Source organism: Mesorhizobium sp. CNPSo 4684, from assembly GCF_057784315.1.
Map to the genome: position 1 here is coordinate 228166 of NZ_JBWLUX010000002.1, position 55484 is coordinate 283649.

Here is a 55484-nt window from a genome sequence, read left to right on the forward strand (position 1 = left end):
ATTATCGAGGATGATCGCCTTGGCGCCGCGACCGATCGCGGTGTCGATCAGTTCGGACTGCTTGTTGGCATCGTCGTCATGGACGAGCACCAGCGCTTCGTAGCCGAGTTCCTTGGCCTTGGCTTCGGCACCGACGGCTTCCGCCTTGAAGAACGGATTGTCATGCGAGGGCGTGATGATTGCAATGAGATCCGCCGCATAGGCGGGTGCCGCGGTGCCAAGCGCCAGCATTCCGGCAAAAGCCGCAAGTGTCATTCTGCGTGTGAGTTTCATGATGTCCTCCCGTTTGAAAAACGGCCTTGATCAACCAAGGCCACTGTCTGCATTCGAATTCGTTACGCAGCGCGGGACGCTGATCGATTCAGGCTCAAAAGCCGTTTGCCGGCTTCCACTGACGGATCGTTGCTCCCCGGCCGTCCTCCACTCGTCCAGGCTTCGAACTCCCTGCGAAACCTTATCGATCCGAGTCAACAACAGCTAAGCCAACTGGTATGATGAGTCAATCACAAATTCAGATGATATGTACCTGATGCGACCGAGGCTGAGCGTCGGCTGCGATGCCCCGAGGCATCGAGACGCTCCGGCGAGCACCTGACTTGGCCTTTCTCAGGTGATGCGCTGAATGCTCGCGGCGATCTCTTCCGGCTCGAACACCCGCTTCCAGTTGTCGCGCATTAGCACCGGCTTGCCGAACTCGATCGCCTTGTTGCAGGCGTCGGAGAACACACCCTTGGTTTCGCCGAAGATGACGGCGCCAAGAACATTCATATGGCCGAGCAGGAAATCGAGCGCAGCTTGCTTGTCGACGCCGCGCGCCACGACCTCATCGACCGCTTCCTTCATGACGACGAGCAGCGAGGCGCATACGGTTTCCGAAAGGCCGGGCTCCAGCAACGCCATCTGATCGACAGTGACACGGTGCGAACGCATCACTGGCGCCCAGATGATCTTGGCGATCGCCTCGCCCTTGGCAAAATCCTCTTCCGGACCCTGCATCAGCGCGCTGACCATATGCTGCTTGGCTTTGACGCCGCCGAAATAGTCTTTTTTTGCCGCCATGTCGGTCTCGTCGTTGAAGATCGGCGGATGGCAGGGATGGGTGACAAAATAGGTCAGGTCCGGCCGCTTCGGCAAATGGCCGGCGAACGGCGCGGCGGCGTCGAGCACGACGACCATCGTGCCCGATGCAAGCTTGCTCTCTATGCTGGCGGCCACCTTGCCGATATGCGTATCGGGAACCGCCAGGATCACCACATCGGCACCTTTGAGCGCTTCATCGGCGCTGACGGCTTCGAAGCCCAGACCCGACTTCAGCCGCTCGCGGCCGGCATCGCTGACCTCGACATGGCGTATCGTATAGGGCGAACCGCGAAAATTGGTCGACAGGCGGTACCCCATCTTCCCGCCGGCACCGAACAAAGCAATCGTCGTCATGTATCCCTACTCCGATTTTTAAACGACGGCCGTGCCGATCGTCATGTTATTAACTGGTATAATCACTTTACCACGCTTTAGCAAGTTGAACAGGCCGAGAATTTGCCCAAACCAGAGCCCCGTTGCCCCGCTTTGCCAGACGTTCGATGCCCACGCTCTGGAAGTCTGCGAGGTCCATTTTCTCGGGTGCTCGCGGCGATCCGGACGTTGCATTTTTCTATGTGTACGGAAGCCCGAGGTGGTCGAAGCAGTCGCGATCGATTAGATGTGGCTCAAGACCCAGCAGCGTCGACTACCGCAGCGCGATGCCGCCCGTAGCGGTATGGGACCACCGGCAAGGCGAAGTGCTTCCGAGCGGTCTCGGTCGCGTTTTTCGCATCTTAGGTTCCTGCTGCGAATTTTGGCGAAGGGCTATGGAGAATTCGTAATTCGCGGCTTCGCCGATCCCGGCGAGCCACCGCCTTTTCTACGCCATGACACGATATTGAACACTAGCGTGCCATTGTCAGTGCACTTCGGTCACGAATAAGCGAATCCAACAAAGTTGTCGCGACGTCGATGCGTTCAGACGGAAGTTGATGCGCGCCTGCCTTGGGCAACTTCGAAGGCTGTGACAATCCAGTGTTGTCTGCGTTTGAGCATGGCTGCAGAAACCATACTTTTAGATGTTAGTTCTACTGGTGCCGCAAGAGTGCCTGCGAAGGCGTGGACAGCCGCGACTGCCCGCGTCCTGGATTGAACTAACCGAGCGTTTGACTGGCGAGGGCATAGGTCTTTGGTGTGATTGCACCGCCGACGGTAAAATCGGTGAGGCGTTTGCCCATCGACATGGTCAGCACCGTGTCGAAAACCGGCATTCCGCTATGCGACAGAAAGGCTGCCAACTCACCATTGTCCATATGGGTGTCGACCCGCAGGAAAGCCCCCGAATGGTCGGCCACGTGCGGCCGGACGATCGCCACGGCGTCCGCGTCGCTTTCCGCCACGACCGGCCCCACGACATGGCCCCGCCCGAACGGCCGACAGAGCGCGAACGCGTTCAGCCTGTCACCCTTGAAAAGACCATAGCCGGCCGAGTGCGCGAAAAGTCTTTCGATGAGCGCCGCCCGCTTCACGCCAAATCCTGCCGCGTCGAGCGCGATCGCTGCGGGAATATCGCTAGCGTCCAAAGTCCGGACATCGCCTCGAGTATTTGCCGGCCTGGCCATCGTCTGCAATCGCGCAATGCCCTGGCATTGATAAACGGTCTTCTCCGGCTGGAAGTCGAGCGAGAGATAGAGCCGTCTTGCCGCGCGCGTTGCATTGAGGCGCAGGTCGCGGCCGGCGACCTTGTCGAAGACCCGCTTCATCAGCCATTGCCCCGCCCCCAGCGTCTGGAGTCGCGGCGAGGTGATGACCATCCCCACGGTGGCGAAATCGGCGCCATGCGAGAACCACATGGCGGAACCCAGAACCCGGCCGATATCGTCGAGCGCCACGAACCCCTCTCCCGACTCGCGAAGGAATTGCCAATCCTCGGCGCGATGCGGCCATCCCACGGAGAGCGAGAGCGCGTGCAACCGGTCCAGCTCGACGCCTTCGATGTCGCCGATGCACATCGAGAAGGTGTCGATTTTCAAGTTTCCGGACGGCTTCAAGTCCATGCCTCTGAAAGATTCCCGCAAATTGACGGGCAACACGCCGCAGCCACCCTCTGTCCACCAACGCTAAACAAATAGACCCGTACGATTTGCTCGAAAGCCACCTGCTAACGCAAGATTCAACTGAAACATTTCCGCTTTCGGCATGCAATCGCGTCAGAACGCGCACATCCTTTCCGGCAATGTTGCAACTATGGTCGACGGCACCGATTCCGGCGAACCCGATATGCCTTGAGGGCTGGAATGGACGTCTTTGACATCCTCGATCGTCTCGTCGCCTTTCCATCGGTCGCCGGCAAGCCGAACAATGATATCGCCGGCTGGATCGAGACCCATCTCGCAGAACACGGAACGAAGGTCACCGTGCTGCCCGGGCCGGAAGGCGACCGTTTCAATCTTTTCGCGACGGTCGGTCCCACCGATGTCCCGGGCTACATCCTGTCCGGCCACATGGACGTCGTTCCCGCCGGCGAGCCGCAGTGGAGTTCGGCTCCTTTCACCCTGCGCCGGGACGGTGAACGGCTCTACGGACGCGGCACCACGGATATGAAGGGGTTTCTGGCCGCTACGCTGGCGGCTGTGCCCATGCTGGCTGGACTGCGCCTCGCCAGACCTATCCATCTCGCCTTCTCCTACGACGAGGAAGTGGGATGTCGCGGCGTGCCACACCTGATCGCCCGGCTTCCCGAACTTTGCGCAAAACCGCTCGGCGTCATCGTCGGCGAGCCGAGCGGCATGCGCGCCGTGCGCGGCCACAAGGGCAAGGCGGCCGCCCGCGTAATCATCAAAGGGCGCTCCGGCCATTCTTCACGGCCTGACCTCGGGCTCAACGCCATCCATGCGATGTCCGAAGCGCTGAGCGCGGCCGTGAGCGAAGCCGAGCGGCTGACGCGCGGTCCGTTCAACTCCGCCTTCGAGCCCGCCTATTCCTCGCTGCAGGCCGGTGTGATCGCAGGAGGACAGTCGGTCAACATCATTCCCGACAGTTGCACGCTGGATCTGGAGGCACGCGCCATACCCGGTGTCGACCCGGCGAGCCTTCTCGCGCCGATCAGGGCGCGGGCCGAGGCCCTCGAAACCGACGGCTTTCCGGTCGAGTGGACGGCGATGAGCGCTTATCCGGCCCTGTCGCTGCCACAAAAAGCGGCACTGGCAGGACTGCTGCGCGAGCTGACAGGCAAGGTGCCGCTCGCCGCCGTCAGCTATGGCACGGAGGCAGGACTTTATCAGGCGGCCGGGTTCGATGCGATCATCTGTGGACCGGGCGACATCGACCGCGCCCACAAGCCGGATGAGTACATTCTCACCAGCGAACTCGCAGCCTGCCAGCGATTGATCGAGGCGCTGGGCGCCCGCTGCGCGGCTTGAAGGGAAATCGGATGACGTTCCTGTTCAATTCCGATGCGGGGCGCGGGGCGGTCTTCGCCGATGCATTCGCTAGAGAATTGCCGGACGTCCCCTTCACGATGGATGCTGCAGCGGTCGATCCCGACGCGGTACGCTATCTCATCACCTGGACCGCGCCAGAAGACCTCGCGCGCTACAGGAGCCTGGAGATCCTGTTTTCGATTGGCGCTGGCGTGGACCAGTTCCGCTTCGATACCGTGCCGGAACAGGTGAAGATCGTGCGTACGGTCGAGGAAGGCATCGTGCGCATGATGCAGGAGTATGTGACGCTGGCCGTGCTCACGCTGCATCGCAACCTACCTGCCTATCTGGCGCAGCAGCGCGCCGGCGAATGGAGCGATATCGCACAACTCCAGGCCGGATCGCGCCGGCTCGGCGTGCTTGGCCTCGGGCAACTCGGCCAGGCCGTCCTCGACCGGCTGAAGCCCTTCGGCTTTCCGCACGCCGGCTGGAGCCGCTCGCCTCGACAGATCGCGGGCGTGGCCTGTTATCATGGCGAGCTTGGGCTGAAGGAGATGCTCGCGGCCAGCGACATATTGATCTGCCTGCTGCCACTGACCGAGGATACGCGCGGTTTCCTGAATGCCGACCTGTTGGCGAAGCTGCCCAAGGGCGCGGCGCTCGTCCACACCGGCCGAGGGCCGCAACTCGACCACGAAGCGCTTGTCGCGGCTCTGAACAGCGGCCAACTATTGGCGGCGATGATCGACGTCACCGATCCCGAACCGCTGCCCGCGGGTCATCCGTTCTGGTCGCATCCGAAGATCATTCTCACCCCGCATATCGCGAGCGTCACCCAACCTGCGACGGCTGCACGCGCCGTCATCGACAACATCAGGCGCCACCGCGCAGGTCTCGATCCTATCGGGCTCGTCGACCGGTCGCGCGGCTATTGAAACCCAACCGGAAAGGTCATCCTTTGTCCCTGCTCAAGACCGTCGATACCAGCCCTGCCTCCCCGCCGCGCGAATCCAGGGCGCTGCCCGAACGGCTGATTGCCGGCAACCCTGCCTTCAAGACCTGGGCGCAGGACGCCGCCAAGAACGATCTCGTCCACACCGGCGTCTGGGAGGCGACGCCGGGAGAGACGCGCTCGATCAAGGGCGACACTTTCGAGTTTTGCCACATCCTGTCCGGCGTGGTCGAAATCACGCCCGACGCCGGTGAAACGGTGATCTACCGCGCCGGCGACAGCTTCGTGATGAAGCCCGGCTTCACCGGTGTCTGGAAGACCATCGAAACAGTGCGCAAGATCTACGTGACCGTCGGCTAACGGAACCCGCGTGAGATGCCGGCCTGCGCGGAAGATTTTGCCGTCTCTCACGTCTGGCACGCAACATTCGTCGGCGGTAGGTCGCCGAACAGCGCATGCTGCGTGCCGGCACGCGCTAGGCTCCAGCCCACGCCGCAGAGTGGTTGTCGATGAGCCTAAGCTTCAATCCCGATACAATCCCCCTCCCCGTCGGCCACCTCATCGGCGGGGAACTGATCTCGACCGAGGGCGGGATCGAAATGCGCCGCCCCTCGGACGGCAGGTCATATACTGCCTGCCCTGTGGCTGGCTTAGACATGGTCGACCGTGCGGTGGCAAGCGCCAAGGCGGTGCTTAAGGCCAGCAACTGGGGCGGCGTCCGGCCGCGCGAGCGCACCAAAGCACTCCAGGCCTGGGCCGACCTGATCGAGGCGGAAGCCGAGACGCTCGCCAGGATCGAGGCGCTGTCCTCGACGCGGCCCGTCGGCCAGCTCGTTGCCGGCGACATTGCCGTGACCGCCGAACAGATCCGCTTTTTTGCCGAGTTCGCCGACAAGGAAGGCAGCGAGCTCGTGCCGACCGACGACGCCACCTTCGGCATGATCATGAGCGAGCCCTATGGCGTGGTCGGCGCGATCACACCCTGGAACTTCCCTGTCTCCATGGCCGGATGGAAGCTCGGCCCGGCGCTGGCCGCGGGCAACGCTGTCGTGCTGAAGCCGTCTGAAATGACGCCCTTCTCTGCTGTCTACATGGCAGAACTCGCGATCAGGGCGGGCCTGCCGGCAGGACTCATAAACGTGGTGGTCGGCGACGGTCCGACGACCGGCACGGCGCTGACCGGTCATCCCGACATCGCCAAGGTCTCCTTCACCGGCTCGACCCGCGCCGGTTCGGCCATCATGGAGAACGTCGCTCGTACCGGCGTCAAGCCAATGACGCTGGAACTCGGCGGCAAGAGCCCGCAGATTGTTTTTGCCGATGCCGATCTCGACAAGGCAGCAATGGCGATCGCCAGCAGCGTCACCTTCAATGCCGGCCAAGCCTGTGTGGCCGGTACGCGGCTGATCGTCGAGAAGAGTGTCGCCGACAGGCTGACGACCGCCATCCTGCAACGGATGAAGGCGGTGCGGCCAGGCCCGACCTGGGACGAGACGACGCAGTATTCGCCTGTTATCTCGGAACGGCAGCGAGCGCGCATCGACAGCATCGTGCGAGCCGCGGTCGAAGCCGGCGGCGAATGCCTGATCGGCGGCGCCGCCATGGACAGCCCGGGCTATTTCTACGAACCGACACTGATCACCAATGTCGATCAGGCCAATCCTGCAATCATCGAGGAAATCTTCGGCCCGGTCCTGACCGTCCAGACGTTCGAGACCGAGGAAGAAGCGCTGACGCTGTCGAGCCATCCGACCTACGGGCTGGCTTCCGGCCTGTTCACCTCCGACCTGTCCCGTACCATCCGCTTCGCGCGCAAGCTCGAAGCGGGCACCGTCTGGGTCAACCGCTACAGCCGCTCGCGCGACCATATCCTGCCAACCGGCGGCTACAAGCGCTCCGGCATCGGCAAGGATCTCGGCCGCGAGGCCTATCTCGCCAACCGCAGGACCAAGAGCGTCCTGATCAGCCTGTGAAGAGAAGCCGATGAAGTCCTATTCGATCGCCCTGATCCCAGGTGACGGCATCGGCCGCGATGTGACCGCCGCCACCTGGATGGTGCTGGAAACCGCGGCCAAAAACTTCGGCTTTGCGCTGACGGGAACCGAGTTCCCCTGGTCCTGCCGCTTCTTCAAGGAAACCGGCCGCATGATGCCGCAGGACGGCATCGACACCTTGCGCGGCTTCGACGCCATCCTTCTCGGCGCGGTCGGCTGGCCGGCGGAGGTGCCGGATTCGGTCTCGCTGCACGGCCTGCTGCTGCCGATCCGCAAGGCGTTCGTGCAATATGCCAACATCAGGCCGCACCGTCTGCTGCCGGGCGTGAAGGGCCCGCTGCGGGCCGAGGGCTTCGACATCCTGTGCATCCGCGAGAACACCGAGGGCGAATATTCGGGCGCCGGCGGGCGCGTGCATCAGGGAACTCTGGATGAGGTGGCCGTAGAGACCTCGATCTTCACCCGCGCCGGCGTCGAGCGCATCCTGCGCTTCGGCTTCGAGCAGGCGCGGTCGCGGCGGCGGAAGCTCGCCTCGGTCACCAAGTCCAACGCGCAGAAATACTCGATGGTGTTCTGGGACGACATCACGCGAAAGCTGGCCGCGGATTATCCGGACGTCGAAGTGACCAGCTATCATGTCGACGCGCTCGCCGCGCGCATGATCATGGCGCCGGAGAGCCTCGACGTGGTCGTCGCCTCCAACCTGTTCGGCGACATCCTGACCGACATCGGCGCAGCGATCCAGGGCGGGCTCGGCTACGCCGCCTCCGCCAACATCAATCCCGACCGCTCGACGCCGTCGATGTTCGAGCCTGTGCACGGCTCCGCGCCCGATATCGCGCATCTGGGCATCGCCAATCCGATCGCCACCATCTGGTCCGGCGCCATGATGCTCGACCATCTCGGCGAAAAGGCTGCGGCCGGCCGCGTCATGCAGGCGGTCGAGGCCGCAACCGCCAGAGGCATAGGCACCCTTCCCGGCAAAGACCGCACGGACGCCATCACCGCCGCGGTCGTCGCGGCGCTCACCTGATTGCAAGGTCGTTTTCGATGAAAAATCTGAAAGACAAAAGTCTGTTCCGCGAGGCCGGCCTGATCGGCGGCAAATGGGTCGCGGCCTCTTCCGGAAAGACGGTCGATGTCGTCGATCCGGCGACTCAGTGCGCGATCGGCACGGTGCCCGATATGGCCGGTCCGGAGACCCGGGCGGCCATCGAGGCCGCGGCGTCCGCTTATGCTGGTTGGAAGAAGAAGACCAACGCCGAGCGCGCTGGCCTCCTGGAGGCCTGGCATGGCCTGATGCTGGCGCATCTGGACGATCTCGCGCTGATCCTGACGACGGAACAGGGCAAGCCGCTGGACGAGGCCAGGGGTGAGATCCGTTACGGCGCTTCCTTCGTCAAATGGTTTGCGGAGGAGGCACGCCGCATCAACGGCCATACCATCCCCTCGCCGACGCCGGACCGGCGCATCATCGTGCTGAAGGAACCGGTCGGCGTTTGCGGAATCATCACGCCGTGGAACTTCCCCAATGCGATGATCACCCGCAAGGTCGCGCCGGCGCTGGCCGCCGGCTGCACGGTGGTGATCAAGCCATCCGAGTTCACGCCCTACTCGGCGCTGGCGCTCGGCGTACTTGCCGAACGAGCGGGCATCCCCGCCGGCGTCATCAACATCGTCACCGGCATGCCGGCCGAGATCGGCAACGAGATCATGGCGAACGAGACCGTTCGCAAGATCTCCTTCACCGGCTCGACGCGGGTCGGTTCGCTGCTGATGCGCGGTGCGGCCGACAGCGTGAAACGGCTCAGCCTCGAACTCGGCGGCAACGCGCCCCTCATCGTCTTCGACGACGCCGATCTCGATCTCGCCGTCGAAGGCGCGCTTGTCTCGAAGTTCCGCAATGGCGGGCAGACCTGCGTCTGCGCCAACCGCATCCTCGTCCAGGCCGGTGTCTACGAAGCCTTCGCAGCGAAGCTCACTGCTCGAGTCAACGCCATGACGGTCGGGCCCGGCACGCAGCCCGGCGTCGCCATCGGGCCGATGATCAACATGGCGGCGGTCGAGAAGATCAACCGCCATGTCGAGGACGCACTCGCCAAGGGTGCTTCGATCATCACAACGAGGCCGGCATTGCCCGACGGTCTTCAGTATGTCGCGCCGCTGGTGCTGACCGGCGCCACAAAAGACATGCAGTTCGCCGGCGAGGAAACCTTCGGCCCGGTCGCGCCGCTTTTCCGCTTCGAGACGGAAGAGGAGGCGATCGCGCTCGCCAACGGCACACCCTACGGCCTTGCCTCCTACTTCTACACAGAGAACCTGAAGCGCGCCTGGCGCGTCGGCGAGGCGCTGGAGTTCGGCATGGTGGGGCTCAACACCGGCTCGGTCTCGATGGAAGTCGCCCCCTTCGGCGGCGTCAAGCAGTCCGGCCTCGGCCGTGAGGGAGCGCAGATCGGCATCGAGGAATATCTCGAGATGAAGAGCTTCCACATGGGCGGGCTCAGCTGAGGCAATTTGGCTGAGAGCCCGAGCGGACCGGATCGAAGCTCACTGGATCCGGTCGAGCGCCTTGTAGTAGAGGCCGACCATCGGCAGGAACCAGGGCTTGCCGGAATAGCCGGGAATGGAAGGCCACTCGAGCCCCTTCATCGGATTGCGGTCTTCGCGGCCGAGCATCGCGTCGGCCAGGATCATGCCGAGATGGGTTGAAAGCTGCGCGCCGTGGCCGGAATAGCCCATCGCGTACCAGACACCGTCATGGTAGCCGGCCCGCGGAAAACGGTCCTTGGTCATGTCGACCAGCCCACCCCAGCAATAGTCGATCTCGACCTTGGCGAGTTGCGAGAAGATCGCCGCGAGGCCCGCCTGCAATATCTGTCCGCTCTTCGAATCCGAGCGCTGGTCCGATGTCGCCGAGAAGCGCGCGCGACCGCCGAAGATCAGGCGCCTGTCCGGTGAAAGCCGGAAGTAGTTGCCGATATTCATCGAGGTCACGCATGTCCGGTTGCCGGGCATGGTCGCGGCGATCTCGGCGTCGCTCAACGGCCGCGTGGCGATGATGAAGCTGCCGACGGAGATAATCCTGCGGCGAAAATAGCCGAAATTCGGCGTGGTATAGGCGCCTGTCGCTACCAGCACATTGTCGGCGCTGATCCGGCCGCGGGAGGTCGTCAGCTCATGCCTGCCACCGACCTGCTTGCGGTCGGTCACCGCCGCATTCTCGTGGATGATGGCGCCGTGGCGGGCGGCGGCTGTCGCAAGGCCTGCCACATAGCGGCCCATATGCATCATGGCGCTCTTCTTCGACAGCATCGCGCCGTGGAAGGGCGAGACGATCTCGGATTTGAGGTCGGCCGCCGACAGCAGCGCCGTATCCGGATCCACTTCCGCATGGAGGGCTTCGAAATTGCGGGCGATCGCTTCGAAATGCTGCGGCTTGGAGGCGAGCTTCAGCTTGCCGGCGCGGCGGAAATTGCAGTCGATGCCCTCTTCGGCAACCAGCGCCTCAATGGTGTCGACGGAGTCGTCGAGCGCGCGGTAGAGCGCGATCGCGCGTTCCTTGCCGAGTTCCGCCTTGGCAGAGAGGTAGCTGTGAGCGAGGCCGTTGTTCAGGTGCCCGCCATTGCGGCCGGATGCGCCCCAGCCCACCCGCTCCGCCTCCAGCACCGCCACCTTCGCGCCGTCCTTCGCCAGTTGGCGCGCCGCGGCGAGACCGGTGAAGCCGCCACCGACGATGACGGCATCATAGTGCCCCTCGACGGGGCCTTGCGCTCCGCCGGAAAAGACAGGGGCGGTATCGTGCCAGTAGGAGATCAGTTTCATCGACGATCCGCCCTGTTTCAAAGCCCGACCACTCCCGGAAGACCGGAAATGTCTGATATCTCGACATAACCATAGTACGGGTTTGCCGGTTCGTGGCCGCGGTTGACCCAGACCTTGTTCCTGATGCCGAGATCGTGTGCCGACATCAGGTCGTAGCGGAACGAGGACGAGCAGTGAAGAATATCTTCCGGGCCGCAACCCAGCATGTCGAGCATGTACTCGAACCCCTTGAACCGGGGCTTGTAGGCCTGCGCTTGCTCAGCCGTGTAGACGGCATGGAACGGAGCGCCGAGCTTCTCGACATTGGACATGATCTGCGCGTTCATGGCGTTGGACAGGATGACCAGCGGAATTTCCTTGGCGACCTTCGCCAGGCCGGCCGGAACGTCCGCGTGAGGCCCCCAGGTCGGGACACGCTCGTAGACCATCGTGGCATCGTCGGGGCTGAAGGGGACGCGGTTGCGCTTGCAGGAGCGCTCGAGCGCGTTGTGGACAACCTCGGCATAGGGCTTCCAGTCACCCATGATCTCGTCGAGCCGATAGGCGGCGAAGTTCTTGATGAACTCCTGCATACGCGGTTCGTCGAGCCGGCTGCCGTAAAGGTCTCGCGCCGCTTCCGCCATCTGGAAATTGGTCAACGTGCCGTAGCAGTCGAAGGTGATATATTTGGGCCTGAAAGAAGCCATGTCCGTCGATCTCCAGTGGAAGCACATTCGCGTTGGGATGCATTCCATCATAGGACGGCAGTTTGCGACCCTCCTGACCGAAATGGCCCTCCCGAAAGCAGAAAGTTCCGTATCCGCCGTCCGGTTTGGCACGCTGTAGCATCTTGACGGTTAATCGGAGCGGCGGCCACAGCGTCAAAGGCATCCGCCGCGGAGGGCGCCAGCACAAGATGCGGCGCACCCCTTGTGCTACGGCGAAAGATACCGCCGGAACCGACGCCTTCAGACGATCTGCGGCGCGTCGATGGCCGAGACTTGGCATCAGACGGAAGGGAAGCCTCATGCAGCAGGGCGAGATCCAACTCCAGGCGTTCGGGCCGGACCATATCGAGGGCGCTGTGGCGCTTTCTCGCCAGGAGAACTGGCCGCACCGCCCGCAGGACTGGCAGATGGCGCTGCGGCTCTCCAGCGGCGTGGTCGCGCTCGACGACCAGGGCCGCGTCACCGGAACCATCCTGGTGACGCCCTACGGCGCCGATTGCGCCATGATCAACATGGTGATCGTCGACAAGAACGTGCGGGGCAAGGGGCTTGGGCGCCGGCTCATGGAACAGGCACTCGCTCTTGCAGAAGACCGTCCGCTGCGGCTTGTAGCGACGACGGACGGCATGCCTCTTTATGAGAAACTGGGCTTCGTACCCTCTGGGACCGTTCTCCAGTATCAGGGCAAGGTCGCAGAGCTTGACGCGCCTGAAGGCGTGGAAGCAGCAAGTGCCGATGATCTGCCGACGATCAAAGCGATGGACCGCGAGGCTTATGGCGCGGACCGAGAAGCACTGATCGATGCGTTGGCCGAGCGCGGCGAATTCGCGGTCATCCGCCACAATCACGCCATCGAGGCCTATGCGGCGATCCGCCCGTTCGGACGCGGCGAGGTGATCGGCCCGGTCATCGCCGGAAATGTCGAGGACGCCAAGGCACTCATCCGTTTCTTCGCCACATCGCGCCCCGGCGCCTTCCTGCGTGTGGATACCGACAGCCGGACCGGCATCGCCGATTGGCTCGGGGAAATCGGCCTCGCCCATGTCGGCGGAGGCGTGGCCATGGACCGTCCGCCCAAGAGCGTCGCGGAACAGACCAGGCCAAAAGTTTACGCCCTCGCCAACCAGGCGCTCGGCTAGTCCGGAGGATAAAATGCTCGCCAATTCCCTGATCGAACTCGACCGCGCCCATCTCATCCATCCGGTCTCATCATACCGCGGCCATGAGGCGCTCGGCGTGCGCGTCTTGAAATCGGCGAAGGGCGCGACCGTGACCGATGCGTCCGGCAAGCAACTCGTTGACGGTTTTGCGGGGCTGTGGTGCGTCAACGCCGGTTACGGCCACGACAGCATCGTCGAGGCTGCGGCCCGGCAGATGCGCGAGCTCCCCTACGCCACTGCCTATTTCGGCCTCGGCTCGGAGCCGGCCATCCGCCTCGCCTCGGAGCTGGCTGAGCGCGCGCCCGGGGATCTCAATCACGTCTATTTCACGCTCGGCGGGTCGGACGCGGTCGACAGCACGATCCGTTTCGTCCGCTACTACTGGAATGCCAGGGGCGAGCCGCGGCGCGACCAGTTCATTTCCATCGAGCTGGGTTATCACGGGTCATCGGTGGTCGGCGCTGGCCTGACCGCATTGCCCGCCTTTCACGCCGGTTTCGGCATTCCCCTCGAATGGCAACACAAGATCCCCTCCCCCTATCCCTATCGCAACCCGGTAGGCGAGGACGGGAACGCGATCATCGCCGCATCGCTCGCCGCATTGAAGGCCAAGATCGAGGATCTCGGACCGGAGCGGGTCGCCGCCTTCTATGCCGAACCGATCCAGGGCTCAGGCGGCGTCATCGTCCCGCCGAAGGGCTGGATCAAGGCGATACGCGAACTCTGCCGGGAGTACGGCATCCTGTTCATCGCCGACGAGGTGATCACCGGCTTCGGCCGCACCGGCCCCCTGTTCGCCTGCACGGAGGAGGACATCGTTCCCGACTTCATGACGACCGCGAAAGGGTTGACCTCGGGCTATGTTCCAATGGGCGCCGTGTTCATGACCGATCATGTCTATAATGTCATCGCCGACGGCGCGGGCGCTTCGGCGGTCGGCCACGGCTACACCTATTCCGCCCATCCCGTCAGCGCCGCCGTCGCGCTCGAGGTGTTGAAGCTCTATGAAGGCGGCCTTCTGGAGAATGGCATCAAGGCCGGCGCTCGCCTGATGGCGGGATTGGAAAGCCTGAGCGATCACCCGCTCGTCGGCGATGTTCGCGGTCGCGGGATGCTTGCCGCGATCGAACTTGTGGTCGACAAAAGGAAGAAGACACCGCTTCCCGCATCGGCCGTGCCGGCGCGGCGCGTCTTCGACAGGGCGTGGGACAATGGCCTGATCATCCGTGCCTTTGCCAACGGGGTTATCGGCTACGCTCCCCCGCTCTGCTGCACCGACGACGACATCGATGCGATCATCGAGCGCACGCGCCGGACACTCGACCAGACGCTGGACGATGCCGACGTCCGCCAGGCCCTGGCATGACGGGCGACAAATACCACGTGTTTCGAAATAGCGCCGGGGCAGACGATTTCGCAATTTTGTGCCGCAGCCCAGCGCCTTTTCGGCGAATCCGGCGCGGGGGAAGTGCCAGACTGCTTATAAGACAAGGCCAGAAGCCCCGAACTTCCGGGTTTTTGAAAAGGCCGATGCCCCGGACAGTACGGAATTTTGTTCTGTTCAGCACCATGCAATTCGGCCGCGCGCAGAGGAGAGCCAGTCTTGGCCAGGGGCTTTAGCGAATTCAAATACATGACCTTCGATGTCGTCGGCACGCTGATCGACTTCGAAAGCGGCATCACGACCTGCCTGGCCGGGATTGCCGCCGACGCCGGCGTTGCCATCGATGGCGAAGCCGCGCTCGCCCATTACCGGCAGGCCCGCTACATGCCCGATGCGGGCCTGTTTCCCGACGATCTCGTGCGTGTCTACATGGTTGTCGCGCCGCAACTCGGCCTGCCGGCCGAGGAGAAATACGGCATCCGGCTGCGAGACTCCGCCAGCGCCTGGCAAGGCTTTCCCGACAGCGCGGCGGCACTGGCCGAGCTTGCGAAGTCACACAAGCTGATTGCCATGACTAATGCCCGGCGCTGGGCGCTCGATCATTTCGAGAAGCAGTTGGGATCGCCCTTCTTCGTCACCTTCACCGCCGACGATACCGGAACGGAGAAACCGGATCCGGCGTTCTTCCAGAAGGTCTTCGATTTCGTCGCCTCAAGCGGTGACAGCAAGGACGACATTCTGCACGTCGCCCAAAGCCAGTACCACGACATCGGCATATCCCGGGCGCTTGGCATGACCAACTGCTGGATCGAGCGCCGGCACGCCCAGAAGGGTTATGGCGGCACGATCGAACCCGAGCGCTTCACCGTGCCGGACCACCACTTCACCTCAATGGCCGCGTTGGCGGCGGCCGTGCGGGAAAGTCTGAAGGAACGAATCTAAGCCCAAGCCCCGGAAAGCCGCAACAAGACGAGCATCCCGGAAAACAAACAGAAAGGGGAATACCATGACCGACAAGATCACGAACTGGACCAGTGCAGACGATGCCATGGTCGAAAACGCCATTCGGCGGGGCGCGAGCCGCCGTGAACTCCTCAAGATGCTGCTGGCCGGCGGCGCCGCGGTTGCCGCGGGCAGCCTGGCGCTCGGCCGCGCCACCAATGCCGTCGCCGCCGAGCCGGTTTCCGGCGGAAATTTCAAGGCGGCCGGCTGGTCGTCATCGACCGCCGACACGCTCGATCCTGCAAAAGCGTCGCTCTCCACCGACTATGTCCGCTGCTGCTCGCTCTACAACCGCTTGACTTTCCTCGACAAGGATGGCGTTACGCAGATGGAGCTGGCCGAGAGCTTCGACAGCAAGGACGCCAAGACCTGGACGGTGAAGCTGCGCAAGGGCGTCACGTTCCACGACGGCAAGGACCTCACCGCCGACGACGTCGTCTTCTCGCTGAAGCGTCATCTTGATCCGGCGGTCGGCTCCAAGGTCGCCAAGATCGCCGCCCAGATGTCCAGCTTCAAGGCGGTCGACAAATCGACCGTCGAAATCACGCTGGCCGACCCGAATGCCGACCTGCCGACCATCCTGGCGCTGCACCACTTCATGATCGTCCAGAACGGCACCACGGACTTCTCCAAGGGCAATGGCACCGGCGCCTTCGTGCTGCAAACGTTCGAACCGGGCGTGCGTTCGGTGGTCACCAAGAACAAGAACTACTGGAAGTCGGGCAAGCCATATCTCGACTCCTTCGAGTTCATCGCCATCAGCGACGACAGCGCCCGCGTCAACGCCCTGCTTTCCGGCGACATCAATTTTGCCGCCTCGATCAATCCGCGCGCGATGAAGCTCATCGGCGGCCAGCAAGGCTTCGAATTGTCGAAGACGACCTCGGGCAACTACACCGACCTCAACATCCGGCTCGACATGGATCCAGGCAGCAACGCCGACTTCGTTGCCGGCATGAAGTATCTCGTCAACCGCGAGCAGATCGTCAAATCGGCATTGCGCGGCCTCGGCGAGATTGGCAACGACCAGCCTGTCTCGCCGGCAAATATCTTCCACAATTCCGACGTCAAGCCGAAGGTTTTCGATCCGGACAAGGCGAAGTTCCACTTCCAGAAGGCAGGCCTGCTCGGCCAGTCCATCCCGGTGATCGCTTCCGACGCCGCGACCTCGTCGATCGACATGGCGGTGATCATCCAGGCCGCCGGCGCGGATATCGGCATGAAGCTCGACGTCCAGCGCGTCCCGGCCGACGGCTACTGGGACAATTACTGGCTGAAGGCGCCAATCCATTTCGGCAACATCAATCCGCGCCCGACGCCGGACATCCTGTTCTCGCTCCTCTACGCTTCCAACGCGCCGTGGAACGAAAGCCAGTACAAGTCCGAGAAGTTCGACAAGATGCTCATCGAGGCGCGCGGCTCGCTCGACCAGGCCAAGCGCAAGGAGATCTACGGCCAGATGCAGGCTATGGTCTCCGAGGAGGCCGGCACCATCATCCCGGCCTACATTTCCAACGTGGATGCCCTCTCCAGCAAGGTGAAGGGTTTGGAGGCGAACCCGCTCGGTGGCATGATGGGCTACGCAATGGCGGAATATCTCTGGCTCGAAGCCTAGGAAAAGCCTGCCCGGGGGCCGGTCAGCCGGTCCTCGGCACTGCATTGCGCAAGAGTGTTTTGGCCGAACGCAACCGCGGGGAGCGCTTCCATGACGTCTCGGGTTCTCAACCTAGTGCTGAAGCGGCTGGGGATTGCGGCCGTCACGCTTTTGATCGTCCTGTTCGCTGTGTTCTTCGCCACCAGCATGCTGCCAGGAGACACCGCATCGATCCTGCTCGGCCAGGCGGCGACTCCGGAAGCGGTCGCCGGCCTGCGCGAGGCCATGCATCTCAACGATCCGGCGATCCTGCGCTTTCTGCTCTGGCTTGTGGGACTGCTCCACGGCGACCTCGGCACCTCCTATGCCAATGAGATGCCGGTCGCGACACTGATCGGCGGACGCCTGGTCAACACGATGAAACTCGCGGGCATCACTACGCTGCTCTCGGTGCCATTGGCGCTGACGCTCGGCATCACCGCCGCCATGCTGCGCGGCTCTGTCTATGACCGCACCATCACCATCCTGTCGATCGGCATCATCTCCGTACCGGAATTCATGGTCGCGACACTCGCGGTCCTGCTCTTCGCCGTTTATCTCAAATGGCTGCCGGCGCTGTCATCGGTCAACGAGGCGCATTCGCTGACCGACCTCGTGCGCATCTATGCAATGCCGGTGATCACGCTCACCTTCGTCATCTCCGCCCAGATGATCCGCATGACGCGCGCCGCGGTGATCGAGACGCTCTCCACGCCTTATGTGGAGATGGCGCTTCTGAAAGGCGCCTCGCGCGGCCGCATGGTGCTGAGGCACGCCCTTCCCAACGCGCTCGGGCCGATCGTCAACGCGATCGCGCTCTCGCTGTCCTATCTGGTCGGCGGCGTCATCATCGTCGAGACGATCTTCAACTATCCCGGCATCGCCAAGCTGATGGTCGATGCCGTCGCCACCCGTGATCTGCCGCTTATCCAGAGTTGCGCGATGATCTTCTGCCTCGGCTACCTCTTCCTCATCACCGCTGCCGACATCGTGGCTATCATGTCCAACCCGAGGCTCAGATGACGATAGCGCGCGCGACAACCTCCCGACGGTCCTTCCTGGGCCACAGCTACAGCCTCGTCGGCGTCGTGGCCGCTCTGGTCATCCTGGCCTGGACGCTCATCGCGATCCTGGCGCCTTACGTCATTCCCCATTCGATCGGCGACATTGTCGACGACGACTATTTCGGCCCGATGCGCCAGGGACTGTGGCTCGGCTCGGATTATCTTGGGCGCGATATGCTCTCGCGGGTTCTGATGGGCGCCCGCTACACTGTCGGCATATCGCTCGCCGCCGTCTCCATCGCCTGCTTTTCAGGTGTCGTGCTGGGGATGATCGCGGCCGTGACCGGTGGCTGGCTCGACACCTGCCTCAGCCGCTTCCTGGACGCCATGAACTCCATCCCCAGCAAGCTGTTCGGCCTTGTGGTCGTCGCTGCGGTCGGCTCGTCGATCCCGGTGCTGATCCTGACGCTGGCCGTCATCTATATCCCCGGCGCCTACCGCTTCGCGCGCGCGCTCGCCGTCAACATCAACACCATGGACTTCATCACCGTCGCCCGTGTCCGTGGCGAGAGCACCTTCTATCTCATCGGGTCCGAGATCCTGCCCAACATCATCCGCCCGGTGCTGGCCGACTTCGGGCTGCGCTTCGTCTTCATCGTGCTGCTGCTCTCCGGCCTGTCCTTCCTGGGGCTCGGCCTGCAGCCACCGCTCGCCGACTGGGGGGCGCTGGTGCGCGAGAACATCGGCGGCCTGCCCTTCGCGGCGCCCGCCGTCATCGTGCCGTCGCTGGCAATCGCCAGCCTCACCATCAGCGTCAACCTGCTGATCGACAACCTGCCGCAGAAGATCAGGGACCGAGACGCATGAGCAATCTCGTCGAGGTCAGAAACCTGCGGATCGAGGCGACGACCGACTCCGGACGGCTTGTCGAAATCATAAAGGGCGTCAGCTTCGACATCGCCGACGGCGAGATCGTTGCCCTGATCGGCGAGAGCGGCTCCGGCAAGACGACGGTAGCGCTCTCGCTCATGGGCTATGCGCGGCCCGGCTGCCGGATCACCGGCGGCGAGATCAACGTAAACGGCAAGAACATGGCTGCGCTCTCCGAGAAGGAACGCGCCAAGCTGCGCGGCACCGATATTGCCTATGTCCCGCAAAGTGCTGCCGCTGCCTTCAACCCCTCGTCGACGATCATGGATCAGGTCATCGAGGTCACGCGCATCCACAAGCTGATGCCGCCCGCACAGGCGCGCCAGCGCGCGGTCGAGCTGTTCAAGGCCTTGTCGCTGCCGGATCCGGAAGGGATCGGCGCCCGTTATCCGCACCAGGTTTCCGGCGGGCAATTGCAGCGGCTGTCGGCGGCCATGGCGCTCATCAGTGATCCCAAGCTGGTCATCTTCGACGAGCCGACGACAGCACTCGACGTGACGACGCAGATCGACGTGCTGAAGGCATTCAAGTCGGTCATGCGGGCGGGCGGGATAGCGGGTGTCTATGTTTCCCACGACCTCGCGGTCGTCGCTCAGATCGCCGACCGCATCGTGGTGCTGAAGGGTGGCGAGGTGCAGGAGACCGGCACCACGGCGGCAATCCTTTCGACTGCCCAGCACCCCTATACACGCGAATTGCTGGCCGCCTTCGAACCGAAGCCGCGCCAAGCGCATGCGGACGTGGATGCCGGGACTAGGCAGCTGCTTTGTATCGACAATGTGACTGCCGGCTATGGCGCGGTGCGAGCTGACGGACTGCCACTCATCCGCGCGGTCGATTCCGTCAGTCTGGTCGTCGAGAAGGGGCGTAATCTCGGCGTCATCGGCGAATCCGGCTGCGGAAAGTCGACGCTGGCGCGCGTCATCGCCGGCATCCATCCGGCGGCGGCCGGGAATATCGTCTTCGACGGCAAGGAACTGCAGCGGGCCGCCAGGAAACGCAGCCAGGACCAACTGCGCGAGATGCAGATCGTGTTCCAATATGCCGATACCGCGCTCAATCCGGCCAAGCCCGTGGAGGACATCATCTCCCGTCCGCTGGCCTTCTATCACCGGCTCGACAGGCAGGCGCGCTCGGAGCGCGTCGACGAACTGCTCGACATGGTGCGCCTGCCGAGGGGATTGCGCTACCGTCATCCATCGGAACTGTCTGGTGGGCAAAAGCAGCGGGTGAACTTCGCACGCGCGCTGGCGGCCAACCCCAAGCTCATCATCTGCGACGAAATCACCTCGGCGCTCGATACAGTGGTGGCGGCGGCCGTGATCGAGCTGCTCAAGGAACTACAGCGCGAGCTGGGACTCTCCTACATCTTCATCAGCCACGACCTCTCCGTCGTCGAGGCCATCTGCGACGAGATCATGGTCATGTACAACGGGGAGCGGGTGGAGCAGATCACGCCCGACAAGCTGACGGCGCCCACCCACCCCTATTCCAAGCTTCTGTTCTCCTCCGTGCCGAAGCTTGACCCAACGTGGCTCGATGGCCTCGTCCGCGACCCCGAGCTCGTCAGCCAGTACGGCCATCGATAGAGCGGTTCACCGTTCAAGGAAACGGCGAACCGCTCTATCTCTTTGTTTTTGACGCAATTCCCAAGGGAAAGCGCTGCGCGCTTTTCCCGGGAAAACCGTTCACACTTTGACTGGAATTGCTCCGACTACATCGGAAACAGGCTGGGCAGCGGCATGTGCGCCTTGACGATGGGAGACTTCAGCACCACGAAGCTGAAATACTTGTCGATGCCGATATCCATGTCGGTCAGTCGCTCCATGATCGTCTGATACTCACTAATGCCGGAGGTCACGAATTTCATCAAATAGTCGTAGCCGCCCGACACAAGATGGCATTCGATGACCTGCTCGATCTTCTCCACGACAGCGAGAAAGCGGGCGAAGTCAATCTGACGGTGGTTCTTCAAGGTGATTTCGGTGAAAACGGTCAGCGTCTGGCCAAGCTTGCCGATATTGATCTGCGCCGAATAGCCTTCGATGTAGCCTTCCGACTGGAGTTTCTTGACCCGCATCAGGCACGGGCTCGGCGACAGATGCACCAGATCGGCCAGTTCCACATTGGTGATGCGGCCGTTCTTCTGCAATTCGTGCAGAATTTTGATGTCGATCCGATCCAGTTTCACGGCCGTCTCCGAAGAACGCATGCCACAGCACAAAATGCTGCCGTATCAACAGCCATCGACCCTACCACAGCCCGCCGGCCTGTCCATCCAAGCCGACACTACTTTGAAACGCAGTGACTTCCGATTTCAACCGATCTGCCGGAATAAAATTCTGCCTCGGCCTCAACTGCAGCAGCGGCTGCCTGCACAACGCGTTAGATTGGCGTATCGAGGCAGAGAGACCATGCGCGCTCAATTGCAGCAAATCGAGACATCTGGCGAACTGCCACAGTCCGCGGACGCGGTGGTGATCGGCGGCGGCATCGTCGGCGTCTTCGCGGCCTATTACCTGGCCAGGCGCGGCATGCAGGTCGCTCTCGTCGAAAAGGGACGCATCGGCGCCGAACAATCCTCCAGGAACTGGGGATGGTGCCGGCAGCAGAACCGCGACGCCCGCGAGCTGCCGATGGCAACCCGAAGCCTCGATCTGTGGAACAGCTTCGCGGCGGAAACCGGCGAGGACACCGGCTTTCGGCGCTGCGGCCTGCTCTATCTCAGCAATGACGACGCGGAACTGGCCGGCTGGGCGCGCTGGCGTGACTTCGCCAAAACGGCCGGCGTCACCACGCACATGCTCGACAGCGCCGGGGCCAGCGAGCGGGGTCGCGCCACGGGCCGGACCTGGAACGGCGGCGTCTTCTCGCCGACCGACGGCACGGCCGACCCGTCGCGGGCCGCGCCCTCGGTCGCCCGCGCCATCCTCAAGCTCGGGGGCTCCGTGCACCAGAATTGCGCCGCGCGCGGTATCGAGACCGAAGGCGGGCGCCTGAGCGGCGTGGTCACGGAAAACGGAACGATCCGGACCAAGGTGGCGGTCCTGGCCGGCGGCGCTTGGGCCTCCTCCTTCTGCCATCAGTTCGGTTTCCGCTTTCCGCAGGCGTCGGTCCGCTCCTCCATCCTGTCCGTCTCGCCCGGCGCTGAGGGCCTGCCGGATGCGCTGCACACGACACGGATCTCGGCCACGCGTCGCGGCGACGGCGGCTACACGCTCGCCATAAGCGGACGCGGCCGCGTGGACGTCACGCCGCAGCAGCTGCGCTTCTCGTCGCAGTTCCTGCCTATGTTCCTGAAGCGGTGGCGAAGCCTCGCGCCCGGCGGTCTGCAGGGCGTGCGCTCGGGCCACGAAACGCTCCGGCACTGGCGGCTCGACCAGCCGACGCCAATGGAACGGATGCGCATCCTCGATCCGGCCCCGGACCAGGCGACGATCCGCCTGACCCACGCCCGGGCACTCGAGCTGCTGCCGGCACTGCGCCAGACCAGGATCAGCGCAGCCTGGGCCGGCTATATCGACAGCACGCCGGACGGCGTGCCTGCCATCGGCGAGATCCATAGTGTTCCGGGTTTCTTCCTGGCCGCCGGATTTTCGGGACACGGCTTCGGCATCGGACCCGGCGCCGGGCATCTCGTCGCCGATCTGATGACCGGCTCGGAACCGGTCGTCGATGCGACATCCTATGATCCCCGACGCTTCGACGCTTCGGCCTGGGGGAAGGTCGCCGACTTCTAGGATGTGATCCATGCCATCCTGGTGTGGCCTCCGGAATTGCATCAACCGTCCCGGAGAAAGGCACCGATAGGTGCCGAGCGGACAGGCGCCTGCCCGCGAAACCGGCCGACAGCGCCGGGCGCACAGCCGGCTTGCGCCGCAACAAGTTCAACGGCAGCCAACTGGCAGTAGCGCCCCTGGCATCGCCCCATGCCGACGCGCGACAGCGATTTCACCCTGTTGGCCTCGCCGCCGCCGAAACCCGCGCTCTCACGTACAGCTCTGGCAGTCACGTTCTCGCAGCGGCAAACTACCGCGTCGTCGGGGAGTGCCCGCGCCATCGCTGCCGGCCAGGGAAAGGCGCAAGCCAGGCCACGGGCAAAGCGCTCGAGCCGCGCAAGCTTGCGCAGATCGGCGCCGGTAGAGCGCGCCGGAATTCCGAGATCGGCAAGGCATGCCGCGGCCGCGAGACGCCCCGCGATCTCCGCGCCGTCCGCTCCCAGAAGACGAGCCCCATCGCCTGCCAGATAAACGCTGTTACCGGCCCGACCCATCTCGTCGGTCTTCGGCAGCCATTGCCGCCACTGCTCGTCATAGGTGAAGGCGCACCCCACAAGGTCGGCCAGATGCGTCTCTGCCCGCAGATGCCAGCCCATGCCTATCATGTCGCAAGGGGTGCGGTGCTCCCGGCCGCCGGCGTCGCGCCAACGCATCGCCGTGACACCTTTTTCGTCAGCCTCGATCCGCTCGAGCGTCACGCCCGCATGGTAGCGGCCGCCGAGCCTTGCTCGCAGGGCCAGACCGCGCAGCGTGACGAGCGCCCGGGCGGCAAGCTGCCAGAGCCCCCGCATCTGCTGATGCCAGGGAGAAGTGTCCAGCACCGCCGCCACATCGGCTCCAGCTTTGACGAGCTGGGCGCCGACCAGCGTCAGCAAAGGCCCCGATCCGATCAGGACGATGCGCCGCCCAAGCGCCACGCCCTGCGCCTTGAGCGCGATCTGCGCGGCGCCGAGGCTGTAGACGCCGGCGCTCTGCCAGCCCGGGACCGGAGCGACACGGTCGGACGCGCCGGTGGCAAGGATCAGGCGGTCATAGCCGACTAGCTGCACGCCGCCCTCCCCAAGCACGTGCAGTCGCCCGTTCTGCGCGGCGATAACCGAACTCGCCGCGCAATGGGTGAGCCGCCCCTCTTTGGCCAGCCAGTCAAACAGCGCATGCAGCGCGTCCGCCTTCGCCGCCTCCGACCCGTAGAGCTGCTTCGCGGTGCGGGTGAACCCGGCGGGCGGGCGGCGATAGATCTGTCCGCCCGCGCGCTGCCCTTCGTCGATCACCACCGGGTGGAGCCCGGCCTCCACAAGCGTCGCGGCGGCCCTTATGCCAGCCGGACCGGCGCCCACGATCACGATCCGCGGCGACGGGGTCTCGCTCACAGCCAGCTCTCCGATGGCATCGTGCGCAACCGCATGCCTTCGCTGAGAAGTGTCGAGCACGCCCGCAGCCGCGGTCCCTCGTCCTGCCATACCCAGCAATCCTGGCAGGCTCCCATCAGGCAGAAGCCAGCACGCGGCTCGGCTCCGAACTCGGACTTTCGCAACGCGTGCCCTGACGCCAGCATGGCGGTCAGCACGGTGTCGCCCGCTAGCGCGCCGCGCATCTCACCGTCGAGATAGAAATGCAGCTGCGCCCGGTCGCGTTCAGCCAGTCGGACGATGCGGCCGGCGATGATCATTCCGCGGCCTCTCGCACGGGGCGCGGACGCGGCAGTTCGGGGAACCGTTCGCAGACCGCATCGAACGCCGCCTGGACGCCTTCCGGCCCCGAGCGCCCCTTCATGCGGCGGAAGATCTCCGTCTTGGCGAAGAACCGCCAATGGACCCGCAAGTCCCTCAGTATGGCGGTGAGCCGGTCGTAAGCCAACGGCGTCCACTGCGCTTCGTAACCGTCGCGCTCCGGACCGAAATGGAAGTGGCCGGCGGCTGGCTCCTTGCGTGCGCGCAGCCTTTCCGTTGCCTGCTCGTCGGCCTCGCCGTCAAGGATGACGACGCCATAGTCGCGCTCGGCCGCCGTCGCCGAAACATAGCCGCGCCGCACATCCTGCGCGACCTGCCAGGGCTCGCGCTCATGCGGATCGCCGCGCCCGCCGCCGCCGGCGGAGCGGATATCAAGCACGTCGCCAGGCTGCAGGACCGCCGTGTCGATGTTGCCCAGCCGCCGCTCGTGCTCGGTCCCCGGATTGACGACCATGTCAGACAGGCCGGCCGCCTTGCCGCCCAGCACACCCCAGGGACGAAAGAAGCTCCGGTCGCGGTTGCGGGCCGTGATCCTGGAGTCGGGGGCGAAGACACGGAAGGCCATCTCGGTCGCCAGGCCGCCGCGCCAGCGCCCTGCACCGCCACTGTCCCTGGCGAGCCCGTACTTCACGAATTCGACCGGGGTCTCGGTCTCGGTGATCTCGATCGGCGTGTTCTTGAGATAGGCGGCGTCGGCGCCCGATCCGTTGGTGCCGTCGCGATGCGGCATCGCACCACCGCCCCCCACCACGGGGTTCACCGCCGCGATGACGGTCCGGCTGGTCCGCTCGTCCGTGGTCATGACGTTGACGATGCAGTTGTTGCCGGCGGGTGCTGCTGGCAGGCGCTCCGGCACGGCTTGCGAGAAGGCGCCGAAGATGACCGACCGCAGCCGGGCGCAGGTGAGCGAGCGCATGCCCACTGCGGCGGGATGGACAGGATTGAGCACCGAACCTTCGGGCGTGATGCAGGTGAACGGCCTGGTAAGGCCCGTATTGAGCAGGACCTTCGGGTTGAGCGTGTAGAGCACGTAGTAGACGCCCACCAGCAGCATGGTGTGTCGCGGGTCGCCGCCTGATGGCACGTTGAGCGAGGAGCCGAGCTGAGGATCGGAGCCGGTGAAGTCGAGCACCGCTTCGTCGCCCCTGATCGTCAGCGTCAGCTTCAGCCGGCACGGATTGGCCTCGACGGAATCCTCGTCGGCATAGTCGGCGAATTCCCAGGTGCCGTCGGGCATCGAACGCAGCACGTCGCGCGCCTGCGCCTCCGCATGGTCGAGAAGGGCGGCAACGCCTTCGATGAAGCCGGCCTTGCCGAACTTCCTCACCATCGCCTGGATCTTGCGCTCGCCGGTGTTGAGCGCGCCGACCAGCGCCTTGATGTCGCCGATGTTGAGGTCGGGCTTGCGCACATTGGTGCTCATGATCCGCAGTATCGTCTCGTCGAAGACGCCCTCGTTCACCAGCTTCATCGGCGGAAAGCGAATGCCTTCCTGATGGATCTCGGTCAGCGCCCGGCTGAGCGAGGCCGGCACCGCGCCCCCCATGTCGGTGTTGTGGATATGCCCTCCGGTCCAGGCGACGATCTCGCCATCGACGAAGACCGGCTTCCACAGATGCGTGTCGGGCGCGTGCGTGGCGACGTGGCCCGAATAGGGATCGTTGGTGAACGCAACGTCGCCCGGCCGGTAGTCGTCGACCATCGCGATCGCGCGGTGATACGAAAGCCCCGGATACCAGGTGGCGCCGAGGTCCATCGGCACGGCGAAGGTCGCGCCCGAACGATCCATCAGCATCACGGTGAAATCCTGCGTCTCCTTGACGAAGGCAGAGTGCGCAGTGCGGTGCAGCGTGTGGGCCATGTTCTCGGCCGCCGCGCGGGCATGGTTCGCCAGAACCTGCAGATTTGTCCGGTCAAACATGGCATCACTCCGGGAAGGTCAGCAAAAGGTTGAGGTGACGGTCGACCCGTGCCTGTGCTCCAGCGGGAATTGCGAAGGTGGTGTCTTCCTGCACGACCACCGCAGGCCCGTGGAACGTGCTGCCCGGCACCAGGGCCTGCCGGTCGTGGAGGTCGACGGTCTCGACGCCAGCGCCCGTATAGACCGGGAGCCGGCGCGCCGGAACGGCGGCGGCACGGATCTCGTCTGTCTCCAGGAAGGAGAGCTTCGGCCCCGCGCCCACGGCGGATAGCCGGACATTCACAAGTTCGATCTCGCCGTCCGGGTCGTGGAAATCGTAGAGCTGCTGATGGGTGAGGTGGAAGGCCTGTGCGATGGCGGCCGCATTGCCGTCCGTCAGCCATTCCGGTGAAAGGGCGACCTCGATCTCATAACTCTGTCCGACATAGCGCATGTCGCAGGACAAATTGATCTCCGCCTCCCCGTCATGACGTTGCGCCGCGAGCCAGTCGCGGCCCTCACGTGCCAGGGCCTCGAAGGCCTCGCGAATTCCGGCAAGCGACATGCTCGACAGCGGGCTGAAGATGGTGCGGATGAAGTCCCCGCGCAGATCCGCCACCAACCCGCCCAGCGCCGACACCACGCCGGGACGGCGGGGCGCCATGACGCGCTTCATCCCGAGTTCACGGGCCAGGAAGGCGCCGAGCATCGGGCCTCCGCCGCCGAAGGGCATCAGCGTGAAATCGCGCAAGTCGACGCCGGCGCGCGAGGCGAGTTTCTCGACCTCGACGAACATCTCCGACACCGCAATGTCGAGGATCGCCTGCGCGGTCTGCTCGACCGGTCGGTCGAGCCGGGCGGCAAGCTCGCCGACCCCGCGATGCGCCAGTCCGGTATCGATCCTGAGCTGGCCGTAGGCCATCTCGCTGTGACCGAGCCATCCGCACACCACCATGGCGTCTGTCACCGTCGCCCGCTCGCCGCCACGGCCGTAGCATGCCGGTCCCGGCGTCGAACCCGCCGACTCCGGCCCGACGCGCAGCACCCCTTGCGCGTCGATGCTGGCGATCGAGCCGCCGCCGACGCCGATAGAGCTCACAGAGACGGAGGGGATATGGAGCGGAAATTCGCCGATCACTTCGCCGGTGCCGAACTGCGGCTCGCCGTCGATGATGAGCGCGAAGTCGGCTGAGGTGCCGCCGATGTCGAGGGTAAGGATCTTGTCTTCGCCAGCCTGACGGGCCAGCCACGAGGCGCCGATGACACCGGAGGCCGTTCCCGACAGCAACATGTTGACGCAGGCGCGCTTGCCTTCGGCGGCGTTCATCAGCCCGCCGTTCGACTTCGTCAGCATCGGGCGGGCCGGCACGCCGCGGTCCTTCAGCCGCTCTTCCAGCGCCGTCAGATAGCCCGAGACGCGCGGATGGACATAACCATTGAGAATGGCGGTCGAGCTGCGCTCGTATTCGCGGATGACCGGCCACACCTCGGCCGAAGAGAAGACGAAGAGGTCGGGAGCGAGACGCGCGATCGTCGCCTTGACGGCAGCCTCCTGCGCGGCGTTGCGCCAGGAATGGAGGAAGGAGACGATGATCCCCTGCGCCCCATTCGCTTTCGCCGCTGCCACCGCGCTGGCCACCACCGCCATGTCCGGCGCCTGGGATTCGCTTCCATCGGCGCGCATGCGGACCGGAATGCCGAACACCATGTCGCGCGAGATCAGCGGGTCCGGACGCGAGCAGAACAGAGAATACATCTCCGGCATGCGCAGCCGCGCGAGCTCGATCACGTCTTCGAAGCCGGCATTGGTGAACAGCGCCAGCGGCGCGCCCTTGCGCTGGATGATCGTGTTGATGCCGACGGTGGTGCCGTGCACGAAGCGCGTCATATGGGCAGGATCAAAACCTTCGCGCTCGGCCAGAAGGGTAAGACCGGTCATCAGTTCGGCGCCCGGATCTTCTGGCGTCGTCAGCACCTTTAGCGAGGCGAGGCGTCCGGAATTTGCTTCGAGCGCACAGAAATCGATGAATGTCCCGCCGATATCGACGCCAACCTTCCAGTCGGCTCTGTTCTGCGCCTTATCCGCCGTGATGACACCATCCATGATGCGTCCCTTCCTGTCTGCCAAGCAAATTGGCATGCCGGATGGTGCGGGTCCAAGACGTATGATGAGCAAGGATATAAGTCTTGCTTATGCTTTCGCGCGATGCTCATTCAGGACGGCGGCACAGGCCGCGCCGATCTCATCGCGCATCATCTCATCGGCGCGTGAAAGGGCCCGCGTCCGCGAGGTGAGAAGCGCGATCGGAAATTCCGGGCCTGTCAGCAGCCTGACCGCAAGCCCGTCAAACTGATGCCAAGGCAGCAGCGCGTCGACCAAGGCGATGCCCAGACCGGCCTGGACGAAGCCGACCGCGGAGATGGATACGTCGATCTCGAGCGACGGCGAAAGCGCCACACCTTGCGCGCGGGCAGCGTGGGCCAGTTCGTCGGCAGGACGGGTGTTGCCGCGATACGATATCAACTCCTCCCCGACGAGGTCGGCGAGCGTCAGTTCGGCTTTCTTTTGCAGCGCGTGCCCGGCGGGCAGCAGGCATGCGAAGCCGACGCTGCCGATCACCTCCGCCTCAATATCCGGAGGGAGCCGGTCGTCCATGGCCACGCCGAGGCTGGCGTCGCCGGCTCGCAGCATGTCGACGATGGCGGCGATCGGCGCGCTATGAGCGCGCAACATTATGTTGGGATGCTGGGCCCGGAATTTGGTGAACGCACGCGGCAAGATAGCCATGGCCGGCGGCGGCGAAGCCGCGACCCGCACCAGCCCGGTTCGGCCCAGACGCAGGTCGGTGGTCTTGCGGCGCAAGCCTTCAAGCCCCGCTGACAACCTCTCGGCATCAGGGAAGATCTCGAGCGCCTCCGGGGTCGGCCGCAGCCGGCCTTTCACCCGCTCGAACAGGGTGAAGCCGAGTTCGTCCTCGGTATGGAGCACGATCTGGCTCAAAGCGGGCTGGGAGATGTTCAGCATCCGCGCCGCGGCGGTCACGGTGCCCGCGCGCATGACAGCGATGAACACTTCGAGCTGCCGGGCCCGCATTGCCACTCCATAGGTAAAGCTTATGGCTTCTATCCAAACCCATCTTTGACGCAATGCCGTGGCGCCGACAAGATTGGTCAATGATTCATTGCAAGAGGGCGCCATGGATGTGATCGTGCTGGGCGGCGGACTGATGGGAACGGCTTCGACCTATTTCCTGGCCCAGCACGGCGCGCGCGTGACGTTGATCGAGCGCAACCGGATCGGCACTGGCGCAACGGTTGCCTCCTTCGGCAACATCCGGCGCACGGGGCGTCATCTGTCCCAGCTTCCGCTGGCCCATCGCTCGCTCAGGCTGTGGGGCGAGGCCGAAAAAATGCTTGGCCGCGACGTGGAATTCCGCGCTACCGGCCATATCCGGCTGATCTTCGATGAAGATAGCCTCGCCGACATGCGGGCCTATGCCGAGGCGGCGCTGCCCTGGGGGCTTGACCTGGCGGAACTCGGACCGCGCGAAATCTCTTCCCGGTTTCCCGGCCTCGGCCCTGAGGCGATCGCCGCGTCGTTCTCGCCGCATGACGGCAGCGCCAATCCCCGATTGATCGCGCCGGCCTTTGCGGAAGCCGCCCGCAAGCTGGGCGCGGAAATCATCGAGGGAGCCGAGGTCGAGAAGATCACTCACACGGGCTCCAGCTTCCTTGTCGCCTGTTCAAAAGGTGCATTCGCCGCCGAGTGTCTGCTCAACACCGCCGGTGCTTGGGGCGCGCGCATCGCCGCGCAGTTCGGCGAAACGGTTCCGCTCGACGCCCGTGGCCCGCAGATGGGCGTGACCGAGCCGCTGCCGCATCAGATCTTGCCGGTGGTCGGCATCTGGACGCGCAACAAGGACCATGGCGCCTATCTGCGTCAGGTCGAGCGGGGCAACATCGTCTTCGGCGGAGCGGCCGAAAGAGTAGCGGTGAATCTCGATCCAGGCCAGGCCAGCGCCGATCCCATGCGCCTTCCATTGCAATTGCGCGCCGTCGCGCGGCTGCTGCCGGCGATCGCGCAGGCTACCGTCATTCGCACTTGGTCCGGCTGCGAGGGTTATGTCAGAGACATGCTGCCGATCATGGGACGCTCGGCGACGACGCCAGGCCTGTTCCACGCTTTCGGCTTCAGCGGACACGGCTTCCAGCTCGGTCCGGGCGTGGGCGATGCCATGGCCGAGCTCATCATGACAGACCGTTGCGAAACGCCGCTCGACGATTTCAGGGTCGATCGCTTCGGCCGCGCAGCCTGAAGGAGTAGCTGTCGACAACCGCGCAACGATGGCCCTTTTTGCGAAGGCGTGATAGTCAGTTCTCGCCGACCCCTCGAGTATGAGGATCTCAAGCGAGCGTTGCGCGCTAGGTACCAAGATTTCCCAGATGATTTGGCCATCGACGGCCAGTACTGGCGGGGGGACGTGCGCGGCCGAGTTCGGAACCCCGCCTAATTGCACGTCGTTGCCGCCGAATACCGCACGCATCGCCGAAGGGTCTTTCGAAGCCGGGAGTGTCGAGCTACGTGTGACGGGTGCCATCGACGAACGGGCCCAAACCATTTCACTCAAAGGCAGAGACTTACCCGATGACGCTTAATTCAAACTCAAAGAATTAATCGCAAGCCACTGATTTGTAACAAGTTGGTGGGCCCGGAGGGACTCGAACCCCCAACCAAGCGGTTATGAGCCGCCGGCTCTAACCATTGAGCTACAGGCCCCACGCGCGCTGGATTAGTGTTTTTCCTTACGCGGCACAAGGCTTTCCGGACAGGCTGGCCGAGATCGCCCAAATCAGCCCATATTCGCATCCTAGAGCCGGATGATTTCAGGTCTATTCGACCTGAAATCTGAATCCGTCTCTAAATCAAAGAAGTAGAGCATGATGTCGTCCGAAAACCGCTTCACACTTTTCGGCATCATGCTCTAGTCGACAGGCGCGACTGGATCGCAGACCGAGGAGATTTTAATGACCAGACATCTTTTGCCGCTCGCACTTGCCGCGGCGATCGCTTTTCCGGCTATTGCCGCCGCTGCCGATTCGCTGCCCCCGCCCCGCATCATCGTGTCGGGTGAAGGCCAGTCGACTGTAGCGCCCGACCTGGCGCTGCTGACGCTCAGCGTCATGCGCGAGGCCAAGACGGCACGCGCGGCACTCGACGCCAACAATGACGCCATGGCCGCCGTGATCGCGGCAATGAAATCGGCAGGGATCAAGGACCGCGACCTGCAGACCGCCGGCATCCAGATCAACCCGCGTTACAACTACACCAACAAGCCCGACGGCAGCCAGGAAGCCGAGCTTGTCGCCTACCAAGTGACCAACACGCTCTCCGTGCGCATCCGCGACATCGACAAGACCGGCGAGATTCTCGACAAGGCGGTGTCGCTCGGCGTCAACCAGGGCGGCGGCATCTCGTTCTCCAACGAGGATCCGAAGGCCGCCGTTACCGAGGCCCGCAAGAAAGCGGTCGCCGACGCCATGGCCAAGGCCAAGACGCTGGCCGGGGCTGCCGGCGTCAGCATCGGCCAGGTGCTGGAAATCACCGAGCAGAACATCGCCCCGGCGCCGATGCCGATCAACGCCAAGGCCTTCGATGCGGCGGGCGCGGCGGTTCCGGTACAAGCCGGCGAAAATGCCTACGCGGTGCAGGTCACCGTGACCTTCGAGCTCAAGTAGGCTTATCCAAATCAGCAAAGGCCCGCGGCAGCATGCTGCGGGCCGAACTGGCCGGTATTTTAATTGGCACCAAATATGAAAAACCCCGGAGGACATGGTCCTTCGGGGTTTTCTTCGAGCCGCACCCTTCCGCGCTATGGGAAAGGGGCTGCTGGCCGACCCTCGCAGAGGATCATGCCGCTATCACAGGCTGATCCTCGCAGAGGATCATGCCTCCAGACTGATCTTCATCAGCAGATCAGTCTCCTGCCTTAGCGATAAATCACCGGGCAGCCGCGCTCATTGGCGAACACGACCACCACGCGATCACCATACTGGCGGCCGGCGACCTTCACGACGCGGCGATTGACGTCGACGAGGCGGACGCGGTGCAGGCCCATGCGCTCGGCCTTGTCGAGGGCGCGCTCCGGCGAGCAACGACGCCAGCTGCGCTCGCGGCGGTAGCCGTCATCGTCGTCGCCGATATAGACGCCGGTGCGGCGGTCATGATTGTTGCCGAAGCCGAGATAGATCGAGTCCGCATGGGCGGGCACGGCGGCAAGCGTGCCGAGGGCTACGAGACCCGAAAGGGCTGCCGTTTTGATCGTGTTGAACATTGTCTTCTCTCCTTGTTGAGGGCTGGCGCCCGTCTTCGTCGAACCGATGGGGGGGAGAATGCTCCTTGCAGTCTGAACTCTTTGCGAACCGGCCGTTCATTTTCGGTTAATCTGCCGGACAGGTCGAAAGCAACCGCCCCTTCCACCGCTGCAAACGACTTGGAGTCTCAAAAAAGTCCGGTCATCCCACAACGGGCGGCGGCTACATCCGTTCCAGACGCTTGAGCATGATGTCGAAAAGTGTGAAGCGGTTTTCTCGGACAAACAGTGTTTGTCCAGACATCATGCTCTATCACTTTCAAACTAGGGCTCGTCGTCGAGCATATAGTCGAAATAGTCGTCCGGCTCGGCAAGATCGGTCTCGCTGGCGCGGACGCGGCCGCGCATGGAAATGCCGGCTTCATGCACGGTCTCGGCGCTTCCCGACACCAGCCTGTGCCACCAGTAGAGATCGTGCCCCTCGGCAACCAGCCGGTAGGCGCAGGTTTTTGGCAGCCAACTGATGGTGCGCACATTCTGCGGCGTCAGCCCGACGCAGTCCGGCACGCGCGCCAGCCGGTTGGCATAGTCCGAACAGCGGCAGGTTTGCCCGTCGAACAGACGGCAGCCGACTGATGTCCAGTAGATCTCGCCGGTATCTTCGTCCTCGAGTTTCGACAGGCAGCATTTGCCGCACCCGTCGCAGAGCGATTCCCACTCGGCCGGCGTCATCGCTTCCAGCGTCTTGGTTTTCCAGAACGGGGTTTCCATCATGGGCTGAGATGTGGCCCTCGCTGGCGGTGAGGTCAAGCTGTACCGTCGCCGCAAATGCCGCTCGCACCATACGAAGAACATGAAGTTGCCTTCAAAAGGCCGGTCAATCGTCCTTGGGTGCAGGTAATGCCTGCAAACCGGAACCAATTCGGTCAAGGACAGTTTGGGCAGGGATGGGACCCCATAAGGAGAATTTGTGATGAAACGCCAACCACGGGTACTGGCAGGTACGGCACTTGGCCTGCTGATGGCATCCGCGCCGTTGGGCGCCTCCCCGCTGCAGGGCAACGCCGTTTTCGGCCCCTTGCAGCACACGGCCGCGCCGCTGATATTGGCTCAGGCCGCTTGCGCCGAGGGTGAATCGGCCGAGGCTTGCGCACAGAAACAGCAGGGGGAGCCGGAACAGCCCAAGAGAAAGAAGCGCGACCAGCAGCAGCAAACAGAATCCGCGCCGGCGGAGCAGGCCGCGCCAGCGCAGGGCGAGCAGCAACAGCAGCCGCGCAGGAAGAGGCGCGACCAGCAACAGCAGACCGAACAGGCTCCGGCCGAACAGGCCGCGCCTGCCGTCGAAGAGCAGCTACCGCGCAGGAAGAAACGCGATCAGCAGCAGCAGATCGAGGCCGCACCTGCCGAACAGCCTGCCGAGCAGGCGGCGCCGGCAAACGAAGAGCAGCCGATCAAGCCGCGCAGGAAGAAGCGCGACCAGCAGCAGCAGATCGAGGCCGCACCTGCCGAGCAGCCCGCCGAACAGGCAGCGCCGGCAAACGAAGAGCAGCCGATCAAGCCGCGCAGGAAGAAGCGCGATCAGCAGCAGCAGATCGAGGCCGCACCTGCCGAACAGCCCGCCGAACAGGCAGCCCCGGCAAACGACAACAACTCGCAGTCCCTGCGCAAGAAGCGTAAGCAGGATCAGCAGATCGAAGCCGCACCCGCCGAACAGGCGCCAGCCAAGAAGCAAGCGCCCGCCGGCGAGCCGGTTCCGCAGGCCGAACCGCTTCAGCCGGAGCAGCAGGCAACACCCGCCCAGGGCGAACAGCCTCAGGGCAAGAAGAAGCGCGGCAACAAGCCTGTCGGCGAACAGCCGGTGACGGGAGAGCAGCCGGCCACCGAAGAACAACCGTCGAAGGCCGAACAACCCGCCAATGGCCAGCAGCCGGTGACCGGCGAACAGCCAGCCCAGGGCGAACAGCCAGCCCAGGGCGAAAATGCGGCCCAAGGTGAAGCCCCGGCCGACAAGAACGCAGCCCCCATCCTCGACAGCCAGAAGGACGTCCTGCGCAAGCGCAAGGGCAAGAACGGCCAGCAGGGAGGCGAGAATGCCAATGGCGAGCTGGCCAACCAGCCCGCCCAGCAGAATGGCGAGCAGGCGCAGGCTCCTAAGCCTGCCCCGGTCGACCAGGGACCACCACCCACCGACGACAAGTCGGCCCAACAGGCAATCCAGCTTGAAAAGATTGCGCCGGTGACGGAGGAAAAGGGCACGCGCGTAGAGCGTGCACCCGATGAGAACGTTCGCGACCGCCGGCGTCCGAAAGGCGTCGACGTCGTCAGGGAACTCGGCGACCGCGTCATCCTGCAGTTCAACAACCAGACATTCGTCCAGAGCAATGACGCCCCGCGCATGACCCGCGGCGCCAGGAACGTCTACTATGAGGATCTGTCGGGCGATCGCACCCGGGAAATCGTCGAGCGTGACAACGGTGTCCGGATCGTCACCATCCGCAACCGCTATGGCGACGTCATCCAGCGTTCGCGCATTGCACCGGATGGACGCGAATATGTGCTGAGCTATGTCGACGAGCGGTACTATGAGGATGACAGCGACTGGCGCGATCCCGGCGACGACCTGCCGCCGATGCGGCTCGACATCTCGCGTCGGGACTACATTCTGGATTCGGAGGATGTGGAGGATCCGGACGACTACTACACCTTCCTCGAACAGCCGCCGGTGGAGAGGGTCCAGCGCCTCTATTCGATCGACGAGGTCAAGCGCTCGGCGCGTGTGCGTGACATCGCGCGGCGCGTCGACCTCGACACGCTGAACTTCGAATTTGGCTCGGCCTCGATCTCCGACACCGAAGTGCAGAAACTGGAAGGTGTCGCCAGCGCCATGGAGAAGCTGTTGAAGAAGAACCCGGCCGAAACCTTCCTCATCGAAGGTCACACCGACGCGGTCGGAACGCCGGAGGCGAACCTTGCTCTGTCCGACCGCCGCGCCGAGGCGGTTGCCGAAGCGTTGACCAATGCCTTCGGCATCCCGCCGGAGAACCTGACCACGCAGGGCTATGGCGAGGAGTATTTGAAGGTGAACACGACGGCGCCCAACCGCGAGAACCGCCGCGTCGCCATCCGCCGCATCACCTCGCTGGTGGCGCCCGTGGCGAGCAACAATTGATCTGCTTTTCCAATAGCTTGAGTGGCTTTCTGGAATAGATCAACAAAAAGCACCCCATCCCGGTAGACCGGGATGGGGTGGATGTACGAACCGCCAGCCCAGTCAACAAGAATTGTACAAGCATTAGAGCCGGCTCATTGAATCGCGAGGCCGCTCACCCCAGATTCACGACTGGGCGTTCCCTGCCCCGTCCCGACTCCAGCGGGATGCACTGAGCCCCGCCGGCCCGCCCGGCGGGGTTTTTTTGCACTAAAATTAGCCTTGCAAACCGGGGCGGGCTGGCCGAAATACCCATTCGACCGCAGAAAGCTGACCGGAACCGCTGCATGAAACGTCTCGAACTTGCCATCGAATCGATCATTCTCGCCTCGCGCTGGCTGCTGGTCGTTTTCTACATCGGGCTGGCCCTGGCATTGGCCGTCTACGCACTATCCTTCGGCAAGAAGCTCTATGAGTTTATCACCCTCGCCTTTACGCTCGGCGACACCGATACCATCCTGAAAATGCTCGGCCTCATCGATGCGGCACTTGTCGCCTCGCTGGTGGTGATGGTCATTATCTCCGGCTACGAGAACTTCGTCAGCCGCTTCGACGAGAATGACGGCGAGGTCCATTGGCTCGGCACGATCGATGTCGGCTCGCTCAAGGTCAAGGTTGCCTCGACCATCGTCGCCATTTCCTCGATCCACCTGTTGCAGGTGTTCCTCAACTCTGCATCCTACACGACCGACCAGCTGATGTGGCTGACCATCATCCACCTCGCCTTCGTCGTTTCGGCGTTCATGCTCGCCTATATCGACCGGCTGATGGGCCTGGCCAAAGGCAAGGAGACTGAGGCCGTTTCCCCGTGAACGGAGAAGGTGCGGCAGACAGACGGGAGCCTGCGCAGACGCGCGTGAAACCGGCTAGTAAATGCTTTTGACGTTCGTTGGCGAATTCGCAAACACCTCATCGGGCACGAAAAAGTCGCCGGCCAGCGATCCTGTCGCACCGGGCGAATAGATCGAAAAGTCCGTTACACCCTCGGCGCGCAGCACCTCTTCGTCGATGTAGAAATTGCCAGTCGTCTCGCGCGATGGCCGCAGGAAGATGGCATGCGCGGCATCGGCCATGATATCGGGCAAACGGCTCATCGCCGCCACCGTCGCGCCGCCGAGCAGATTGCGCACCGCCGCCGTGTCGATGGTCGAGATCGGCCACAGCGAATTGACCGCGATGCCATCCTTGGCAAACTCGGCGCTCATGCCCAGCGTGCACATCGACATGCCGAACTTGGCCATCGTGTAGGCGACGTGGTTCTTGAACCACTTGGCCTTCATGTCGAGCGGCGGCGCCAGATTCAGAATGTGAGGATTGCTTGCCAACTTCAGGTGCGGAATGCACATTTTCGAGACCAGGAAAGTGCCGCGCGTGTTGATCTGGTGCATCAGATCGTAACGCTTCATGTCGGTTTCCAGCGTCCCGGTGAGCTGGATGGCGCTGGCATTGTTGACGCAGATGTCGATGCCGCCGAATTTTTCCACGGTTCTAGCGACTGCCTCCGCAACCTGCGCCTCCTCGCGGATGTCGCACAAAACTGGTAGCGCCTTGCCGCCGGCTTGCTCGATTTCTTCGGCAGCCGTGTAGATCGTGCCTGGCAGCTTCGGATGCGGCTCGGCGGTCTTGGCTGCGATCGTCACATTCGCGCCATCGCGCGCCGCCCTGAGCGCAATCGCCAGCCCAATGCCGCGCGACCCGCCGGAGATGAACAGCGTCTTTCCCTTCAGCGACATTTTTCCTCCAGTGGCTTTGGTTCTTTGCGCGATCCTTGCCCGCGCAGTTGCGGGGATACAAGGGCCTGCGGCGGGAAGCGATGGGTGACGCTGCGGAGGCTGACATCGATCTGCGCCCGAAAGCTGTAGGATTTGTCAGGCGCCTGGTATATATTCTATGCAAAAAGGTGGAATATAGAATGGCGCTGTCCATCAAGAACATGGAAGTCGAGCAACTGGCGCGCGAACTCGCCCGCCGCCGGCGCGTGACCGTGACAGAGGCTATCCGTCAGAGCCTCGAGCGCGAGGTCGCGCGCGAGCGGCTGGTGCCACGCGACGAAGCCAGCGACCTGTTTCAGCGGTTGATGGCGATCGCGGACAGTGCTGGAAACGTCCCGGAACGTGAAAACGCACTGACCGACGACGAAATCCTTGGTTACGATGAGTTCGGAATCCCGACAAAATGATCATCGATTCCTCGGTTCTGGTCGCCATTCTGCGCCTTGAGCCGGGCTACGACCGTTTCGTGCTGGCGATCACTCAGGCCAAGAGACGGCTGCTGGCAGCGCCAACTTTGCTTGAAACGACGATCGTGCTCGCTGGCCGCCGGGAAGATGAAGTCTTGGATCGCCTCGACCAGTTCCTGCGTACCGCCTCGATCGAAACCGTCGCATTCACAGCCGACCACGCCGCCGTCGCCCGCCAGACCTTCCTGCGCTATGGCAAGGGCCGGCATCCGGCGGCGCTGAATTTCGGCGACTGCATCGCCTACGCCACGGCACGGCTCGAAGCCATGCCGTTGTTGTTCAAGGGCGATGATTTCCGGCTGACCGATATCGAAGCGGCGGTTTGAGCCACATCAGACCAGCACCAGGCCCTGCCGCATGGCAATCGCGATCGCATCGGTGCGGTTCGCCGCGCCGAGCTTGATCAGGATCGCGGCGACGTGGAACTTTGCCGTGTGCACCGAGATGTTCAGCCGTCGCGCGATCACCTTGTTGGGCGCGCCCTCGGCAAGCAGTGCCAGCACTTCGGCCTCGCGCGGTGACAGTGCCGGTCGGGGGGCATGTTCATCGGAGAGGTCTTCCTCGAAAGGCTCGCCATCGCCAGCATGAAAATCTCCATGGCGCCCGCCACCGCCGTCGCCCGAGACGCGATAGCCAGCCGCCGCCAGCCGCACCGCCGAGGCGATCAGCAGATCGTCCGCGCCGGCAGGCATGACGGCAAACACCTCGCCGGCAGGCCGTTCGCCGCCCACACGCCCAGACAGCAGCACCCGCGGCGTGGCGGCCGGCACGGCATCAGCGCCGCTGCCGTCGATGATGGCGACGTCGGCCGCACCGCTGCCGGCCGCGACCGGCAACAGATCGTCGCTCGCGGCAAGCGCGGCAGCCAAGCGCTCAGCGCGAACAACGTCGCCAAGCGCGATCAGCACCACCAGCCGCCGCGAGGCGGGGCTGTCGGACATGATCCGATCGTTGGCGAGCGTGTCCATCACCCCTCTCAGCTCAGCGGCTTCTCGCCGATGGTTACAGCCACATCGCGCTGTTCGCCGCCGCGCACCACGCCAAGCCTCACTGCGGCACCTGCGCTATCGGGCCCAAGCTTGCGGATAAGTTCACGCGGCCCATGTACGGCCTCGCCGTTCCACGCCACGATGATGTCACCGAGCGCAAGACCGGCGGCCTTGGCCGGGCCATTGTCGTCGAGGCTCATCACCATGGCACCGCGCGCCGCGCCGTCACGGATCGGGTGCAGGCCGGCGCCGAGATAGCCGCGCGCGACATGGCCCTTTTCACGCAGCGTCTCCACCGCCCGCTCGATCGTCTCATAGGGCATGACCAGGGCCCGGCCGCGCGGGCCGAACAGCAGCATGCCAATCAGCGCGCCCTTGGCGTCGAGCACCGGCCCGCCCTCGAAACGGCTGCCGGCATTGACGGCAAGATTGATGCGCCGGTCGATGGTGCCGCCGCGCATCGAGCGCCAGGCCGGACCGACCTCACCGACCGAGCCCGACACGGCCAGAGCCGAGCCCTGGCTGCTGCCGATGGCAATGGCCAGATTGCCGGGCCGCACCGCATCCGCTTTGGTAAGCGGCGCGGCGCTGACAGCACCTGCCGGTTTCAAAAGTGCAACGCCTGTCGAGGGATCGCGGCCGACCAGTTCGGCCTTGACCGTCTCGCCCGAAGCCAATGTCAGTTCGATCTCTTCGCCGGCCTCGACGGCTTCCTCGGCGGTGACGAAATAGCCGTCACGCCAGTGGAAGGCGCTGGCGGTGCGATGGTGATGGGTGGTGAAACTTGCCGTCACGGGTGCCGCCGCAGCCGCGACGTCGGCGATGGCGGCGGAAAAGACGCCGAGATTGAAGTCGCTCATTTTGGTCTCCTGGGTTTCTTGCATGCCCCAGATATCGCTCGGCAGCCGGCTCGCAGATACTCGCCTGACGGCTAGTTCATGGTTTCACTGGCCATCTGGTCAGGTCGCGGCGGATCCAGCCGCTCCGCACATATAGTGCGTGTCGCCCAAAAGTGCTCAGCGGTTTTGGGATAACGACACGCACAGGAAAAAATCACGAACAAGCCTGAAAACACGGAGCCCATCAATGGCCGTCGCCGCCGCCAAATTCCAACCGGACGACACACTGCTCGACGCCTATTCGACGACGGTGGCAGACGCGGTCGATCGCATCGGCCCCGCCGTCTGCCGCATCGAGCGCATCGGCGGCCAGGGCGGCCACGGCTCCGGCTTCGTCATCGCACAGGACGGCTTGGTCGTCACCAATTTCCATGTCGTCGGCGACGCCAGGACGGTGCGAGTCTCGATGCCGGACGGCGCCTCCAGCGAAGGCCGCGTGCTTGGCCGCGACCCCGACACCGACATCGCGCTAGTGCGCGCTGACGGCAGCTTTGCCGATGTCGCGCCGCTGGGCGATTCCAAGCGGCTGCGGCGCGGCCAGATCGCCATCGCCATCGGCAATCCGCTCGGCTTCGAATGGACCGTCACCTCCGGCGTCGTCTCCGCGCTTGGCCGGTCGATGCGCGCCTCGACCGGGCGGCTGATCGACGACGTCATCCAGACCGATGCGGCGCTCAATCCTGGCAATTCCGGCGGGCCGCTGGTCTCGTCGGCCGGCGAGGTGATCGGCGTCAACACCGCCATGATCCATGGCGCGCAAGGCATCGCCTTCGCGGTTGCCTCCAACACCGCGAACTTCGTCATTTCGGAGATCATCCGCTTCGGCCGGGTGCGGCGCGCCTTCATCGGCATCTCCGCCGACACCACCAACCTGCCGCGCCGCGCAGCGCTTCTGTCACAGGTGTCGACCAACACCGCGGTACGGCTGCGCAGCGTCGAGAAGAACGGCCCGGCGGCAAAGGCCGGCCTGAAGGAGGGCGACATCATCGCCGCAATAGACGGCCGCCCCGTCACCGGCGTCGACGACCTCGTGCGCATGCTCGACGCCGAACGCATCGGCCGCGAGACGCTGTGCACCGTGGTGCGCCGCGCCGGCGTCAGCCAGGTGACGGTGACGCCGGTGGCAAGGGCGAGCTGAACCCTATCGCTGCTTGACCACGCGCCCGAGCAGCGACACTAGCAACGCTGCGAGGTCGCCGTCCGGGTCGAGATCGGGATCGTAGATGGTCATGTCCATGCCGATGCAGCGCTGGTCCCCTGCCAGCGCCGACAGGATCGCAACGAGATCGTCGGGATCGATGCCGGGACTGCCGGGCGAATCCACCGCCGCCATGATTGTCTGGTCGAGCACATCGACATCGAGATGCAACCAGTAGGGACAATCGGCGCGCGTCAGCGTGGCTCGGGTCTTTTCCAACACTCCAGCCGCGCCGAGTTCCTGCGCGGCAAAGACATCGATACGCGTGATGGCGGTCGCATTGATGTCGGGCCAGGCGAAATCGGCATCGCGGCCCTCGCGTTCACCGATCTGCACCACCGTCTCGTCGGCAACAAGCGGACCGGCAATGCCGGGCCACTCCGTCAACAAAGGCTCGCCACGTCCGGTGGCAAGCGCCAGGTCCATGCCGGCGGCCGAGCCGAGCGCGGCATCGACGTCGTAATTGCCGGGATGGCGGAAATCGCTGTGGCCATCGACATGCACCAGCGCGACCGCGCCGGACCGTCGCGCGGCCGCCAGCGCGCCAAGCAGGATCGAACAATCGCCGCCGATGACCAGCGGGAATTCGCTTTGCCCGAGCGCACTTGCGACGATCTCGGCAAGGTCGAGATTGAAGCGGCGGATCGCCGGACCATTGCGCAGGCGGGTGCCCGGTTGCTGTTCGATGCTGTAAGCGGGCCTTTCGAGATCGACCACCCGCGCCGGCACCAGCACCTCGATCAGACCGGCTTCGCTCAGCGCCTGCGGCGCGCGCCAGGTGCCGGGCACATGGCCGGCGTGCAGCGGCCGAAGGCCGAGATTGGATGGCGCACGAACAAGCCAGATGTCACGCATGCAACAGGACCAGCTTCAGCATCATCCAGCATAGACTGCATCGCGTGACCCCGGCCACAGAGGCCGGAGCCGCTGCCGACACTTGCTGCCATCGCTTAGGTGCCTGCCGCGCCGTCCGCGAACTGCGCCAGAAACTCCTCGCTGGGTGGAATCGGCTTGATGACGTCGATCAGCACGCCATTGGGGTCTCGGGTGATGAAATGTCGCTGGCCGAAGGGTTCGTCGTGCAGCGAGCGCAGGATCGGCAGGCCGGCCGCAACGATCCGCTCATAAACCGCGTCCGGATCCCTGACCTCGAAATTGATCAGCAGCCCCGACGTGCGGCCGCGCCCCTCTTCCGGGATCGTTTCGTGGTCGCCGTGGACGATGCCGAGATTGACCCGGCGATCCTCAGCCGACTGCAGATGTACATACCAGTCGCTCGCAAACAGCGGCTTGAAGCGGAAGTGGCTGATATAGAAGGCTTTCGTGCCGGCTACGTCGCCCGTCATCAACACCGGATAATAGCTCGTCGTCTTCATCTTTCTTTCTCCCGTGAGCTAACATACAGTCTGCATGTAGATTGAAATAACATACAGGCTGCATGTATGCAACGAGAAACCGCGCGCCGGTCCAATCGCGATCGCACCGAGGCAACACGTGCCGACCTGATCGCCGCCGCGCGCAAACTGTTCATTGAAAAATCCTATGCCGAGACCGGCACGCCGGAGATCGTAGCGGCCGCCGGCGTCACCCGCGGCGCGCTCTACCACCATTTCGCCGACAAGCAGGCGCTGTTTGCCGCCGTGGTCGAGCAGGAGGCAGAAGCTGTCGCCGCTGAGGTCGATCGTGCCTCGCCGCCATCGCTGTTTGCCCGCGACGCGCTGATCGCCGGATCGGACGCCTATCTCGCTGCCATGCGCGCGCCCGGCCGCACCCGACTGCTGTTGCTCGACGGACCTGCCGTGCTCGGCCGCGCCGCCATGGACGCGATCGACAACCGCCACGGCAACCGTTCGCTGCGCGAAGGCCTGGTTGCAGCGATGCGCGAGCAGTCGTTGATCAGGCTGCCGGTCGACGCGCTGACCGCTTTGCTCGCCGCGGCTTTCGATCGCGCGGCACTGGCCGTCGAGGCCGGCGCCTCAGCCGAAGACTATCGCGCCGTGCTCATGGCGCTGATCGATGGGCTGTCCCCGGCTCTTCCTCAGGCAGGTGGTCCGGCTCGAACTCGTTGAAACAGCCGAGCTGACGTTTGAACTGGTCGATCAACCAGGCCGCCGCCGGCTTCGGGCTGCGGTCGACGCGATGCATGGCATAGAGCGATGAGCGCACCTCGCTGTAGGGTTCGAGGTCGAGTTCCACCAGCCTGCCGCTGGCCAAATCGTCGGCGATCAGCCAGCGCGGCAACCCGCCCCAGCCCAGCCCCTCGCGCATCAACGTGTGTTTCGTACGCACGTCCGTCAGCCGCCAGGTTCGGTAGGCGAAGACACCGAAGTCGCGTCCCTTGGTGCGTTCGGACTGGTCGGTGACAACGAGTTGGGTGTGTTCGCGCGCATCTTCGAGCGCCACCGGCTTCGGCAGCCGGGCCAGCGGATGGCTGGGCGCGGCAGCCAGCACGATCGACATGAAGCCGATGCGCACGAGATGCACGTCGACCTCTCCCAGCAGGCCACCAATGCCAAGATCGGACTGTCCGCTGACGACATGATCGGGGATCAGGCCGAGCGAACCGATGTGCAGGCGCAGCATCACGGTTGGAAACTGCGCCTCGAATGCCTTCAGCACACGAACCAGCACCGGCGAAGGCAGCGTCGCGTCGACCGACAGGGCGACTTCCGCCTCCAATCCCTGATGGTGGCCGTCGACGCGCGAGCGGATGCTCTGCAGCACGCCGACCATGCGCCGCGCATCCTCCAGCATCGCCCGGCCAATCTCGGTCAGTTGCGGCTCGCGCGTGCCCTCGCGCACGAACAGTTTCAGCCCAAGCTGCGCCTCGAGATTGGCGATACCATAGCTGATGACAGACTGCGCCCGGTTCAGCTTGCGCCCGGCGGCGGAGAAACTGCCGGTGTCGGCCACCGCCACCAGGATTTGCAATTGGTCGAGCGTCGGATTGGGTTGCATGGCGTATCTACTTTATGGATGGATCATATAGAAAATATACCAGTTTTTTGAATGGATCGATAGGCCCATATCAAGCGGGACAATTCAATTCCCACTGGAGAGAACCGCTATGTCCATCCTTCTTGTAACCTCGAGCCCGCGTGGCTCCGCTTCGCACTCGACCCGCATCGCCACCGAATTCGCTGAAAAGCTTGTCGCCGCCAACCCCTCTGCCGAGCTTGTCGTGCGCGATCTCGTCGCCAACCCGCTGCCGCACATCGACCCCGATTATGCGACCGGCATCTACACCCCGGCTGAAGCCCGCACTGCGCACCAGGCCGAAGTCGTGGGCGTTTCCGATGTCGTCCTCGACGAGCTGTTCGCCGCCGACACCGTGATTCTTGCTACCGGCTTCATCAACTTCAACATCTCCTCGACGCTGAAGTCGTGGGTGGACCACATCGCCCGTTCCGGCAGGAGCTTCTCCTATGGTGAGGGCGGCCCCAAGGGCCTCGTCACCGGCAAGAAGGTCTACATCGTGCTCGCTTCCGGCGGTATCTATTCCGAAGGCGCGGCCGTCCAGATGGACCACGCTGTCCCCTATCTGCGCTCGGTGCTCGGCTTCCTCGGCATGACCGATGTCGAAGTCATCCGCATCGAAGGCGTAGGCATGGGCGCCGATGCCGTTACCGCGGCTCTGGCCAAGGCGACCGCCAAGGTCGACGCCGTGGTGGCCGCGGGTGCTGCCGAGCGTGTTGTGGCGGCGGCGTAAAACGCAAGCCCGTCACTCACTCGAATTGAAAAAGGCAGGCGCCCATCGCCTGCCTTTTTTGTTGTCAACGCACCAGGCGCTAACAAGGGTGTGTTGAGATTCAGGTTAGGCCGAGCCGAGAATGGCTGATACCGAGAACCGGAGTGGAGCGTACTTTTCGTACGTGAGCATCGGAAGCGCAGGAAGCCGGCATTCGCAGGTCGGCATCACCTGAATATCGACATACCTAGCCGAAGATCTTCTCGCCCTGCTCGTCGACGAGCTGGATGCCTTTCTTGATCGAGATGTCGACAGCGTCGTCAAGACTGGCGAAACGGTCGGCGCGGATGAAGCGGTGCTCTTTCATGACGCCGCCGATTTCCTTCGAAACCACACCGCAGGTCTGGTACTGGCCGTCAGCCTTGTAAGGTGTGGCGCTGATCAGAAAACCCTTGTGTTCGATCTGCTTTGCCGGAGCGGCGCTCTTGGGCTCGCCGGTGTCACTGCCGCCACCGCCGCCGAAAAGACGTTTCAGAAAAGACATGAGCAGCCTCCTACGGCAATCATCCCGCACCACAGGGTGTGGTGCAGGATGATTTTCAGTATCGCTCCTCAGTCGAACGAGCAAGGGCCGACGACCCTACCAGTGCTCAGCCGCGCGATAGCGCCTCAAGAGCTTCGGCGGCGCCTTCCAGTATGGCGATTGCTTCGGCCTGCTTTTCGGCCGGCGCGTCGACGATCTCGCCAAGGGCAGCACGCAGCCGGTGGCGCACGGCGCGGAACTCGTCGCGGGCTTCCGAACGGCCGCCACGGCCACGCCGTCCGCCTTCCTCGCTGTCGTCGTTCCAGCCGAACCACTCGCGCGCCTTGGCCATCTTGCGGCCGAAGCGCTCGAGATGCTCGAGCACGCCGTCGATCATTTCGCGGTTTTCGGTAAGATGCGCCTGGCCCGCCTCGGTGATCGAAAACACCTTCTTGTTGCCGTCGGCCGCAGAGGCGGCATAGCCGGCCTCTTCGAGGAAGGTCAGCGTCGGATAAACGACGCCCGGGCTCGGGCTGTAGATGCCGCTGGTGCGCTCCTCCAGCGCCTTGATGATGTCGTAGCCGTGGCGCGGCGCCTCGGCCAGCAGCGACAGGGTGATCAGCTTGAGATCGCCGTCGGCCAGCATGCGTCCGGCGCGAAACATATCGCCCGGGCCGCCGCGTCCGCCGCCACGTCCGCCGTGACCGAATGGGCCGAAGCCGCCGCCCCCTCTGCCACCAAATTTGCCGCCGAACTTGCCGGCCATATGCAGGAAGGCACGCTCGGCGCGCTCACCAAAGGGATGATGTCTGTGCATTGATGCTCCTTGAGTTCTATCTTACGATATATCTTAATTAGGCGCACACGCCCGACGAGTCAAGATATATCTTACGATGTATCTAAGAGCGGCGCCAGAGCGGTTGATTTCGCCGACGCCGACAGCTAGAAGGCGCGTGAGGGCTTTGCGCCTCTCCGTAAGCGTCTGACGTCAAGCAACGCATCCAACCCCGGTCCTTCCGGGCAATTCCGCCGGAATCCCGGCAGGAGTGGATGCCATGCGACGGACCGGATACTTCAGGGAAAATCCCAATGACCACGACCCGTAAGCGCGGCAAGCTGCCGGCGCGCTATGCTGCCATCATCAGCCCGCTGGTGCTGTCGCTGCTGATGACCTTCATCGTCTCGTTCATCTCGACGCTGAAAAGCCTTGGCCCTCAGCCCAACCTGCCCTCTGTCTGGCTCACCGCCTGGGGCTTGTCCTGGCTGGTGGCGTTTCCGACGCTGCTGCTTGTGTTGCCCGCGGTGCGCCGCATCGTCAGCTGGCTGTGCGAGCCGGCCAGCAGATAAGGCGACGGCAGCAAGGCCCGAAGGCAAATTCGGGCCTTGCCTTCTTACCAGCGGCCCTTGCGCCGGTTCCAGGCATAGAGAAGGTCAGCAAAGCGATCATAGGCGAACCGGGTCAGCGGCAGCGCGACCGGATTGCCGAACAGCGCAGCCAGCCACCCCTCGCCAGGCGTCGCCCTCCAGACTGCGACAGCGACATCGGCGCCGACCAGCAGCTTGCCCTGATCATCCGTGGCATGCAGCCGGCGGCGGATGTCCTCTAGCGAGGCGCCGTAGCCGGCCAGGGCGGCCGGTTCGAGGTTGATGTCGCGGAATTCGATCCGCCCGGCCTTGATCGCCTCGATCAGCCGCCGTTTCTGCCTGGTGATGCCGCCATCGCAGACGGGGCAGCGTGTGTTGTACCAGACGGTAAGCGCAGGCTTGGGCATGGCTTTCAGACCGCGACCTGAGGAACGGAACCGACTATCCCTACAATGCTATCGGCCTGCAACATGGCGAAGCGCCGCGCTTGATCAGAACTCGTAGCCGAAGTCTCTGACATAGAGCCGCCGCACGATCGCTTTCGCCTCCTCATCGTAGAGGGCGCGATAGTCGACAGGCGCGCCGACATTCGATCGCGGAAGCTCGCCGGGAAGGCCGAGCCGCTCGGCCAGGACATTGAACTGCTCGCCCAGCGTTTCGAAGCGCAGGACCTCGTCGATAATCAGCTTTCCGTTCCTGTCCGAAAGCCAGCTCGTCTGATCCACCCGCGCCAGCCGGTTCTTGCGTTCGAGGTAGCGCAGGAACGCCTTGAAGTCCCAGCGCTGCGCCTGGCGATGGCGGCGCCGCGAGGTTTTCCGGCGCAAATGCTGGTAGTTGGAAACGACCAGCGCGAAAGGGTTGCGCACCACGGCGAACTTGTAGGCGCCGTCATAGAGCCGGGAGGGCAATTTGCGCCGCAGCCAGGCGGCTCTGTCATGCTGCCTGAAATTGGCCTTGTCGGGCGCTTCTGGCAGCGGCAGACGCGACAGCAAACGCCGCCATGGCGTCGGCTTCGGCTTCAGGCACCATGGCCGCAGCGCACGGGTGATCGAGGTCCCGGCCGTCTTCGGGATATGGATGAAAATGAAGTTCTTCTCGAGCGAGAGGAGCATTTCTCCTCAATATCGGCGGCTCGGGCGCCGTCAAGCGGCACCCGCACCGAAATGCATCCGGCCGCGTTGTCTCAAGCAGCCGCGCCTATCCAAGCGAGGTGATGATCTCGCGATAGGCAAATTCGGGGAAAGCCTTGAGCGTTCGCGTCTTGACGCTACCACCCGCCCCGAGCATCAGCGCAAAACGCGCCAGCACCGCATCGTCGGGCGCCTCGACCACGGCCACCATGTCGCATTCGCCCATGGTGAGATAAAACGCCTTGAACGATCCGCCCATGTCGGCCAGCTGCTTCTTGGCGGCATCGAGCCGTTTCGGCGACTCGCGCACATTCCTGGAGCCCTGTTCGGTCCAGTTCATCAGCAGGATGTAGGTCGTCATCGCACACCTCCCTCCGGCGCCACGGAGCACGGCTCAGGACCTCAGCCGGGGCGGGCATCCGGTTTGTCGCCCAGAAATGCATCCGACGGGAAGTATCCGCCCGCAGCGAGCTTCGTGCAAGGACCGCGCGCCAGCCCCGTTGATGCGTGAAGGCGATTTCTCCAAGCGCCAGGGCGGCGGCAAAGCGACGACCGCAAAACTGTCGGCGCCGACCAGGGAAAGCCGGTTTAATAATCCGCCTGACTACGGCAATCTCACGTTCGTGGCCATCGACCTGGCGGAGCCCCCCGCCGATCCAGCCAGTGGAGAGTTTCATGCGCGAGAGCATCGACCTGCCGCCCGGACAGATCGAAATTCCTGCCGCATGGACTGGCGAGGAAATGGCGAAGCATCCTGAAAATTGGCTGGTCGAATTGGACAAGCAGGATGTCGCGGAACTGGAATTGGCGGCAACCGGCTTTCTCGGCCGTTCGCAAGATATCGGCAACCTGAGCAAGGCCGACTTCCCCTTGCCCCGGCTTGCCGGCCATCTCGCCGACCTCCGCGAAAAACTCATCGCAGGCATCGGGTTCGAGGTGCTTCGCGGCCTTCCGGTCGAGACATATTCCGCGCAAATGTCGGCAACGATCTTCTGCGGGATTGGCGCGCATCTTGGAGGCGCACGGTCGCAGAATGCCCAGGGCCATATACTCGGCCATGTCCGCGACACAGGCGCCGACGTCAGGGACGCTACGACGCGCATCTACCAGACGGCGGAGCGCCAGACATTTCACACCGACTCCGCCGACGTCGTCGGTCTGCTCTGCCTGAAAGATGCCATGCAAGGTGGCGAGTCCCTGCTGGTAAGCACGGTGACGATCTACAACGAGATGTGCAAGAGACGGCCCGATCTGGTCCGCCTGCTGTTTGATCCGATTGCCGCCGACCGGCGCGGCGAGGTACCCGAAGGCGAAAAGCCCTACTTCGAAATCCCGGTCCTCAACTGGCACGCGGGACTCCTGACCGGCATTTATCAACGCCAGTATATCGACAGCGCCCAGCGCTTCCCCGATGCCATGCGGCTGAGCCCTGTGCATGTCGAAGCGCTGGATCTCTTCGACAGCCTTGCCAATGACCCGAAATTAAACCTGTCGATGCGGCTGCGGCCCGGCGACATGCAGTTTGTCTACAACCATTCACTGCTTCACGACCGCATGGGTTTTCGCGATTGGCCGGATCCGGACAGGCGCGCCATATGCTGCGCCTGTGGCTGTCGATTCCCGGCGACCGCCCGCTGCCCGAGTCCTTCAGGCAGCGTTATGGCTCAATAGAAATTGGCGACCGAGGCGGCATCATCGTCGAGGGGACACGGCTGAACGTGCCATTGTAGAGCAATTCGATGAACCACTTGAAACGAAAAGGGCGCCTCGATGGGCGCCCTTAATTTCATTGCAATCGGCGAGTGTCAGCTGTCGAGGAAGCTCCTGAGCTTGCGCGACCTGCTCGGGTGCTTGAGCTTGCGCAGCGCCTTGGCTTCGATCTGGCGGATACGCTCGCGGGTGACCGAGAACTGCTGGCCGACTTCTTCCAGCGTGTGGTCGGTGTTCATGCCGATGCCGAAACGCATGCGCAGCACGCGCTCTTCGCGCGGCGTCAGCGAGGCGAGCACGCGCGTGGTGGTCTCGCGCAGATTGGCCTGGATCGCCGCATCGATCGGCAGGATCGCCATCTTGTCCTCGATGAAATCGCCGAGATGCGAATCCTCCTCGTCGCCCACCGGGGTTTCAAGCGAGATCGGCTCCTTGGCGATCTTCAGCACCTTGCGGACTTTTTCGAGCGGCATTGCGAGCTTTTCGGCCAGTTCCTCAGGCGTCGGCTCGCGGCCGATCTCGTGCAGCATCTGGCGCGAGGTCCGCACGATCTTGTTGATCGTTTCGATCATGTGCACCGGAATGCGGATGGTGCGCGCCTGGTCGGCGATCGAACGCGTGATCGCCTGCCGGATCCACCATGTCGCGTAGGTCGAGAACTTGTAACCGCGGCGGTATTCGAATTTGTCGACCGCCTTCATCAGGCCGATATTGCCTTCCTGGATCAGGTCGAGGAACTGCAGGCCGCGATTGGTGTACTTCTTGGCGATCGAGATGACGAGACGCAGATTGGCCTCGACCATTTCCTTCTTGGCGATCGCGGCTTCGCGCTCGCCCTTCTGCACCTGATTGACGATCTTGCGGAATTCCAGGATCGAGATCGCCGTTTCGGTGGCGAGGTTCTGGATCTCCGAGCGCAGCTCCTTGATCGCGTCCTTCTCGTTCTTGGTGAATTCCTTCCAGCCGCGCGAGGTCAGATTGCCGATCGAGCGCGTCCAGTTCGGGTCGAGCTCGGAACCCTGATATTCCTTCAGGAACTCCTCGCGGCGCACGCCATAGCTTTCGGCCAGGCGCAGCAGCTTGCCTTCGTTCTGCACCAGCCGCTTGTTGATGTCGTAGAGCTGCTCGACCAGCGCCTCGATGCGCGCGGTGTTGAGCGACAGCGACTTCACCGCCTTGATCAGCTGGTCCTTCAGTTCCTTCAGGCGGCGGTCCTGGCTGGGCGACAGCGTGCCGGCCGCGGCCAGCCGGTTCTCGACCTGCTGGTCCTGCAGCTTGCGCAGCTTCTTGTAGGTGTCGGCGATGACGTCGAGCGTCTCCATCACCTGCGGGCGCAGTTCCGCTTCCATCGCCGCCAGCGACAGGCTGGCCTCGTCCTCGTCTTCCTCGTCGTCATCGACCAGGCCGCGCGTATCGGTGCCGACATTGGTGATGTCGTCTTCGTCGTCACGGCCGCCGCGGCGCGGCTTTTCCTCGGGCTTCGGGGTTTCCTCGATACGCTCGACCACCGGCGCCTGCTTGGCTTCGGGGCCGGCATAGGTGGCTTCGAGGTCGATGATCTCGCGCAGCAGGATCTTGGATTCGTTGAGCTCGTCACGCCAGATGATGATGGCCTGGAAGGTCAGCGGGCTTTCGCACAGGCCCGCAATCATCGTCTCGCGGCCGGCCTCGATGCGCTTGGCGATGGCGATTTCGCCCTCGCGCGACAGGAGCTCGACCGAGCCCATTTCGCGCAGATACATGCGCACCGGATCATCGGTGCGGTCGGTCGGCTCTTTCTTGGTGGTCGTGGCGGCGACGGCGGTGCCGGTCTGCTCGGCCAGTTCGTTGGCGTCTTCCTCGGCATCGGCATTGCTGTCGGCGGCCTCGGGCTCCTCGCCCTGGTCGTCGTCCTCGACCACGTTGATGCCCATGTCGGACAGCATCGCATTGATGTCTTCGATGCGATCCGGATCGGTCTCTTCCGACGGCAGCACCGCATTCAGCTCGTCAAGGGTCACATAGCCGCGCTTCTTGGCGGCCTTGATCATCTTCTTGACAGCATCATCGGAAAGGTCGAGCAGCGGGCCATCGGTGGCGCCTTCACGTTCGGTCTCGACCTCTTCCTTTTCCTTTGTCGCCATAGTCTTTATCTTCTCCTAGCGGCCGAACATCGAAGCCGCGTAAGCTGCCGCACCGGTCAAATTATGCGCTCGTGACGAAACGCGCTTCACCGGGCCGGTAACCGCATCAACTCTTTTGTTTGGTTCATATCGTGCCCCAAAACCGGTTTTCACTTTTGGGCGACATGCATTAAGTCCAGATTAACCCTGATATCTGTGGCAGGCTAACAGCCTGTCCAGTGATCAGCACCTCACATCGCTGCATTTCCCATCGACGCCGGCACGGGTTAAGGTTTCGAATCGTCCTGATTCCGTCATTCTGCCAGAAGGTCAAGCGCCTCTCGCATGATTCGCATCAAAAAAGCGAATCAATTACCCGACTTAGAGGCGTCGATTCGACGCGCTGCACGTTTCAACTTCACTCTTGCGCAGGTTTCAACCTACACGCGTCCAGCCTTGCCCGAGGACACGCCGAACCCTTCGATCAGCGCTTCCGTTGCCTGCACATCACGAAATTGCGCCTGAATCTCGACGAGATGCCGGTAGTTTTCGTCTGTGGGATCGCTGGCGAGCGCTGCTTCCGCCTGCTTGAGCTCCTTATGTAAGGTGCGCGCGCTGCGCTGCAAGTGCAGCGCTTGGTTGAAGGCGTCACGGGCATCGTCAAGGGCGGCGGTTTCCAGCGCCGGCCATTGCCGGGCGCGTTTGATCAGCATCACCGCCCGCCCCCAGATGTCGCTGCAGCCGGCGCGCTCGATCGTGGCGATCACCGCGTCGCGGTCATTGGCCATGTCATGCGCCATGGCGTCGAGGATGGCGGCGTGCAGCCGCTGCAGATCGGTGTTGGCGAGATCGAGGAACTCGACATGGGCGAAATTCTCGTCGATCAGCGCGGGATGGTTGACCAGCGCCACGATGATCGTCGCCTCGCGCACCGACATCATCTCGCCGCCGCGCTTGACCATGGCGGAGCGGCCGAGGCTTTCGGTGATCGCGGCGCGCGCGCCAACGCCGCTGCCTTTCGCGAACTGGCCGCCGGGTGCCGGTGTTTTGCCCTGCCCCGGTTTCCAGTCCTGACGACCCTGGCGGGCACTGCGCTGCGAGCCGAAGAAGTTCAGCACGCGCTCGCGCATCTCCTGCTGGTAGTGGTAGCGCAGGCTCTCGTCGCGGATGCGGCTGGTCAGTTCGCGCAGCGTCTTTTCCAGTTCCGCCCGCCGCTCCGGCGTGTCGAAGACGCCGCCTGCCGTCTCGCGCATCCAGAGCAGGTCGGCCAGCGGCCGCGCTTCGGCAAGCACGGCGCGAAAGGCGTCCGGCCCTTCGGCCTTGACCAGATCGTCGGGGTCCTTGCCCTCGGGCAGCAGGGCAAAGCGCGCCGAGCGTCCCGGCTGGATCGACGGCAGCGCCATGTCGGCGGCGCGCCACGCCGCCTTCAGCCCGGCCTGGTCGCCGTCGAAGCAAAGCATCGGCTCGGGCGCCATGCGCCACAGAAGTTCGAGCTGGTTTTCGGTGAGTGCGGTTCCGAGCGGCGCCACGGCATTTTCGAAGCCGGCCTGCGCCAGCGCGATGACGTCCATATAGCCTTCAACGGCAATCACCGTACCGCCCTTTGCGAGCGCTTTGCGGGCGCGGGCGAAATTGTAGAGCACATTGCCCTTGTGGAAGAGCTCGGTGTCGGGCGAGTTCATGTATTTGGCCAGCGCATCGGCGGCCAGCGCGCGGCCGCCGAAGGCGATGATCTTGCCGCGCGAATCCGGGATCGGGAACATGATCCTGTCGCGGAACCAGTCATAGGAGACCGGGATGTCGTCGCCATGGCGCACCAGCCCGCAGGCCTCGATGTCGGCCTTGGGCACGCCCTTGGCGGCAAGATGCTCCTTCAGCGCGTTGCGGCTGTCCGGTGCAAAGCCCAGCCGGAATGATTGCTGCGTCGCCGGCGTCAGCCCGCGGTCGCGCAAATAGGCGCGGGCTTTCGCCCCTTCCGGTCCCTGCAGCCGCTCCTGGAAGAAGACAGTCGCCATCTCCATGACGTCGGTCAGGCTGGCGCGTTCCTTCTCGCGCTGCTCCTCCCGTTCGTCGCGCACCGGCATCGGCACGCCAGCCATCTCGGCGATCTTCTCGACCGCTTCGGGAAAACTCATGCCGTCGAGTTCGGTCAGGAACTTGAAATGATCGCCCGACACCGAGCAGCCGAAGCAGTGATAGCGGCCCTTCTTGTCCTCGCAGTGAAAGGACGGGCTCTTCTCGCCATGGAAGGGGCAGCATGCCCAGTAATCGCCGCGCGACGCGTTGGTCTTCTTCCTGTCCCACGCGACGCGCTGGCCGATAACCGATGAAATCGGCACACGGTCGCGTATCTCGTCGAGAAAGGCGGGCGGAAAGCGCATCTGGGAACTCGTTTGTCCCTCATATAATCATGTGCGCGAAATCCGACGACCCCTATTGCGGACCTTACCCGGTTTCCACAGCCCAAAAAGAAAGGCGGCCGTTGCCGGCCGCCTCCTTTCAAGCTCCAGCAGTGCGCTGGTCAGGCTTACTGCACGGCAATGGCGCCGAAGATGATGCCGGACAGGATGCTCACCAGCACATAGTCGTTGCCGACGCGGATCCATTCCTGGCCGCGGCCGGGACGATGCAGGCCATAGCGGCCATAGTCGCGGATCGGCTGGTGCTGCCTCCAGCTGGAATATTTCTGGCCATTGCGCCAATGGCTGCGCTTGACGACGACCGTCTTCTTCACGACGCGCTTCCTGACGTCGACATTCCTGCCGGGTTTCTGCCAGTCAACCTGGGTGTAGTTCGATTGGGGTGCGACCGGCGGATTGAGAGGCGCGGCCTGGCCGGCAAGCGAAGTCGCGGTCAGCATCGAGAAAGCGAGGGCGGAAAGAACAATGCGTTTCATTGACGGGGCTCCTTGGTTGTTGATGCCCAGGGAATAGCGCCCGAAGGATGAACTGAAACTGAACGTAAGAATTACAATTATGTAATGAAATCATTCGCTTATTCAAACATTTGAAGATCATCACAAAGGTTGTCGCCAAAGGCGCGGCAAACTTCGCCAATCCACTGCCGTGCCATGAACCCGTCGTGCAGTCATCTGCGCGTCCGTCTATTTTCCTGCGCGGCCGTCTATTTTCCGACACGGCCTGTCGCGTCGCGACGGCCCTTGGAATCGACAAATTTTATTATCCGGCTAAAATATTCCAGCTAATATAAGCGACTGTCATGACCATGATTCGCACCCTCGTTGTCCCCTCCAGGCGTCTCGCTGTCAGCATCGCGCGTCCTGTCCACATGCAGGCGTCGACATGAGCGGTTCGGTCGTTCTCCTGCATCTGGCCGGCGCCGTGGCGCTGATGCTGTTCGCCACCCGGATGGTCAAAACCGGCGTCGAGCGCGCCTATGGCGATGTGCTGCGCCACCGGCTGCGCGCCACCATGCGCAATCCGATCATGGCGGTGCTGGCCGGCTGCGGCCTGTCGGTCGCGCTGCAGAGCTCGACCGCGGTTACGCTTCTGGTAGGCTCCTTCGCCGGCGCAGGCATCGTGTCAGGCATGTCCGGCCAGTTGGCGGTGCGCGGCGCCGAAATCGGCTCGGCGCTGGTGGTCAAGCTCTTGACTTTCGATCTGACGCTGCTGGTGCCGATCTGCCTTGTCGCCGGCACTGTCATGTTCATGGCCACCGAGCGG

General features: G+C 63.7%; 53 protein-coding genes and 1 tRNA gene (2 of these 54 only partly in view). 26 read left to right on the forward strand and 28 right to left on the reverse strand.

Annotated elements, in window-relative coordinates:
- The 3 genes from AC04SG_RS02610 to AC04SG_RS02620 form a co-directional block, all read right to left on the reverse strand.
- A protein-coding gene (locus AC04SG_RS02610) for a substrate-binding domain-containing protein (protein WP_488549798.1) crosses the window boundary here: on the reverse strand, window positions 1-273 show its 5' portion. The gene continues 669 nt to the left of window position 1, outside the view; 273 of the gene's 942 nt are visible here — the first part of the coding sequence; it begins with the start codon at window positions 271-273; its stop codon lies beyond the left edge, outside the window.
- A gap of 333 nt (window positions 274-606) precedes the next feature.
- The gene (locus AC04SG_RS02615) at window positions 607-1434 is read right to left on the reverse strand and encodes a phosphogluconate dehydrogenase C-terminal domain-containing protein (RefSeq protein ID WP_488549799.1); all 828 of its coding nucleotides are present in this window, start codon (window positions 1432-1434) and stop codon (window positions 607-609) included.
- Between the two features lie 740 nt (window positions 1435-2174).
- Window positions 2175-3077, reverse strand: coding sequence for a GNAT family N-acetyltransferase (locus AC04SG_RS02620; protein WP_488549800.1), 903 nt, complete (start codon window positions 3075-3077; stop codon window positions 2175-2177).
- 240 nt (window positions 3078-3317) lie between these two features.
- On the opposite strand from AC04SG_RS02620, the gene argE reads away from it, so the two are divergent.
- The 6 genes from argE to AC04SG_RS02650 all read left to right on the forward strand — a co-directional run bounded on the left by argE (window position 3318) and on the right by AC04SG_RS02650 (window position 9896).
- Window positions 3318-4442, forward strand: coding sequence for an acetylornithine deacetylase (gene argE / locus AC04SG_RS02625; protein ID WP_488549801.1), 1125 nt, complete (start codon window positions 3318-3320; stop codon window positions 4440-4442).
- Window positions 4443-4453: 11 nt separating this feature from the next.
- Window positions 4454-5377 carry a 2-hydroxyacid dehydrogenase gene (locus AC04SG_RS02630; RefSeq protein WP_488549802.1) on the forward strand — a complete coding sequence of 308 codons (924 nt, stop codon included), beginning with the start codon at window positions 4454-4456 and terminating at the stop codon, window positions 5375-5377.
- A gap of 23 nt (window positions 5378-5400) precedes the next feature.
- Window positions 5401-5754 carry a cupin domain-containing protein gene (locus AC04SG_RS02635; protein ID WP_112563097.1) on the forward strand — a complete coding sequence of 118 codons (354 nt, stop codon included), beginning with the start codon at window positions 5401-5403 and terminating at the stop codon, window positions 5752-5754.
- A 149-nt stretch (window positions 5755-5903) separates the two neighbouring features.
- Window positions 5904-7367, forward strand: a complete 1464-nt coding sequence (locus AC04SG_RS02640; RefSeq protein ID WP_488549803.1) for an aldehyde dehydrogenase family protein — start codon at window positions 5904-5906, stop codon at window positions 7365-7367.
- Between the two features lie 10 nt (window positions 7368-7377).
- Window positions 7378-8421, forward strand: coding sequence for a tartrate dehydrogenase (locus AC04SG_RS02645; protein ID WP_488549804.1), 1044 nt, complete (start codon window positions 7378-7380; stop codon window positions 8419-8421).
- Window positions 8422-8438: 17 nt separating this feature from the next.
- The gene (locus tag AC04SG_RS02650; RefSeq protein WP_488549805.1) at window positions 8439-9896 is read left to right on the forward strand and encodes an NAD-dependent succinate-semialdehyde dehydrogenase; all 1458 of its coding nucleotides are present in this window, start codon (window positions 8439-8441) and stop codon (window positions 9894-9896) included.
- 39 nt (window positions 9897-9935) lie between these two features.
- Here AC04SG_RS02650 and AC04SG_RS02655 read toward each other — a convergent pair whose 3' ends face one another.
- Both AC04SG_RS02655 and AC04SG_RS02660 read right to left on the reverse strand, forming a co-directional pair.
- On the reverse strand, window positions 9936-11210 hold the full coding sequence (locus AC04SG_RS02655; RefSeq protein WP_488549806.1) for an NAD(P)/FAD-dependent oxidoreductase: 1275 nt from the start codon (window positions 11208-11210) through the stop codon (window positions 9936-9938).
- A 17-nt stretch (window positions 11211-11227) separates the two neighbouring features.
- Window positions 11228-11896, reverse strand: coding sequence for a haloacid dehalogenase type II (locus AC04SG_RS02660; RefSeq protein WP_192259761.1), 669 nt, complete (start codon window positions 11894-11896; stop codon window positions 11228-11230).
- 320 nt (window positions 11897-12216) lie between these two features.
- Between AC04SG_RS02660 and AC04SG_RS02665 the strand changes: the two genes are divergently transcribed.
- The 7 genes from AC04SG_RS02665 (at window position 12217) to AC04SG_RS02695 (ending at window position 20619) form a co-directional block, all read left to right on the forward strand.
- Window positions 12217-13056, forward strand: coding sequence for a GNAT family N-acetyltransferase (locus tag AC04SG_RS02665; RefSeq protein ID WP_192259763.1), 840 nt, complete (start codon window positions 12217-12219; stop codon window positions 13054-13056).
- Window positions 13057-13069: 13 nt separating this feature from the next.
- Window positions 13070-14443, forward strand: a complete 1374-nt coding sequence (locus AC04SG_RS02670) for an aminotransferase class III-fold pyridoxal phosphate-dependent enzyme (protein WP_488549807.1) — start codon at window positions 13070-13072, stop codon at window positions 14441-14443.
- Between the two features lie 267 nt (window positions 14444-14710).
- Complete coding sequence (locus AC04SG_RS02675; RefSeq protein ID WP_488549874.1) at window positions 14711-15403, forward strand: HAD-IA family hydrolase; 693 nt, start codon at window positions 14711-14713, stop codon at window positions 15401-15403.
- Between the two features lie 64 nt (window positions 15404-15467).
- Window positions 15468-17078 (forward strand): ABC transporter substrate-binding protein, encoded by a 1611-nt coding sequence (locus AC04SG_RS02680; protein ID WP_488549808.1) that lies wholly within the window; start codon window positions 15468-15470, stop codon window positions 17076-17078.
- 90 nt (window positions 17079-17168) lie between these two features.
- Entirely contained in the window at window positions 17169-18119 is a 951-nt protein-coding gene (locus AC04SG_RS02685) for an ABC transporter permease (RefSeq protein ID WP_488549809.1), read from the forward strand.
- Window positions 18116-18967: an ABC transporter permease gene (locus AC04SG_RS02690; protein ID WP_488549810.1), complete on the forward strand. Its 852-nt coding sequence runs from the start codon at window positions 18116-18118 to the stop codon at window positions 18965-18967. The genes AC04SG_RS02685 and AC04SG_RS02690 overlap by 4 nt, the downstream gene beginning before the upstream one ends.
- On the forward strand, window positions 18964-20619 hold the full coding sequence (locus AC04SG_RS02695) for an ABC transporter ATP-binding protein (protein WP_488549811.1): 1656 nt from the start codon (window positions 18964-18966) through the stop codon (window positions 20617-20619). The genes AC04SG_RS02690 and AC04SG_RS02695 overlap by 4 nt, the downstream gene beginning before the upstream one ends.
- 125 nt (window positions 20620-20744) lie before the next feature.
- Here AC04SG_RS02695 and AC04SG_RS02700 read toward each other — a convergent pair whose 3' ends face one another.
- Complete coding sequence (locus AC04SG_RS02700; protein WP_192259777.1) at window positions 20745-21221, reverse strand: Lrp/AsnC family transcriptional regulator; 477 nt, start codon at window positions 21219-21221, stop codon at window positions 20745-20747.
- Between the two features lie 223 nt (window positions 21222-21444).
- Between AC04SG_RS02700 and AC04SG_RS02705 the strand changes: the two genes are divergently transcribed.
- A complete protein-coding gene (locus AC04SG_RS02705) occupies window positions 21445-22770 on the forward strand; it encodes an NAD(P)/FAD-dependent oxidoreductase (RefSeq protein WP_488549812.1) in 1326 nt (441 codons plus the stop codon).
- Window positions 22771-22811: 41 nt separating this feature from the next.
- Here the strand turns inward: AC04SG_RS02705 and AC04SG_RS02710 are convergent, their stop codons facing one another.
- The 5 genes from AC04SG_RS02710 to AC04SG_RS02730 form a co-directional block, all read right to left on the reverse strand.
- On the reverse strand, window positions 22812-24179 hold the full coding sequence (locus tag AC04SG_RS02710) for an FAD/NAD(P)-dependent oxidoreductase (protein WP_488549813.1): 1368 nt from the start codon (window positions 24177-24179) through the stop codon (window positions 22812-22814).
- Window positions 24176-24478, reverse strand: coding sequence for a (2Fe-2S)-binding protein (locus AC04SG_RS02715; protein WP_488549814.1), 303 nt, complete (start codon window positions 24476-24478; stop codon window positions 24176-24178). Before AC04SG_RS02715 ends, AC04SG_RS02710 begins: the two co-directional genes overlap by 4 nt.
- A complete protein-coding gene (locus AC04SG_RS02720; protein ID WP_488549815.1) occupies window positions 24475-26460 on the reverse strand; it encodes a hydantoinase B/oxoprolinase family protein in 1986 nt (661 codons plus the stop codon). The genes AC04SG_RS02715 and AC04SG_RS02720 overlap by 4 nt, the downstream gene beginning before the upstream one ends.
- Window positions 26461-26464: 4 nt before the next feature.
- On the reverse strand, window positions 26465-28543 hold the full coding sequence (locus AC04SG_RS02725; RefSeq protein WP_488549816.1) for a hydantoinase/oxoprolinase family protein: 2079 nt from the start codon (window positions 28541-28543) through the stop codon (window positions 26465-26467).
- A gap of 87 nt (window positions 28544-28630) precedes the next feature.
- Window positions 28631-29533, reverse strand: coding sequence for a LysR family transcriptional regulator (locus tag AC04SG_RS02730; protein ID WP_488549875.1), 903 nt, complete (start codon window positions 29531-29533; stop codon window positions 28631-28633).
- Between the two features lie 103 nt (window positions 29534-29636).
- On the opposite strand from AC04SG_RS02730, the gene AC04SG_RS02735 reads away from it, so the two are divergent.
- Window positions 29637-30755 (forward strand): NAD(P)/FAD-dependent oxidoreductase, encoded by a 1119-nt coding sequence (locus AC04SG_RS02735; protein WP_488549817.1) that lies wholly within the window; start codon window positions 29637-29639, stop codon window positions 30753-30755.
- Window positions 30756-31140: 385 nt separating this feature from the next.
- On the opposite strand, the gene AC04SG_RS02740 is transcribed toward AC04SG_RS02735, so the two are convergent.
- Window positions 31141-31216: transfer RNA gene (locus tag AC04SG_RS02740), tRNA-Ile, on the reverse strand.
- A gap of 248 nt (window positions 31217-31464) precedes the next feature.
- On the opposite strand from AC04SG_RS02740, the gene AC04SG_RS02745 reads away from it, so the two are divergent.
- Entirely contained in the window at window positions 31465-32175 is a 711-nt protein-coding gene (locus tag AC04SG_RS02745; protein WP_192259985.1) for an SIMPL domain-containing protein, read from the forward strand.
- 251 nt (window positions 32176-32426) lie between these two features.
- Here AC04SG_RS02745 and AC04SG_RS02750 read toward each other — a convergent pair whose 3' ends face one another.
- Together AC04SG_RS02750 and AC04SG_RS02755 are read right to left on the reverse strand one after the other, a co-directional pair.
- Window positions 32427-32771, reverse strand: a complete 345-nt coding sequence (locus AC04SG_RS02750) for a hypothetical protein (protein ID WP_192259987.1) — start codon at window positions 32769-32771, stop codon at window positions 32427-32429.
- 303 nt (window positions 32772-33074) lie between these two features.
- A complete protein-coding gene (locus AC04SG_RS02755; protein WP_112563363.1) occupies window positions 33075-33521 on the reverse strand; it encodes a YcgN family cysteine cluster protein in 447 nt (148 codons plus the stop codon).
- Between the two features lie 202 nt (window positions 33522-33723).
- Here AC04SG_RS02755 and AC04SG_RS02760 point away from each other — a divergent pair, with 202 nt between their 5' ends.
- Both AC04SG_RS02760 and AC04SG_RS02765 read left to right on the forward strand, forming a co-directional pair.
- Window positions 33724-35919, forward strand: coding sequence for an OmpA family protein (locus AC04SG_RS02760; protein WP_488549818.1), 2196 nt, complete (start codon window positions 33724-33726; stop codon window positions 35917-35919).
- A gap of 326 nt (window positions 35920-36245) precedes the next feature.
- Window positions 36246-36770 (forward strand): TIGR00645 family protein, encoded by a 525-nt coding sequence (locus tag AC04SG_RS02765; protein ID WP_488549819.1) that lies wholly within the window; start codon window positions 36246-36248, stop codon window positions 36768-36770.
- Window positions 36771-36824: 54 nt separating this feature from the next.
- On the opposite strand, the gene AC04SG_RS02770 is transcribed toward AC04SG_RS02765, so the two are convergent.
- The gene (locus AC04SG_RS02770; protein WP_488549820.1) at window positions 36825-37691 is read right to left on the reverse strand and encodes an SDR family oxidoreductase; all 867 of its coding nucleotides are present in this window, start codon (window positions 37689-37691) and stop codon (window positions 36825-36827) included.
- Window positions 37692-37870: 179 nt separating this feature from the next.
- Between AC04SG_RS02770 and AC04SG_RS02775 the strand changes: the two genes are divergently transcribed.
- Both AC04SG_RS02775 and AC04SG_RS02780 read left to right on the forward strand, forming a co-directional pair.
- The gene (locus AC04SG_RS02775; protein ID WP_352589640.1) at window positions 37871-38137 is read left to right on the forward strand and encodes a type II toxin-antitoxin system VapB family antitoxin; all 267 of its coding nucleotides are present in this window, start codon (window positions 37871-37873) and stop codon (window positions 38135-38137) included.
- Window positions 38134-38523 carry a type II toxin-antitoxin system VapC family toxin gene (locus tag AC04SG_RS02780; protein ID WP_488549821.1) on the forward strand — a complete coding sequence of 130 codons (390 nt, stop codon included), beginning with the start codon at window positions 38134-38136 and terminating at the stop codon, window positions 38521-38523. The genes AC04SG_RS02775 and AC04SG_RS02780 overlap by 4 nt, the downstream gene beginning before the upstream one ends.
- 6 nt (window positions 38524-38529) lie before the next feature.
- Here AC04SG_RS02780 and AC04SG_RS02785 read toward each other — a convergent pair whose 3' ends face one another.
- Both AC04SG_RS02785 and AC04SG_RS02790 read right to left on the reverse strand, forming a co-directional pair.
- A complete protein-coding gene (locus tag AC04SG_RS02785) occupies window positions 38530-39165 on the reverse strand; it encodes a helix-turn-helix transcriptional regulator (protein ID WP_488549822.1) in 636 nt (211 codons plus the stop codon).
- Window positions 39166-39173: 8 nt separating this feature from the next.
- Entirely contained in the window at window positions 39174-40046 is an 873-nt protein-coding gene (locus tag AC04SG_RS02790; RefSeq protein ID WP_488549823.1) for a S1C family serine protease, read from the reverse strand.
- Window positions 40047-40272: 226 nt separating this feature from the next.
- On the opposite strand from AC04SG_RS02790, the gene AC04SG_RS02795 reads away from it, so the two are divergent.
- Window positions 40273-41223 (forward strand): S1C family serine protease, encoded by a 951-nt coding sequence (locus tag AC04SG_RS02795; protein ID WP_488549824.1) that lies wholly within the window; start codon window positions 40273-40275, stop codon window positions 41221-41223.
- A gap of 3 nt (window positions 41224-41226) precedes the next feature.
- Here AC04SG_RS02795 and AC04SG_RS02800 read toward each other — a convergent pair whose 3' ends face one another.
- Window positions 41227-42138 carry an arginase family protein gene (locus tag AC04SG_RS02800; RefSeq protein WP_488549825.1) on the reverse strand — a complete coding sequence of 304 codons (912 nt, stop codon included), beginning with the start codon at window positions 42136-42138 and terminating at the stop codon, window positions 41227-41229.
- A 95-nt stretch (window positions 42139-42233) separates the two neighbouring features.
- Window positions 42234-42659, reverse strand: a complete 426-nt coding sequence (locus tag AC04SG_RS02805; protein ID WP_488549826.1) for a VOC family protein — start codon at window positions 42657-42659, stop codon at window positions 42234-42236.
- Window positions 42660-42725: 66 nt separating this feature from the next.
- Between AC04SG_RS02805 and AC04SG_RS02810 the strand changes: the two genes are divergently transcribed.
- On the forward strand, window positions 42726-43352 hold the full coding sequence (locus AC04SG_RS02810; protein ID WP_488549827.1) for a TetR/AcrR family transcriptional regulator: 627 nt from the start codon (window positions 42726-42728) through the stop codon (window positions 43350-43352).
- On the opposite strand, the gene AC04SG_RS02815 is transcribed toward AC04SG_RS02810, so the two are convergent.
- Entirely contained in the window at window positions 43285-44241 is a 957-nt protein-coding gene (locus AC04SG_RS02815; protein ID WP_488549828.1) for a LysR family transcriptional regulator, read from the reverse strand. The two genes, AC04SG_RS02810 and AC04SG_RS02815, sit on opposite strands and share 68 nt — an antisense overlap.
- Window positions 44242-44350: 109 nt before the next feature.
- Between AC04SG_RS02815 and AC04SG_RS02820 the strand changes: the two genes are divergently transcribed.
- Window positions 44351-44992 (forward strand): FMN-dependent NADH-azoreductase, encoded by a 642-nt coding sequence (locus AC04SG_RS02820; protein ID WP_488549829.1) that lies wholly within the window; start codon window positions 44351-44353, stop codon window positions 44990-44992.
- 226 nt (window positions 44993-45218) lie between these two features.
- Here AC04SG_RS02820 and AC04SG_RS02825 read toward each other — a convergent pair whose 3' ends face one another.
- Together AC04SG_RS02825 and AC04SG_RS02830 are read right to left on the reverse strand one after the other, a co-directional pair.
- Window positions 45219-45515: an HlyU family transcriptional regulator gene (locus tag AC04SG_RS02825; protein WP_488549830.1), complete on the reverse strand. Its 297-nt coding sequence runs from the start codon at window positions 45513-45515 to the stop codon at window positions 45219-45221.
- Between the two features lie 106 nt (window positions 45516-45621).
- A complete protein-coding gene (locus AC04SG_RS02830; RefSeq protein WP_488549831.1) occupies window positions 45622-46311 on the reverse strand; it encodes a PadR family transcriptional regulator in 690 nt (229 codons plus the stop codon).
- A 272-nt stretch (window positions 46312-46583) separates the two neighbouring features.
- On the opposite strand from AC04SG_RS02830, the gene AC04SG_RS02835 reads away from it, so the two are divergent.
- Complete coding sequence (locus AC04SG_RS02835) at window positions 46584-46841, forward strand: DUF2798 domain-containing protein (RefSeq protein WP_488549832.1); 258 nt, start codon at window positions 46584-46586, stop codon at window positions 46839-46841.
- 44 nt (window positions 46842-46885) lie between these two features.
- Here AC04SG_RS02835 and AC04SG_RS02840 read toward each other — a convergent pair whose 3' ends face one another.
- The 3 genes from AC04SG_RS02840 to AC04SG_RS02850 form a co-directional block, all read right to left on the reverse strand.
- Window positions 46886-47266, reverse strand: a complete 381-nt coding sequence (locus tag AC04SG_RS02840; protein WP_488549833.1) for a thiol-disulfide oxidoreductase DCC family protein — start codon at window positions 47264-47266, stop codon at window positions 46886-46888.
- An 84-nt stretch (window positions 47267-47350) separates the two neighbouring features.
- Window positions 47351-47971 carry a sulfotransferase family 2 domain-containing protein gene (locus AC04SG_RS02845; protein ID WP_488549834.1) on the reverse strand — a complete coding sequence of 207 codons (621 nt, stop codon included), beginning with the start codon at window positions 47969-47971 and terminating at the stop codon, window positions 47351-47353.
- Between the two features lie 85 nt (window positions 47972-48056).
- On the reverse strand, window positions 48057-48350 hold the full coding sequence (locus AC04SG_RS02850) for a GYD domain-containing protein (protein ID WP_142866931.1): 294 nt from the start codon (window positions 48348-48350) through the stop codon (window positions 48057-48059).
- Window positions 48351-48664: 314 nt separating this feature from the next.
- Here AC04SG_RS02850 and AC04SG_RS02855 point away from each other — a divergent pair, with 314 nt between their 5' ends.
- A complete protein-coding gene (locus tag AC04SG_RS02855) occupies window positions 48665-49660 on the forward strand; it encodes a TauD/TfdA family dioxygenase (RefSeq protein WP_488549835.1) in 996 nt (331 codons plus the stop codon).
- A 134-nt stretch (window positions 49661-49794) separates the two neighbouring features.
- Here AC04SG_RS02855 and rpoD read toward each other — a convergent pair whose 3' ends face one another.
- The 3 genes from rpoD to AC04SG_RS02870 form a co-directional block, all read right to left on the reverse strand.
- Entirely contained in the window at window positions 49795-51822 is a 2028-nt protein-coding gene (rpoD, locus tag AC04SG_RS02860; protein ID WP_488549836.1) for an RNA polymerase sigma factor RpoD, read from the reverse strand.
- Window positions 51823-52241: 419 nt separating this feature from the next.
- Window positions 52242-54182, reverse strand: coding sequence for a DNA primase (dnaG, locus tag AC04SG_RS02865; RefSeq protein WP_488549837.1), 1941 nt, complete (start codon window positions 54180-54182; stop codon window positions 52242-52244).
- A 146-nt stretch (window positions 54183-54328) separates the two neighbouring features.
- Window positions 54329-54697, reverse strand: coding sequence for an RcnB family protein (locus AC04SG_RS02870; RefSeq protein ID WP_488549838.1), 369 nt, complete (start codon window positions 54695-54697; stop codon window positions 54329-54331).
- A 406-nt stretch (window positions 54698-55103) separates the two neighbouring features.
- Between AC04SG_RS02870 and AC04SG_RS02875 the strand changes: the two genes are divergently transcribed.
- Window positions 55104-55484, forward strand: partial view of a Na/Pi cotransporter family protein gene (locus AC04SG_RS02875; RefSeq protein ID WP_488549839.1) — the 5' end (the start) only. 1284 nt of this gene lie beyond the right edge of the window; the window shows 381 of its 1665 coding nt (coding positions 1-381); it begins with the start codon at window positions 55104-55106; its stop codon lies beyond the right edge, outside the window.

Bases quoted from the DNA above. Each gene is read 5' to 3' on its own strand.
- AC04SG_RS02615 (WP_488549799.1), bottom strand. From the start codon at position 1,434: ATGACGACGATTGCTTTGTTCGGTGCCGGCGGGAAGATGGGGTACCGC.
- AC04SG_RS02620 (WP_488549800.1), bottom strand. From the start codon at position 3,077: ATGGACTTGAAGCCGTCCGGAAACTTGAAAATCGACACCTTCTCGATG.
- argE (WP_488549801.1), top strand. From the start codon at position 3,318: ATGGACGTCTTTGACATCCTCGATCGTCTCGTCGCCTTTCCATCGGTC.
- AC04SG_RS02630 (WP_488549802.1), top strand. From the start codon at position 4,454: ATGACGTTCCTGTTCAATTCCGATGCGGGGCGCGGGGCGGTCTTCGCC.
- AC04SG_RS02640 (WP_488549803.1), top strand. From the start codon at position 5,904: ATGAGCCTAAGCTTCAATCCCGATACAATCCCCCTCCCCGTCGGCCAC.
- AC04SG_RS02645 (WP_488549804.1), top strand. From the start codon at position 7,378: ATGAAGTCCTATTCGATCGCCCTGATCCCAGGTGACGGCATCGGCCGC.
- AC04SG_RS02650 (WP_488549805.1), top strand. From the start codon at position 8,439: ATGAAAAATCTGAAAGACAAAAGTCTGTTCCGCGAGGCCGGCCTGATC.
- AC04SG_RS02655 (WP_488549806.1), bottom strand. From the start codon at position 11,210: ATGAAACTGATCTCCTACTGGCACGATACCGCCCCTGTCTTTTCCGGC.
- AC04SG_RS02660 (WP_192259761.1), bottom strand. From the start codon at position 11,896: ATGGCTTCTTTCAGGCCCAAATATATCACCTTCGACTGCTACGGCACG.
- AC04SG_RS02665 (WP_192259763.1), top strand. From the start codon at position 12,217: ATGCAGCAGGGCGAGATCCAACTCCAGGCGTTCGGGCCGGACCATATC.
- AC04SG_RS02670 (WP_488549807.1), top strand. From the start codon at position 13,070: ATGCTCGCCAATTCCCTGATCGAACTCGACCGCGCCCATCTCATCCAT.
- AC04SG_RS02675 (WP_488549874.1), top strand. From the start codon at position 14,711: ATGACCTTCGATGTCGTCGGCACGCTGATCGACTTCGAAAGCGGCATC.
- AC04SG_RS02680 (WP_488549808.1), top strand. From the start codon at position 15,468: ATGACCGACAAGATCACGAACTGGACCAGTGCAGACGATGCCATGGTC.
- AC04SG_RS02685 (WP_488549809.1), top strand. From the start codon at position 17,169: ATGACGTCTCGGGTTCTCAACCTAGTGCTGAAGCGGCTGGGGATTGCG.
- AC04SG_RS02690 (WP_488549810.1), top strand. From the start codon at position 18,116: ATGACGATAGCGCGCGCGACAACCTCCCGACGGTCCTTCCTGGGCCAC.
- AC04SG_RS02695 (WP_488549811.1), top strand. From the start codon at position 18,964: ATGAGCAATCTCGTCGAGGTCAGAAACCTGCGGATCGAGGCGACGACC.
- AC04SG_RS02705 (WP_488549812.1), top strand. From the start codon at position 21,445: ATGCGCGCTCAATTGCAGCAAATCGAGACATCTGGCGAACTGCCACAG.
- AC04SG_RS02715 (WP_488549814.1), bottom strand. From the start codon at position 24,478: ATGATCATCGCCGGCCGCATCGTCCGACTGGCTGAACGCGACCGGGCG.
- AC04SG_RS02720 (WP_488549815.1), bottom strand. From the start codon at position 26,460: ATGTTTGACCGGACAAATCTGCAGGTTCTGGCGAACCATGCCCGCGCG.
- AC04SG_RS02725 (WP_488549816.1), bottom strand. From the start codon at position 28,543: ATGGATGGTGTCATCACGGCGGATAAGGCGCAGAACAGAGCCGACTGG.
- AC04SG_RS02730 (WP_488549875.1), bottom strand. From the start codon at position 29,533: ATGCGGGCCCGGCAGCTCGAAGTGTTCATCGCTGTCATGCGCGCGGGC.
- AC04SG_RS02735 (WP_488549817.1), top strand. From the start codon at position 29,637: ATGGATGTGATCGTGCTGGGCGGCGGACTGATGGGAACGGCTTCGACC.
- AC04SG_RS02745 (WP_192259985.1), top strand. From the start codon at position 31,465: ATGACCAGACATCTTTTGCCGCTCGCACTTGCCGCGGCGATCGCTTTT.
- AC04SG_RS02750 (WP_192259987.1), bottom strand. From the start codon at position 32,771: ATGTTCAACACGATCAAAACGGCAGCCCTTTCGGGTCTCGTAGCCCTC.
- AC04SG_RS02755 (WP_112563363.1), bottom strand. From the start codon at position 33,521: ATGGAAACCCCGTTCTGGAAAACCAAGACGCTGGAAGCGATGACGCCG.
- AC04SG_RS02760 (WP_488549818.1), top strand. From the start codon at position 33,724: ATGAAACGCCAACCACGGGTACTGGCAGGTACGGCACTTGGCCTGCTG.
- AC04SG_RS02765 (WP_488549819.1), top strand. From the start codon at position 36,246: ATGAAACGTCTCGAACTTGCCATCGAATCGATCATTCTCGCCTCGCGC.
- AC04SG_RS02770 (WP_488549820.1), bottom strand. From the start codon at position 37,691: ATGTCGCTGAAGGGAAAGACGCTGTTCATCTCCGGCGGGTCGCGCGGC.
- AC04SG_RS02775 (WP_352589640.1), top strand. From the start codon at position 37,871: ATGGCGCTGTCCATCAAGAACATGGAAGTCGAGCAACTGGCGCGCGAA.
- AC04SG_RS02780 (WP_488549821.1), top strand. From the start codon at position 38,134: ATGATCATCGATTCCTCGGTTCTGGTCGCCATTCTGCGCCTTGAGCCG.
- AC04SG_RS02785 (WP_488549822.1), bottom strand. From the start codon at position 39,165: ATGGACACGCTCGCCAACGATCGGATCATGTCCGACAGCCCCGCCTCG.
- AC04SG_RS02790 (WP_488549823.1), bottom strand. From the start codon at position 40,046: ATGAGCGACTTCAATCTCGGCGTCTTTTCCGCCGCCATCGCCGACGTC.
- AC04SG_RS02795 (WP_488549824.1), top strand. From the start codon at position 40,273: ATGGCCGTCGCCGCCGCCAAATTCCAACCGGACGACACACTGCTCGAC.
- AC04SG_RS02800 (WP_488549825.1), bottom strand. From the start codon at position 42,138: ATGCGTGACATCTGGCTTGTTCGTGCGCCATCCAATCTCGGCCTTCGG.
- AC04SG_RS02805 (WP_488549826.1), bottom strand. From the start codon at position 42,659: ATGAAGACGACGAGCTATTATCCGGTGTTGATGACGGGCGACGTAGCC.
- AC04SG_RS02810 (WP_488549827.1), top strand. From the start codon at position 42,726: ATGCAACGAGAAACCGCGCGCCGGTCCAATCGCGATCGCACCGAGGCA.
- AC04SG_RS02815 (WP_488549828.1), bottom strand. From the start codon at position 44,241: ATGCAACCCAATCCGACGCTCGACCAATTGCAAATCCTGGTGGCGGTG.
- AC04SG_RS02820 (WP_488549829.1), top strand. From the start codon at position 44,351: ATGTCCATCCTTCTTGTAACCTCGAGCCCGCGTGGCTCCGCTTCGCAC.
- AC04SG_RS02825 (WP_488549830.1), bottom strand. From the start codon at position 45,515: ATGTCTTTTCTGAAACGTCTTTTCGGCGGCGGTGGCGGCAGTGACACC.
- AC04SG_RS02830 (WP_488549831.1), bottom strand. From the start codon at position 46,311: ATGCACAGACATCATCCCTTTGGTGAGCGCGCCGAGCGTGCCTTCCTG.
- AC04SG_RS02835 (WP_488549832.1), top strand. From the start codon at position 46,584: ATGACCACGACCCGTAAGCGCGGCAAGCTGCCGGCGCGCTATGCTGCC.
- AC04SG_RS02840 (WP_488549833.1), bottom strand. From the start codon at position 47,266: ATGCCCAAGCCTGCGCTTACCGTCTGGTACAACACACGCTGCCCCGTC.
- AC04SG_RS02845 (WP_488549834.1), bottom strand. From the start codon at position 47,971: ATGCTCCTCTCGCTCGAGAAGAACTTCATTTTCATCCATATCCCGAAG.
- AC04SG_RS02850 (WP_142866931.1), bottom strand. From the start codon at position 48,350: ATGACGACCTACATCCTGCTGATGAACTGGACCGAACAGGGCTCCAGG.
- AC04SG_RS02855 (WP_488549835.1), top strand. From the start codon at position 48,665: ATGCGCGAGAGCATCGACCTGCCGCCCGGACAGATCGAAATTCCTGCC.
- rpoD (WP_488549836.1), bottom strand. From the start codon at position 51,822: ATGGCGACAAAGGAAAAGGAAGAGGTCGAGACCGAACGTGAAGGCGCC.
- dnaG (WP_488549837.1), bottom strand. From the start codon at position 54,182: ATGCGCTTTCCGCCCGCCTTTCTCGACGAGATACGCGACCGTGTGCCG.
- AC04SG_RS02870 (WP_488549838.1), bottom strand. From the start codon at position 54,697: ATGAAACGCATTGTTCTTTCCGCCCTCGCTTTCTCGATGCTGACCGCG.